Source organism: Pedobacter sp. ASV12 (assembly GCF_016429155.1).
Taxonomy (GTDB): domain Bacteria; phylum Bacteroidota; class Bacteroidia; order Sphingobacteriales; family Sphingobacteriaceae; genus Pedobacter.
The window spans coordinates 1-57,671 of sequence record NZ_JAELUC010000015.1; the positions used below are offsets into that span (position 1 = coordinate 1).

At 44.9% G+C, this 57,671-nt stretch carries 43 protein-coding genes (1 of these 43 running past the window's edge); 11 read left to right on the forward strand and 32 right to left on the reverse strand.

Going from position 1 to position 57,671, the window contains the following annotated elements; genetic code table 11:
- Nucleotides 1–95 precede the first annotated feature (95 nt).
- The gene (locus tag JHD69_RS06030; RefSeq protein ID WP_199138334.1) at nucleotides 96–281 is read left to right on the forward strand and encodes a hypothetical protein; all 186 of its coding nucleotides are present in this window, start codon (nucleotides 96–98) and stop codon (nucleotides 279–281) included.
- A gap of 87 nt (nucleotides 282–368) precedes the next feature.
- Complete coding sequence (locus tag JHD69_RS06035; RefSeq protein ID WP_199138336.1) at nucleotides 369–590, forward strand: hypothetical protein; 222 nt, start codon at nucleotides 369–371, stop codon at nucleotides 588–590.
- Nucleotides 591–643: 53 nt separating this feature from the next.
- Here JHD69_RS06035 and JHD69_RS06040 read toward each other — a convergent pair whose 3' ends face one another.
- The 3 genes from JHD69_RS06040 to JHD69_RS06050 all read right to left on the reverse strand — a co-directional run bounded on the left by JHD69_RS06040 (nucleotide 644) and on the right by JHD69_RS06050 (nucleotide 4,498).
- Entirely contained in the window at nucleotides 644–2,995 is a 2,352-nt protein-coding gene (locus tag JHD69_RS06040) for a sensor histidine kinase (protein ID WP_199138338.1), read from the reverse strand.
- Between the two features lie 209 nt (nucleotides 2,996–3,204).
- Nucleotides 3,205–3,933, reverse strand: coding sequence for a tetratricopeptide repeat protein (locus JHD69_RS06045; RefSeq protein ID WP_199138340.1), 729 nt, complete (start codon nucleotides 3,931–3,933; stop codon nucleotides 3,205–3,207).
- Between the two features lie 4 nt (nucleotides 3,934–3,937).
- Nucleotides 3,938–4,498 carry an RNA polymerase sigma factor gene (locus JHD69_RS06050; RefSeq protein WP_199138342.1) on the reverse strand — a complete coding sequence of 187 codons (561 nt, stop codon included), beginning with the start codon at nucleotides 4,496–4,498 and terminating at the stop codon, nucleotides 3,938–3,940.
- A 178-nt stretch (nucleotides 4,499–4,676) separates the two neighbouring features.
- On the opposite strand from JHD69_RS06050, the gene JHD69_RS06055 reads away from it, so the two are divergent.
- From JHD69_RS06055 to JHD69_RS06065, 3 genes are all read left to right on the forward strand, one after another.
- On the forward strand, nucleotides 4,677–5,645 hold the full coding sequence (locus JHD69_RS06055) for a hypothetical protein (RefSeq protein ID WP_199138344.1): 969 nt from the start codon (nucleotides 4,677–4,679) through the stop codon (nucleotides 5,643–5,645).
- A 105-nt stretch (nucleotides 5,646–5,750) separates the two neighbouring features.
- Nucleotides 5,751–7,733: a PKD domain-containing protein gene (locus tag JHD69_RS06060; protein ID WP_199138346.1), complete on the forward strand. Its 1,983-nt coding sequence runs from the start codon at nucleotides 5,751–5,753 to the stop codon at nucleotides 7,731–7,733.
- A gap of 150 nt (nucleotides 7,734–7,883) precedes the next feature.
- A complete protein-coding gene (locus JHD69_RS06065; protein WP_199138348.1) occupies nucleotides 7,884–10,535 on the forward strand; it encodes a CHAT domain-containing protein in 2,652 nt (883 codons plus the stop codon).
- Between the two features lie 183 nt (nucleotides 10,536–10,718).
- On the opposite strand, the gene JHD69_RS06070 is transcribed toward JHD69_RS06065, so the two are convergent.
- The 9 genes from JHD69_RS06070 to JHD69_RS06110 form a co-directional block, all read right to left on the reverse strand.
- Nucleotides 10,719–11,081 (reverse strand): DUF6717 family protein, encoded by a 363-nt coding sequence (locus JHD69_RS06070; protein WP_199138349.1) that lies wholly within the window; start codon nucleotides 11,079–11,081, stop codon nucleotides 10,719–10,721.
- A complete protein-coding gene (gene glgB, locus JHD69_RS06075; protein WP_199138351.1) occupies nucleotides 11,062–13,065 on the reverse strand; it encodes a 1,4-alpha-glucan branching protein GlgB in 2,004 nt (667 codons plus the stop codon). The genes JHD69_RS06070 and glgB overlap by 20 nt, the downstream gene beginning before the upstream one ends.
- A gap of 92 nt (nucleotides 13,066–13,157) precedes the next feature.
- Nucleotides 13,158–15,629 (reverse strand): glycoside hydrolase family 31 protein, encoded by a 2,472-nt coding sequence (locus JHD69_RS06080; RefSeq protein WP_199138353.1) that lies wholly within the window; start codon nucleotides 15,627–15,629, stop codon nucleotides 13,158–13,160.
- 212 nt (nucleotides 15,630–15,841) lie between these two features.
- Entirely contained in the window at nucleotides 15,842–17,209 is a 1,368-nt protein-coding gene (locus JHD69_RS06085) for an MFS transporter (RefSeq protein ID WP_199138355.1), read from the reverse strand.
- Between the two features lie 39 nt (nucleotides 17,210–17,248).
- On the reverse strand, nucleotides 17,249–18,994 hold the full coding sequence (locus JHD69_RS06090) for an alpha-amylase family glycosyl hydrolase (protein WP_199138357.1): 1,746 nt from the start codon (nucleotides 18,992–18,994) through the stop codon (nucleotides 17,249–17,251).
- Nucleotides 18,995–19,085: 91 nt separating this feature from the next.
- A complete protein-coding gene (locus JHD69_RS06095) occupies nucleotides 19,086–21,395 on the reverse strand; it encodes a glycoside hydrolase family 65 protein (RefSeq protein ID WP_199138359.1) in 2,310 nt (769 codons plus the stop codon).
- A 3-nt stretch (nucleotides 21,396–21,398) separates the two neighbouring features.
- The gene (gene pgmB, locus JHD69_RS06100) at nucleotides 21,399–22,049 is read right to left on the reverse strand and encodes a beta-phosphoglucomutase (protein ID WP_199138361.1); all 651 of its coding nucleotides are present in this window, start codon (nucleotides 22,047–22,049) and stop codon (nucleotides 21,399–21,401) included.
- A gap of 5 nt (nucleotides 22,050–22,054) precedes the next feature.
- Nucleotides 22,055–23,899, reverse strand: a complete 1,845-nt coding sequence (locus JHD69_RS06105) for a glycoside hydrolase family 13 protein (protein WP_199138363.1) — start codon at nucleotides 23,897–23,899, stop codon at nucleotides 22,055–22,057.
- 135 nt (nucleotides 23,900–24,034) lie between these two features.
- Nucleotides 24,035–26,944 (reverse strand): TonB-dependent receptor, encoded by a 2,910-nt coding sequence (locus tag JHD69_RS06110; protein ID WP_199138365.1) that lies wholly within the window; start codon nucleotides 26,942–26,944, stop codon nucleotides 24,035–24,037.
- Nucleotides 26,945–27,137: 193 nt separating this feature from the next.
- Here JHD69_RS06110 and JHD69_RS06115 point away from each other — a divergent pair, with 193 nt between their 5' ends.
- From JHD69_RS06115 to JHD69_RS06125, 3 genes are all read left to right on the forward strand, one after another.
- Nucleotides 27,138–29,570, forward strand: coding sequence for a penicillin acylase family protein (locus JHD69_RS06115; protein ID WP_199138367.1), 2,433 nt, complete (start codon nucleotides 27,138–27,140; stop codon nucleotides 29,568–29,570).
- 3 nt (nucleotides 29,571–29,573) lie between these two features.
- Nucleotides 29,574–29,924: a hypothetical protein gene (locus tag JHD69_RS06120; protein WP_199138369.1), complete on the forward strand. Its 351-nt coding sequence runs from the start codon at nucleotides 29,574–29,576 to the stop codon at nucleotides 29,922–29,924.
- A gap of 72 nt (nucleotides 29,925–29,996) precedes the next feature.
- Complete coding sequence (locus JHD69_RS06125) at nucleotides 29,997–30,983, forward strand: LuxE/PaaK family acyltransferase (RefSeq protein WP_199138371.1); 987 nt, start codon at nucleotides 29,997–29,999, stop codon at nucleotides 30,981–30,983.
- A gap of 109 nt (nucleotides 30,984–31,092) precedes the next feature.
- On the opposite strand, the gene tyrS is transcribed toward JHD69_RS06125, so the two are convergent.
- Nucleotides 31,093–32,379 carry a tyrosine--tRNA ligase gene (gene tyrS, locus JHD69_RS06130; protein ID WP_199138373.1) on the reverse strand — a complete coding sequence of 429 codons (1,287 nt, stop codon included), beginning with the start codon at nucleotides 32,377–32,379 and terminating at the stop codon, nucleotides 31,093–31,095.
- Nucleotides 32,380–32,460: 81 nt separating this feature from the next.
- On the opposite strand from tyrS, the gene JHD69_RS06135 reads away from it, so the two are divergent.
- From JHD69_RS06135 to dapA, 3 genes are all read left to right on the forward strand, one after another.
- Nucleotides 32,461–33,198, forward strand: a complete 738-nt coding sequence (locus tag JHD69_RS06135) for an ACP phosphodiesterase (protein WP_233165740.1) — start codon at nucleotides 32,461–32,463, stop codon at nucleotides 33,196–33,198.
- 80 nt (nucleotides 33,199–33,278) lie between these two features.
- Nucleotides 33,279–35,291, forward strand: a complete 2,013-nt coding sequence (gene ligA, locus JHD69_RS06140) for an NAD-dependent DNA ligase LigA (RefSeq protein ID WP_199138375.1) — start codon at nucleotides 33,279–33,281, stop codon at nucleotides 35,289–35,291.
- Nucleotides 35,292–35,396: 105 nt separating this feature from the next.
- A complete protein-coding gene (gene dapA, locus JHD69_RS06145; protein ID WP_199138377.1) occupies nucleotides 35,397–36,284 on the forward strand; it encodes a 4-hydroxy-tetrahydrodipicolinate synthase in 888 nt (295 codons plus the stop codon).
- Nucleotides 36,285–36,513: 229 nt separating this feature from the next.
- On the opposite strand, the gene JHD69_RS06150 is transcribed toward dapA, so the two are convergent.
- The 19 genes from JHD69_RS06150 to gap all read right to left on the reverse strand — a co-directional run.
- Nucleotides 36,514–36,690 (reverse strand): histone H1, encoded by a 177-nt coding sequence (locus JHD69_RS06150; RefSeq protein ID WP_199138379.1) that lies wholly within the window; start codon nucleotides 36,688–36,690, stop codon nucleotides 36,514–36,516.
- Nucleotides 36,691–36,944: 254 nt separating this feature from the next.
- Complete coding sequence (locus JHD69_RS06155) at nucleotides 36,945–38,189, reverse strand: aminotransferase class I/II-fold pyridoxal phosphate-dependent enzyme (protein WP_199138384.1); 1,245 nt, start codon at nucleotides 38,187–38,189, stop codon at nucleotides 36,945–36,947.
- Between the two features lie 154 nt (nucleotides 38,190–38,343).
- Entirely contained in the window at nucleotides 38,344–39,993 is a 1,650-nt protein-coding gene (gene ftsZ / locus JHD69_RS06160; RefSeq protein ID WP_199138385.1) for a cell division protein FtsZ, read from the reverse strand.
- Between the two features lie 129 nt (nucleotides 39,994–40,122).
- Entirely contained in the window at nucleotides 40,123–41,478 is a 1,356-nt protein-coding gene (gene ftsA, locus JHD69_RS06165) for a cell division protein FtsA (RefSeq protein WP_199138387.1), read from the reverse strand.
- A gap of 25 nt (nucleotides 41,479–41,503) precedes the next feature.
- Complete coding sequence (locus JHD69_RS06170; protein WP_199138389.1) at nucleotides 41,504–42,577, reverse strand: cell division protein FtsQ/DivIB; 1,074 nt, start codon at nucleotides 42,575–42,577, stop codon at nucleotides 41,504–41,506.
- A complete protein-coding gene (gene murC, locus JHD69_RS06175; RefSeq protein ID WP_199138391.1) occupies nucleotides 42,570–43,922 on the reverse strand; it encodes a UDP-N-acetylmuramate--L-alanine ligase in 1,353 nt (450 codons plus the stop codon). The genes JHD69_RS06170 and murC overlap by 8 nt, the downstream gene beginning before the upstream one ends.
- Nucleotides 43,923–44,011: 89 nt before the next feature.
- A complete protein-coding gene (gene murG, locus JHD69_RS06180; RefSeq protein WP_199138393.1) occupies nucleotides 44,012–45,121 on the reverse strand; it encodes an undecaprenyldiphospho-muramoylpentapeptide beta-N-acetylglucosaminyltransferase in 1,110 nt (369 codons plus the stop codon).
- Nucleotides 45,122–45,197: 76 nt separating this feature from the next.
- Nucleotides 45,198–45,569, reverse strand: coding sequence for a four helix bundle protein (locus tag JHD69_RS06185; protein ID WP_199138395.1), 372 nt, complete (start codon nucleotides 45,567–45,569; stop codon nucleotides 45,198–45,200).
- 103 nt (nucleotides 45,570–45,672) lie between these two features.
- The gene (locus JHD69_RS06190; RefSeq protein ID WP_199138396.1) at nucleotides 45,673–46,848 is read right to left on the reverse strand and encodes an FtsW/RodA/SpoVE family cell cycle protein; all 1,176 of its coding nucleotides are present in this window, start codon (nucleotides 46,846–46,848) and stop codon (nucleotides 45,673–45,675) included.
- A 1-nt stretch (nucleotide 46,849) separates the two neighbouring features.
- Nucleotides 46,850–48,193, reverse strand: a complete 1,344-nt coding sequence (gene murD, locus JHD69_RS06195) for a UDP-N-acetylmuramoyl-L-alanine--D-glutamate ligase (RefSeq protein ID WP_199138398.1) — start codon at nucleotides 48,191–48,193, stop codon at nucleotides 46,850–46,852.
- A complete protein-coding gene (gene mraY / locus JHD69_RS06200) occupies nucleotides 48,193–49,440 on the reverse strand; it encodes a phospho-N-acetylmuramoyl-pentapeptide-transferase (RefSeq protein ID WP_199138400.1) in 1,248 nt (415 codons plus the stop codon). Before mraY ends, murD begins: the two co-directional genes overlap by 1 nt.
- Nucleotides 49,440–50,897 carry a UDP-N-acetylmuramoyl-L-alanyl-D-glutamate--2,6-diaminopimelate ligase gene (locus JHD69_RS06205; RefSeq protein ID WP_199138401.1) on the reverse strand — a complete coding sequence of 486 codons (1,458 nt, stop codon included), beginning with the start codon at nucleotides 50,895–50,897 and terminating at the stop codon, nucleotides 49,440–49,442. Before JHD69_RS06205 ends, mraY begins: the two co-directional genes overlap by 1 nt.
- Before the next feature lie 180 nt (nucleotides 50,898–51,077).
- Nucleotides 51,078–53,183 carry a penicillin-binding protein gene (locus JHD69_RS06210; RefSeq protein WP_199138402.1) on the reverse strand — a complete coding sequence of 702 codons (2,106 nt, stop codon included), beginning with the start codon at nucleotides 53,181–53,183 and terminating at the stop codon, nucleotides 51,078–51,080.
- Nucleotides 53,173–53,595, reverse strand: coding sequence for an FtsL-like putative cell division protein (locus JHD69_RS06215; RefSeq protein ID WP_199138403.1), 423 nt, complete (start codon nucleotides 53,593–53,595; stop codon nucleotides 53,173–53,175). Before JHD69_RS06215 ends, JHD69_RS06210 begins: the two co-directional genes overlap by 11 nt.
- Entirely contained in the window at nucleotides 53,592–54,497 is a 906-nt protein-coding gene (gene rsmH / locus JHD69_RS06220; RefSeq protein WP_199138404.1) for a 16S rRNA (cytosine(1402)-N(4))-methyltransferase RsmH, read from the reverse strand. The genes JHD69_RS06215 and rsmH overlap by 4 nt, the downstream gene beginning before the upstream one ends.
- A complete protein-coding gene (gene mraZ, locus JHD69_RS06225) occupies nucleotides 54,487–54,954 on the reverse strand; it encodes a division/cell wall cluster transcriptional repressor MraZ (protein WP_199138405.1) in 468 nt (155 codons plus the stop codon). Before mraZ ends, rsmH begins: the two co-directional genes overlap by 11 nt.
- A 230-nt stretch (nucleotides 54,955–55,184) precedes the next feature.
- A complete protein-coding gene (locus tag JHD69_RS06230; RefSeq protein ID WP_199138406.1) occupies nucleotides 55,185–56,375 on the reverse strand; it encodes a phosphoglycerate kinase in 1,191 nt (396 codons plus the stop codon).
- Nucleotides 56,376–56,390: 15 nt separating this feature from the next.
- Nucleotides 56,391–56,822 carry a GNAT family N-acetyltransferase gene (locus tag JHD69_RS06235; RefSeq protein ID WP_199138408.1) on the reverse strand — a complete coding sequence of 144 codons (432 nt, stop codon included), beginning with the start codon at nucleotides 56,820–56,822 and terminating at the stop codon, nucleotides 56,391–56,393.
- A gap of 63 nt (nucleotides 56,823–56,885) precedes the next feature.
- Nucleotides 56,886–57,671 carry the 3' portion of a type I glyceraldehyde-3-phosphate dehydrogenase gene (gene gap, locus JHD69_RS06240; RefSeq protein ID WP_199138416.1) on the reverse strand. Its footprint extends 225 nt past the window's final position, so the window shows 786 of its 1,011 coding nt (coding positions 226–1,011); its start codon lies off the right edge, out of view; its stop codon occupies nucleotides 56,886–56,888.

Sequence of the window (57,671 nt, forward strand, 5' to 3'; positions counted from 1 at the left end):
CCCCCCCCCCCCCCCCCCCCCCCCCCCCCCCCCCCCCCCCCCCCCCCCCCCCTTTTAGATGTGTATAAGAGACAGGCACTCAAAAGATAAGAATTGTGATTACCGTTGTGGGTGCGATTTGCTGTACGTTGCTTTTTAACACATTGGGCGTTTCTTATGCCACCACATCAGACCTGGTTTTGATCGGGGCCTATGCCTTGCCTGTTATGGTTTCGGCATGGATCTATCCATTAAGGCCTTCGCAAGACGCTTTGGTCCGGCACAGCAACGAGATGGCCTGAAAGTCATAGCAAAATCAGCTATGGCCGACATTAAAATTTTACCAAAACAACTCTCCTATTCAACTGTTTTATTAAAAAATCAAGATCATGATCAATCCAGCAGACAACATTCCAGTAGACGATTCGCAAAACAGCGAAGCGGAAGACCAACAAAGCCAAAGAGACATCCATGCCAATGGCTTAGACCTTAACGACGAACCTTTGGAAGAAGAACAAGCCAATCCCGATTTATTGAGGCAGGCTTTTGACGCCAGCGAAGCTTCTTATACCTTGGATGTAGATAAAGGAATTGCACCTAAGAAAGAGTAGTTAGTTAGAAAATTAGAAAGTTGAAATGTTCTAAAGTTACCTTCAACTGAAAGCTACTTGAAATAAATCTTAAAGGTAGTCCCTACATTCTCGACACTTTCTACCGCAATATTGCCACCCATAGCTTCGATTTGGTTTTTCGAAATGAAGAGGCCAAAGCCGCGGGCATCGGCATTGCCATTAAAAGTTTGGTAGATCCCGAATATTTTATCGCCGTGCTTTTTAAGGTCGATACCGATGCCATTATCCGAAACGCGCAGCACCAGCTGATCGTTTTCTTCAAAACAGCTTAAAGAAATGACAGGCTTCCGATCTGGGTGACTGTATCGCAAGGCATTGGAAACGAGATTGAGCAAAATGCTTTCGAGATAGGCCTTGTTGTAATTGATCTTGATATTGCTGTTCACCTTGTTGAGCACGGTGGCATCTTTGGCCAAAATCTGCGCATTTTGCGTAGCTAGCGTCTTGAGCACATAATCGTATAGGTTTAGCGGCTCTACCACAATATCGATACTGGTTTGAATGTTGATAATGTTATTGAGGTTAAACAGCGTTTCGTTCAGGTTTCCGGCTACTCTTTTAAGCAATTGGATCATTTCATCGCGTTCTTCATCGTTTTTAGCATTTTCAATCAAGCTAGAAATGCCCTGGATGTTACTGGCATGCGAGCGCAGGTTGTGCGATACGATGTACGAGAAATTAAGCAAGCGTTTATTTTGTTCGGTCACCAAGTTGAAAGACTTGCTTAAAGCCGACTCCGATTGTTTTTTATTGGTAATATCAATCATGATACCCCTGAGCTTGAGTGGTTGTCCGGGCTCGTCGATTACACTAACCACATCTCTGATCCACACCACGCTTCCATCGTTAGCCAGCATGCGGTATTCATAATCGTGCTTTCTTCTTTCGGCGGTTGCCTTTTCACTGAACACTTTGACCCATTCCTTATCGTCGGGATGCAGGTGATCGAACCAGAAACTCGGACTGTCGGTCCACTGGCTCACGGTGTAACCCAAAATATCTTTCACCTTCTGACTGATAAAAGTGCAGGAATGAGAGCCAGGCTCGCCTTCCCAAACAATACCGTCGATGGTATTGATAAGCGACTCGATGCGTTGTTGCGATTCGATCAGGCTCTGCTGCTCGGCCTTGCGTTTGGTCACATCTTCTACAATGATGATGTGATTGGTGGGGTCTTCTCCAACAGCCCAAAGCGGCGTAATGATTACATTGCCCCAGATGATTTGCCCTGCTCTCGACAAATATCTTTTTTCTCGGCTAAACTGCCTTATTTTGCCGGCCAGCAACTGCTTAAACAGCCTGGCGTCTTCTTCCAGGTCTTCGATATGGATAAGCGATTTGATCTTCTTATCCATCAGTTCCTTTTCGCTGTAACCTAAAAAATTGCAGAGGTAGCGGTTTACTTCCAAAATAAGTCCGGTACGCGAATCGACTCTTGCAATACCAATGGCGGCATTATCGAATATGTTTTTGAACTTGCTTTCGGTATTAATCAGCTGCGAGGCCTGGTCGTTTACAATGTCTTGCAACTGGGTTTGTTTGCGGAGCAGCCGCGACAATAAATAACTCGATAATACAGCCAGGCTCAACCCAAACAAAATGGCGGAGGCCAGTTCAAACCAGGTACCATAAGTATTTACGTTAATCACATAAAGCTTCCAATCGCCTTCCGGAAAAATTACCGAATGAGCGTTTTCCAACGAAAAATGCCCATCAACCGGCAGGAAAAACTCTTCCTTTTTGGTAATCGGATTAATCTTTGAAAATTGGAACCGGTAGTTTTCGTATTTTTTATTGTCGATACCGGCATTCTTGAACAATTTCTCCAGCCTGATCACCACGGCAGAAAAGCCCCAAAACTTGTTGTTGATGTACAAGGGCAGTCGGCCTACCACGCCCATGCCGCCCTGGTTGAGCTTAACCGGCCCTTGATAATACATCTTTTTGGTTTCAATGGCTTTTCTCACCTCCAAAACAGTTTGAGGAGGGCTTTTAAAAAGATCGATGTTAATAGCCTGCTCGTTTCCTTTGATCGGATACATATACTTGATTACCCCATTGGGTACCAATTGTACGGCCTGCAGATCTGGATTGGAACGGATCAGCTGATCGGCCACCGTTTCGAAATGATCGGGCACGCCTTTGTTGTCGAGCGTTAGGGCCAAGGTAAGGGCTACCGTATAGCTGTTTTTAAGCGATTGTTCGAGGTTTTGCTTAACTCCATAAAGGATGTTCGAAACCTCGCGTTCCTTGTTTTCCCTGAACAATTCATAACGCTGATGTACGATAAGCGAAATAAGCGTGAGCAACAAGAAAAAAGTGATGAAGCCCGAGGTCTGCGGTTTAGAGATAAACCAACTCGATAACTTATTGGACTTTTTCACCATGGCTATTGAGCAGTTTATTATACCTAGAATACATAATTAGACTTTGAGCACGTTAATTCAGAGCTAAATATAGCAAAAATGATCCGAAAGCGATCGGGTGACGGCCTGAAAAACACAAAGATAAAATTTCTTAATTATTAAAATTAATAACTTAAAAGAAATATTACGAGCGCTTGCATGGGGCAGCAACCACTCAAAATGTGCTTTTAAAGCTTTTGTATCAAATCTGTTGCTTTTTGATAATGCGTAGTACCCTTGGCTATTTTTTGAAGCCAGCTTTTGCATTCGGTTTTTTGCCCTGTTTTTAAATAACTCATGGCGATGGCATAGGCCGCATCGTACTTAAAGGCTGATTCTCCATTGTAAACGGTCGTCAAAAGTTCGCGACCTTGTTCTACCCGTCCGGTAGCCAATAGGGTTTGGGCATAATAATAACTTAACTGTGCATTTTGAGAATCCTTGCTGTACAGCTTTTCGAGTATACTTTTGGCTTCCGCGTATTTGCCATCGTTATAAAAAGAAGCGGCTTTGTCTAATTCAGTCTCGCTGGCAGCACCCCGTTCGGCAACCAGCATTTGTCCCGGCACATGATACTGCTGGTAAAGATTGCCACGCCAAGGTGCCCAGATAAACAGCCCTATAGCCAAAACCGCTGCTATGCCACTGGCCCATTTGATGATTGGCTTTAGCGAAAGTACTTGGGTTTCGTGTCCGAAATACTGACTGTTCAACTTGCCCAAAGTTTGCTGGAGTGCTTCGCGAACGGCATCTGGTGCCAACTGCTGCCGCAAGTTTTGTTGCAATTGCCTGTAATTTTCCAAATGTTGCTGCAGTTCGGCATCGGTTTGTAATTGGGCTTCAAACTCAGCCATTTCGGCTTCGCTTAAATCTCCCTCTACAAAACGGGCTGTCCATGTTATTTTATCTTCGGCCATCTCTTTATTTATTAAGCTGAACTAATTTCATCAGGCTTGCCATACATTCCGATTTCTTTTTGCGCAAATAGCCATAGGTTACACCCAATGCTTCGGCCACTTTTTCCTGTGCCTCGCCTTTTAAGCTCCACCTGATGATTTCCTGGCAACGCTCACCCAGCTTTTCGAAGGCTTTTAAAAACAATTTCGACTGTTCTTGCTGCTTTTCAAGCTGTTCTGCTTGTTCAAATGTATCTTCGCCGATATGTAATAAACTGTCTTCTTCTTTTGTTACCGGTAAGACAGCTCTTTTTTTCAGTTCGTTGAGCCATTTACGTTTACAGACCAGCAAAAGAAAGGGCTCGAACGGACAGGTAAGCTCCAATCCCTTGTATTTGGCCTGGTTATATACATCAACCAGAGCCTCCTGAAAAATATCTTCGGCATCGTTGGCATCGCCATTGTTAAAGCACACAAACGATTTTACTTTCCCAGCACATTTCTTATAGATTTCGTTGATCAGCTGGGCATCGTTGTTGAGCAATGCCAAAAGATAACGCTGATCTGGATGTACTGTTTTGGCCATTTGAACTGCTTTTTAGGAGGTTTGCTAGCCTAAATTACTCTTTCTTGCGCATTGCGGAAAAAAAAATGAAAATAATGGGGTAACATTTTCTGCGACGGCTTTATCTCTCCTCAAACCTGATGAACGGCGTTTGCTGAAAAGCCTGAAGAGAGTAAGCGAAATTATAAAATCAAAGATCATGAAAAAGCTAAACCTAACCTACGCAATAGTTGCCCTTATCATTTTGTTTGCGGCAGCCTGTAAGAAAGACAAAAACAACAGTGGCAATGCGGCCTACTCGGCCAAAGAATTTACTGCATTGTATGGCCCCCAAATGCAGGGCAGAAAAGTAATGGGCAATGTGGAGAACACCTTTACTTTGCCAGGTGGCACCAAGATTACCATTCCGGCAGGGGCCATCAAGTTAGGTGGCGTGGCCGTAACCGGCGAAATGACCATTAGCGCCATGGAAGTACTCAAAAGAAGCGATGTAGTATTTGGTGGCATGAACACCAATCACATCAGCGGTGCGCCTTTGGCTTCAGATGGCTTTATCTATTTGAATGCCATGGTTAATGGCACTAAAGCAGACCAAGCCTTGGCCATTCCCATCAGGGTTTCTATTCCGGCCAAAAGAACCGGTGTTACCCAACTTTGGGAAGGTGTTGAAAAAGTAGGCCAAGACAACCAGATGGCCTGGCAGGCGCCAGCCCCGCAAGCCAATGGCGTTGGCGTAAAAGTAGATGTGACCGCAGCAGCCGAAGCCTTTACTTTCGACATGGGCAACCTGGGCTGGATCAACTGTGATGTGTTTTACAGCTATAGCAACCCTAAAACCACTACGCGTGTAACCTTGGTCAACAATCCGGGCAACCTGGCAACATTTAGAGGCTATGCCGGCGAAACCTTTGTATTCTTCTGTGCCAAAGGCAGCAACGTAGTGGCCCAGCTGTATACCACCGACGGTCTGAACAAGGTAAAAAGCTACGACAATTCTATGCCGGTTGGCGTACAAGGCAAATACCTGTCATTCGCGATCAAAGATGGCAAATACTACTATGCCGAACAGGAAACCACTATTGTGGCCAACCAAAGCATTACGCTTACCTTGGCAGAAACTAGCGAAAGCCAAATACAACAAGCCATCAATGGCTTAAACAATTACTAAGAATCTATTACCCCAATTTTTAACAAGGAAGATGGAGCCGAATGCGCGCTTCATCTTTTTTTGCCATTTCGTTATTTCGGATAAAAATCTATAAATTTAGTACTCATGAAAACGCTTCTTCTTTCCATCTTTGTTTTTTTAGGCTTCCATGTAGTACAGGCGCAGGTGTTGCCCAGCGATACCGTACCGGCCAAAATCAATTATACCACAGAAAACGGCGTAACCAAATTCAGTGCCGAACTCAGGCCTTTAAGACCGATTTCGGGCGCCCCTGCTCCTTTCTATACCTATTTCTGGGAATTTGGCGATGGTGGATTCAGTTTCGAAAAAGACCCTCTTCATATCTATAATTCTTCGAATCCCACCATGGTTCGATTGTTTGCCACCAACAACTACGACGATGGCAAACATCCGCCAACCAGGCCTAGACCGATTAAACCAACCAAACCAAGTGGCGGTGGCAAACCTATGCTGGCTTCGAATACGCCCAACTTTTTTAAAATGGGAGGCAGCATTGAACTTAAAAGCAATGCCATGCCCAAGCCCGGCGACGACATGATGTTGGTTTTTGGCTACAGAAACAAAGCCAGCAACGGGCAGCCCAACCTGAACGGTACCTTGGCAATTTTGTACAACGACCGCGAATTTAGCAACAACAATTTTGTACTGACCGAAGCCCGGACTTATTTTGGGGAGCAAAAGGCCGATCTGAAACCGATGATGCAAACAGCCTACCTACCGCAAAAAAACAAAACGCCTGTTTATTACGCTTCGGCAAACCCAGAACTGACCTTGCCCAAAGCAGATCAGGTACTTTTTAAAGACAAAGCCAAAGATTTTAAAAACCAAGTAGGCTGGCGCTTTGAAGGCCTGAAAACCGATGAGGAACGCTTTCTCTTTCTTGAGTTCAAAACTACCGCAGAAATGTTGAAAGACACCAATGCCGTTGTTCGCCTTTCGGCTGTGTTTATTCCGGATAATCCACTGGTAGAAAAAGAGTTCTTTAACCTGGAACTCCAAATCGTGGCTTCGCATGATCCCAACAAAATGGTACTGCGAAAAAGCAGGATGAATTACCGCCTTACCAGTAAAAGCCGGGAACTTACTTATAAAATCCGTTTCCAAAATACCGGCAAGGGACCGGCTAAAAAGGTTGATGTGGCCGTCAACGTGGCTTCGGTTTTTGATCCGGCTACGTTAAAAGTTACCCAAACCAAACCCGAAGTAATTACCTGCGATTCGGCTTATAGCGGGCAGAGTTGCCTCAAAGTGCTGAAGGGCACAGACAGCGTACATTTTGTATTTAGCAACATCTACCTGCCCGGCCTCGACCAGAAAGGGGTTAACGACGCCGATTCGACCATGGGTTTTGTCGAATACAAGATCAGGTTCAAGGAAAAGCCCGAAAAACTACCCATCAAGAGCGGCGCGGCTATTGTTTTCGACAAAAACGAACCTATCTATACCAACAGGGCCGTGGGGCGCTTCAAAATGGGACTTTCACCCGGCATTATTTTAGGCTATGGCCTTCCTTTTGAAACGAACAACCAAAACTTCCTGAACAGCAAAAACATCGTAATCGGGGCAAGTTTGGCACCTTATGCGCCTCATCGTACCTATTGGCAGGTCGAGATCTTCCTCAACACCTTTAAAGAAAACACCTACCTGGTTAGCTCTACCACCACCGCAAAAGATACAGTCATCAACAATACCCCCTACCGCATAGACAAAAAAGACTATTACAAAACCAAAAAAGTAATAACCATTAACGCAGTGCCTTTACAGGTGCGTTATAACCTGAATAAATATGTAGGCGCAGGTGCAGGGGCCTTGGTTTCGCTTAACCTGTACGATAAGGATATCGACGAACTACGATACAACCTTACCGCCGCCAACGGTGTAGGCAAGCTTAATTTAGACAGGATAGCCAACTCGAGCAAAAAGCATTTCTCCGACTTGAATGCTTCCCTGTTTGCCGATGTGCAATTTGGTTTGGTGCGCGTAGGTCCATCTATCGGGTTCCGCTATCTTTACGACCCCAAAACCAACAATAACCGCATGGCGAGCTATGTAACCTGGAAGTTCTAGATGAGTTTGTTGGCCCAATAGCTGCATCATGACTTTGCTAAGCCAATTAGCGGATTAGGTTTTTGTATAACTTGATCGGTTATCAGCCTAAAACCATGAGCCATCAACTCCGCAATAAAATCATTAAATTAGCTGAAATGCAAACCTTTTATGCGCTCAGTTTTTTTAAGTTTTAGCTTTTTCCTTCTGTTTTTCGGAGCGCAATTCACTGTTTTGGCGCAAAACAAGTCATTGGATATCCGTTTGGATTCGTTGCAAAAGGCCAATGATTTAAGCGGGTGGATTTACGAGCGGCTGGAGTATGCCAAAAACAATCCGCAGGCAAACCTGACCTTCCTCTTGCAAACCCAGGCCAAGCTGTGGCGCAAGGCTAAAAACCAAACCGAACATTTTGCCTATTTAGATCTGCTGAATGTGCAGGGTTACCATCAATTGTTAACCGGCAATATCTTAGGTTCCATCAACAGTTACGAATCGGCTTTTGCCTATTATTTGAAAAACGAAGTGGTCGACTATGAAATTGTCGACTACACTTTAAAGCCTTTAAGCAACAACTACACCCGCCTGGGCGACTACGAACGGGCGCTCTACCTGCAACGCAGAACCCTCAATTTTCAGCTCAAAAATCAATATCCTCCAACAGACATAGCCTCCATGTACGGCAACATGGCCATTTGCTACCAATCAATGGGCAATTTGGCCGAAGCCGAAAAAAACGTTGGCGAAGGCCTGAAACTAGCCGCCAAAGATGCCCAAACACGAGTGGTTTTACGCAACGTTTTGGCTGGTATATTTTTCGAGAGAAAGGAATACCAGAAAGCTGCCCAGCTGATCGAAGCCAACATCAGTGCCCAACGGCAAAACCTCACTGCCGAGAGTGCCTATTGGCTGGCAAGCTCATTTTCCACTGCCGGCAATATCTATATGGCCTTGAATCAGCCCCAAAAGGCCGATGCCTATCTTTCGAAGGCAATTGATTTGCTCAACCGCTATTACCCCAACAAATGGCTCAGGGAAAAGGCCAATCTGTTTACCCAAAGGGGGCGATTGAAATTACAGCAACAACAACCCTTACAAGCCATCCAATTTTTCGACAAAACACTACTCACCTTAAAAATAAAAGACGGCAGCAACAACCTCATTACGCAAAGGATTTATGGCGATAACCGGGTGATGGAGGTTTTTGAACAGCTTGCCATGGCGCATCAACAGCTTAAGCAGGCTGATTTGGCCATCAAATATATGAAGCTGGCTTTGTTGGCCGGCGATAAAATAAGAAATGAATTTGCCGACGACCAGACCAAGGAGCGTTTACAGGCCGATTTGAAAAACACAGCCGAAAAAGGAATCGAAATCAGCTACCAGCTTTACCAGCAAACCCACGAAAAATATTTGCTGCGCGAAATCCTGATTTTTGCAGAACAGAGCAAAAGCCGAACGTTGCTAGACCAAATCAGGCGCAACCAGCAATTGATGGGGCTTAACCAAAAGGATTCGCTTTTTGTCAAAAAACGAAACCTCGAGCTGGCCATTACCTATCAGGAAAAACAGGAGCTGGAAGGCATTGCATCGGCCAGCCAGCATATTGCGGGGCTTAAGTATGATTTAGCCCTGATCAACAAACAATTGCAACAAAAATATCGGCAACTGCAAACGGCCAGCCCAGCATTTGCAACCTCCTTGCCAACCCAAAGAACGCTGGAATATTTTGTAGGCGAACAGGCCATTTATCTTCTCGATATGGGCAACGGCCAAATCAATTCGGTGCAGTCCCTGCCCGATGCACCTCAAGTCAAGCTGGCCATCCAAACCTATGTCAACACTTATTTCCAACATGGGCCAAATGCGATGCTCAACTCGCCCAGAGCATTCTATTTGGCTTCTTATCAGCTTTACAAAACCATACTGCAAGGGGTTCATTTAAACAAAGGCGAAAGCCTAACCATTATTCCAGATGGGATTTTGGGCTATGTTTCTTTTGATGGATTGCTCACCAACAATCAATACAGCCCAAACATTTCGGCCTGGCCATTTTTGATCAAGAACAACACCATTACCTATGCTTTTTCGCTCCAGACCTTAAGCGCCAATGCGAAAAAAAACAAGCAAGAGGGCTTTGCAGGCTTTTTTATTACACATCAACAAACCAACAATGCCCCTCTAAAAGCAGTACAGGCTGAGGCTGATGGCCTAAAAAAACTGATCAGGGGCCGATTTTTGTTTAACGAACAAGCCAATGCGAAAAGCTTTAAAAAAGAATTTGGACGTAATCAGGTATTACATATCGGCACCCATGCCTATCTATCGGGCACAAACCAAGAACCTACGCTCGATTTTGGTCCAGAAAAATTGTTTCTGTTCGAACTGACTGCCCAACAAAAAGCACCTTCATTAGTGGTATTAAGCGCTTGTAGAACCGCCGATGGCTTGTTGGCCAATGGCGAAGGTATAATCAGTTTATCGAGGGGCTTTAACGCCATTGGCACATCGGCTACCATTGCCGGCTTATGGAACGTAAACGATGTGGCCGCTTCGGTTATCACCTGCAACTTTTATAAGAACCTATTAAACGGAGAAAACAATGGGCAGGCTTTGCATCGAGCCAAACTAGACTGGTTGCAAATGCCTCAACACAACGATGCACTGTATTTGCCTTATTATTGGGATAGCCTGATTTATATGGGCACTGATCAACAAATAAATTTGGCAACACCGTTCCGTTGGCCATGGGTTACAGGTATTGGCGTCTTGGTTCTTCTGATGACAATCGCTTTGATTTGGTTCAGAAAAAAAAGAGCATAGATTGCACAAGCACCATCTCCAACACCTAGGCAAGTCAAAATCCAAACAACCAAATTCTAAACACCTTAGCCTCTCTTAGGTGTCTGAGGTGGTAAAAAAATAATAGCTAAGCATCATTTTCACCACCTAAGAAACCTTAGCAAATTTCAAAAAGCTAATTAACTATAATAATCTTAACCTCTCTTAGGTACGTGAGACTTCCAAAAAATAAATCTTTTGGGGCAAATCATTAAAAACAAAGCGGGTTACTTCGCAGAGCCAGAGTTTCAATCCAACTTTTTTGCCTTGATAGGTTTCCAGGTAATAATCGCCACCGCCACCTAAATTAGCTTCACGAGCGTGCAACAGTGTTAAGATGGCTGCGTTTTCGAATTGTTCGTCGGCCAGCCAAAGTTTTAAGGCAGTACCTTTATGGCTTAAAAGCTCCAACCATTGATCGGCACCCTCCACCAGCTGCAAATCATCAGGATCGCCTTTCCATTCGGGCAAAAGCACATACCATTCGCCCTTGTTGTTCTTTTTAAACTCAAGTATTCTTTTTGGCATCGGCTCCTGTTTCTTTTTTAAAAATAGCAGCTCCCAATGGTGGCAAATTAATCGCTATCGACTGTTTGCGGTGGTTGCAATCTATATTTTCCGTAGCTATGGCTTTTGGATTAAGCTGGTCGCTTCCGTAAAACTCGGACGCATCGGTATTGAATATTTCCTTCCATTTGCCCTTTGCAGGCACACCGACCCTAAAATTCTCGCGGTATACCGGCGTAAGGTTCAGCACCACCAGCAAGGTATCTTTAGGCTTGGAGCCTTTTCTGCAATACGTAAATACAGATTGATCCATATCGTCGGCATTGATCCATTCAAAACCTTCGTAAGAAAAATGATATTGATAAAGCGCCGGTTCTGAGCGGTAAAGCCGGTTCAAAGCCTTCACCAGCTTTTGCATGCCGGCATGTGGCGCATATTGCAACAAATCCCAATTGAGCGATTCATTAAAATTCCATTCGTTGGTTTGCGCAAATTCGTTGCCCATAAACAGCAGCTTGGTTCCCGGATGCGTAAACATGTAGGCATACAAGGCCCTCAGGTTGGCAAATTTTTGCCATTCATCGCCGGGCATTTTGTAAATCATAGAAGATTTGCCATGCACTACCTCATCATGCGAAAAGGGCAGCATAAAATTCTCGCTAAAGGCATACGAAATGCTAAAAGTTAGTTGGTGATGATGGTATTTCCGGTTAATGGGATCATTTTTGAAGTACTTTAGGGTGTCGTTCATCCAACCCATCATCCATTTCATGCCAAAACCCAAGCCACCTGCAAACACCGGCCGGGTTACCCCATCAAAAGTGCTGCTTTCTTCTGCAATGGTCTGCACACCTTGATAATTGCCATAAACGGCTTCGTTCAGGTCTTTCAAAAAGCTAATGGCGCCTAAGTTCTCGCTGCCGCCATATGCATTGGTTCCGGCTTCTTCGGGTGTTCTCGAAAAATCGAAATAGAGCATCGAAGCCACAGCATCAACACGCAGACCATCGGCATGGTATTTTTCTAACCAAAACAAGGCATTACTAATGAGAAAAGAACGTACTTCGTTACGGTCGTAATTGAAAATGTACGATTTCCAATCGGGATGGAAGCCCTTGCGCATATCGGCATGTTCAAACAGGTGCGTTCCGTCGAAATTAAACAAACCGTTGGCGTCGCCAGGAAAATGCGAAGGCACCCAGTCTAAAATAACCGCAATATGATGCTGGTGCAACTGGTCGATCAGGTACATGAGATCTTGTGGCGCGCCATGCCTGGAACTTGCGGCAAAATAGCCGGTAACCTGATAACCCCAGGATGGATAGTAGGGGTATTCCATGATAGGCATCAGCTCTACATGGGTAAAGCCCATTTCCAAAATATAAGGCACTAACGTATTGGCAATTTCGCCATAGCTTAATACCCTTTCAGGGTTGCTTGGATCGCGTTGCCAAGAACCCAAATGCAATTCGTAAACCGAAATCGGCTGGTTAAGCGCATTGAGTTTGGGCCTTTTCCTTAACCAAGCTTTGTCTTTCCAGCTGTAGTCGACATCCCAAACAATAGAAGCCTTTTGTGGCGGGTGTTCCCAGCGCAGCGCATAGGGATCGCCTTTTTCAATATCGCTGCCATCAAAACCTTTGAGGTAATATTTATAAATTTCGCCTTTAGCTACATGCGGAATAAAACCTTCCCAAATACCCGATTCGTCCCAGCGTTTATTTAACGGATGGCTTTCCCTACTCCAACCATTAAAATTGCCCATTACGGCAACCTGTTGTGCATTAGGCGCCCATACGGCAAAATAGGTACCAGCCACCTGGTTTACGGTACAAAGGTGTGCCCCCATTTTCTCGTACAAACGGAAATGCTTGCCCAGCAAAAACAGCGAAACATCAAATTCGGTAAACAAGCTGTAGGCCCAAACACTTTTAAAAGCATCCAGTACTTTTTCTTTAGGGGATGACTTTCCTTTACCCTTGGTATTTTTTTTAGTGCCGGCCATATCTGGTTTTTGGGGTGGTTAATTGTTCTTTGTTAGAATTTAAGTATCTCCATTTTACAATATAACAGTATCAGCCATTAAATAATTACTCCTTAAGCACCAATAATCTTGATATGGATAAAGTTTTTGTTCGATTTAAATCTCAATCGCTTGCGCTCATCCAAATAAAAATCGGTGATTTCCTTATCGTCGGCAAAAACCTTGGCTACTTCAAAAGGCAGTCCGATTACATTGTAATCATACAATTCATAATTCGGGGTGTACAAACCTTCTACAACCTGCTCGATAAAAAGATTATGGCCATCGCCTTTTACCACAAATTTCTTTTCCAGGTAGATATCCTGTTCATAGGCAAAAGTATCGCCATGGTCTTCGAACATAAACGAATTGACCTCATAATCGGCATAGTAGATGTTGAGCCAAACCTCGTCTATCGGTTTTTCGCCCACATATTGCATCACTGGATATTCGGGCAATACCGAGCCTGCCCGAACAAACAGCGGCATGTCTTCTAAAGGGGCTTCAATATCGTACTCGTTGCCTCCGTTGAGCAATTCGTGCGTCCAGAAATTGTACCATTGGCCTTTAGGCAGGTATACAACCCGCGAAGTGGCGCCTTGTTCCAATACCGGACAAACCAACAGCTTATCGCCAAAGGTAAATTCATCCTGACGGAAGTGGTTGCCGATATTTTCCTGCTCGAGCATGGCCAATGGCCTCAAAATTGGGAAACCATAGCGATGATGCTCCCAAAACACCGAATAGATGTATGGCATTAGGCGGTAGCGCAACTCGATAAATTTACGGTTGATGCTGGTAAAGGGTTCGCCAAAGCTCCAAGGTTCGCGCTCGGAGGTATCGCCGGCCGAGTGTGCCCGCATAAACGGCGAGAAAGTGCCCAGCTGGATCCAGCGGGTAAACAACTCGCCATCGGGCTCGCCACTAAAACCGCCGATATCTGTTCCGATAAACGGAGCACCAGAAATAGACATACGCTGACACTGGATATTGCCCAGTTTGAGGTGTTCCCAGGTGGCCACGTTATCACCGGTCCATATACAGGCGTAGCGTTGTACGCCAGAATAGCCTGCCCGGGTGATGGTAAAGGGACGTTTGTTGCGCATCAGTTTTTTCAAACCGTCGTAGGTTGAACGTACCATTTGCATACCGTAAATGTTGTGCGCTTTGCGGTGCGATCCGCGATAGCCATCGAAATTATGTCGAACATCGTTAGGGAAAGTACCGGCCCCAAACACGGCCGGCTCGTTCATGTCGTTCCAAAACCCGGCTACGCCCAAATCAACCAGCTCTTTGTACAGCCCGCCCCACCATTGCCTTACCGTTGGATTGGTAAAATCAGGGAATTGGCAACGACCCGGCCAAACGTGGCCTTCCATAAAGTAATCGTCACTTCGGCGACAGAAATAATTGTTTTCCTTGCCTTCCTTAAACACCCAGTAATTATCGTCTACTTTAATTCCCGGATCGATCATCACCACGGTTTTCATCCCGATGCTTGCCAGGTCCTTGATCATTTTTTTAGGATCTGGAAAATACTTTTTGTTCCAGGTAAAGCAACGATAGCCATCCATGTAGTCGATATCCAGATAAATGGCATCGCAAGGAATTTGGCGTTCCCTGAAGCCTTCGGCAATTGCCCTTACCTTAGATTCTGGGTAATAGCTCCAACGGCATTGGTGATAGCCCAAAGCCCATTTTGGTGGCAATTTATGCGTACCGGTTAAGCTTTGGTAGCGTTTTACCACATCCATCATGTGTGGCCCGTGGATATAATAGTATTGCAGTTCTCCGCCGTCGGCCCAAAAACTGGTTTTCAGGTGGTCTTCCTTGCCAAAATCGAAATAAGAGCGGAAAGTATTATCGAAAAAGATGCCATAAGAGGCCCCTTGATGTACGCCGATATAAAACGGAATGGTACGGTAAAGCGGATCTTGATCCCAGCCAAAAGAGTAGGCATCGGTATTCCAGTTCTGGAATTTACGTCCCCGTAGGTTCATATTGCCCGATTTATCGCCCAAGCCAAAGAAATTCTCCTCGGGCAGGCAATTTTTGGTAGCGAATACGTAATAGCCGCCAAACTCAACGTTTTCTTCCCAGTGCATCGGCGAACTGTCTTCGCTCATCACCATACTCGTGTGATTGTCGAGGAATGAGATATGAAAGGTTTCCTTGTTCAGTTTGCAGGTAACGGTATTGGTGGCAATCAGGTAGTCCTCGTCGGTTTCTTCGAGCCTGAAAGTGCTCACGCGTTGATCTACCTGAGGTACGGCATAAGAAAAATCGTCGAGAAAAACACTGTGAGGTGCCATTCTTACCCGGATAATCTCGTCGCTCACTACCCTCACTTCTACCCGCGCATTTCCATCTGAAAAATAAAACCTGTTGTCTTCTTTTTTGACCTCAACGATGGCAGTGAGGTATTGTTTGACGATAGGCTTTAAACTGGTAACAGGGTTATTCAGGTGCTGAATAATATCATCTTCAATATGTTCTGTAGCAATTACTGGCGTTTCTTTTTCTTCTTTGTTCAGTTCTTCTTCCATAAGTTTATCTTCGTTTCCCAATTAAAACCAATCCTATTCTTTATTTTGAATAATATTGGCCGTTGGCGCTCCTTGCCAACAAATTTAACGCTCATCCTTGTCGGCCTGTTGACAAAGAACGCCAACAAAAGCAACAAGGAACTAGGATAAACATATTAAAAATCCCTTAGTTATCCTCCATTTTTTTGAGGTTTTTACAAGTCGTGTGATTTTTACACCGAGCGTCCCTCTTCTACTTCCAATCTATTGGCCAGAACTTCGTCGGTACGCTTGGGCTCCCTTACAAAAACATAGCAGATAACCGCCGCCAAAATCATCAGTGCACCCCCTAATTGAACGGCCAAAAGCCTATCGTTGTGCAGTACGTTTTTCATGAGCCAGCCAAAGCCCAATGAGGCTATAATCTCAGGCAATACGATAAAGAAGTTGAAGATGCCCATGTAAATCCCCACTTTATCTTTGGGCAAAGAACCGCTGAGCATGGCATAAGGCATAGACAGGATACTGGCCCAAGCAATGCCCACACCGGTCATGCAGAGGTACAGCATGTTTTTGTCGTGCACCCAAGCTACACTAATGAGGCCCAGCGCACCGCAAAGCAGACAAAGCGCATGGGTGGTTTTACGCCCCAGCAGATCGGCAATTTTAGGCAACAACAAGGCAAACAAGAAGGTAACCACGCTATAATAAGCCAAGGTGAGGCTGCCAAAGTCGGCGCCGTGCGCATAAACCGGATCGCTGGCATCTTTACCGCCAAATACGTTTACCGCCACGGCAGTTGTGTAATAAAACCACATGAGGAACAGGCCTGGCCAGGTAAAAAACTGCACCAACGACACTACACGCATCCGCTTGGGCATATTGGCCAAGGCATGAAATATTTCGCGCAGCCCCGAACCCAAACCTTTACTTTCTGAAGTAGTTTCTGCTTTGCTTGAAGGCGGATATTCTTTTGTGGTTAAAACCGTATACAGCACCGCTGCAAAGAAGAAAAACGCCCCCAGGTAAAAAGAGAACTTTACGTTTTCTGGAATATTGCCTGGCGAGGCGGTATTGGTAAGGTGGAAAATATTGTTCATTACCCAAGGCAACGACGAAGCCACGCTTCCACCCAAACCAATCATGAGGCTTTGCATGATAAAGCCACGGTTTACCTGACTATCGGGCAGTTTGTCGGTTACAAAGGCACGGAAAGGTTCCATGGCAATATTGCCAAATACATCTAATACCCATAACAAACCCGCAGCCATCCATAAGGTACTACTGTGTGGCATAAAAATCAAGGCGATACTGCTGATCAATGCACCGATAAAGAAATATGGCCTCCTGCGCCCCCAATGCGGATGCCACGTCTTATCGCTCAAGTAACCGATAATGGGTTGCACAATCAGCCCGGTTAAAGGCGCAGCCAAGAACAATAAAGGCACTTGGTCGGCATTAGCCCCCAGGTTTTCGTAAATACGGCCCATATTGGCGCGTTGCAGGTCCCAGCCAAACTGGATGCCAAAAAAGCCTACGCTCATGTTGATGATCTGCACGAGAGACAGTTTTGGATTTTCGGTTAATGTTTTGTGGTTCATTGGGTTGGTTTATTTGGTTAGGTTTTTAGGTAGTCGCAATTAGAACTCCAGTATGGCCGCACTCGTGGCTGGCATTTTCAACTGCAGTCCGTTATCCATGTTTGCGGCTTTAAATTCGGTGCCCGACAACAGGTCTTTAAAGGTTGTTGATTTGCCATTTAGGTGAAAGGCATCCAGTACGTCTTTTGGAAACCTGACCAGCAATTGGCTTTCGCTTCTGTTAAAATTGGCTATGATCAACACTTGTTTGTTTTCGGTGTAGCGCAGGTAGGCGTAAACTTTATCGTTAAATCCGGCTGAATCTTTATTGGCCTGCAACAATTCATAAAAACTGCCCTTGCTAATGGCTTCGTTTTGTTGCACCAGGTTAAGCAACTTGCTGTAGAATTCGCGTAAGCGCTTTTCTTCGGCATTGAGCTTGCCCCCGTCGAACAGGCCATTGTTCATCCACTTTTGGTGCTGAGGCAATCCCCAATAATCGAATATGGTAGAGCGTCCGTCGTCGCCACCAAAGCCTTCGGCACCATGGGCAGGCTCACCTACTTCCTGGCCGTTGTAAATCATTACGGGGCCAGTTGACAAGGTAGCGGTAACCACCATGGCCGGCACGGCATACCACGGGTTTGCAGCAAATGCCTTGGAAGCAATCCGGGTTTCGTCGTGGTTTTCTAAAAAGCGCAACATGTGTTGGCTAAAGCCCTTGCTTTCTTGCTGCCAAACCAAGGTGATGTCTTTTACCGTGGCTTTCTCGTCGTTCATCATCAGGCGTTTCAATCCGTCGTACAAGCCAACTTTATCGTACAGGTAATCGAATTTGCCATTGAGCAGAAAGTTTTTATACTCGTTCCGGTCGTAGGCTTCGCCGATAAAAACAAGATTTGGATATTTCTTTTTCAAATCGCTGATGGCCCAGCTCCAGAATTCTACAGGTACCATTTCGGCTACGTCGCACCTAAAGCCATCAACACCCTTCGAAGCCCAAAAAGCCAGAATATCGCGCATTTTTTTCCAAACGGGCGGATGGGGCACAAAATGCTTGGCATTGTTTTGCTGTACATCTACACCATAATTGAGTTTGATGGTTTCGAACCAATCGTCGAGTTTGGGACTAGCGCTAAACACGTTGTTGCCGGTAGCTTTTGCCGGAAACTCGTCGAATTTCCCATCCTTTAGCGGGTTTTCATAACCTCCGCCACCCGGCTGATAACCCGTTGGCACCACGAAATGCTGATTGGGGATGTAGTAAAAATCGTTGTTGGGATCAAAGCTTTTGCTTTTGTCGTCTTGGGCACCCAAGTCGATTACGTTGGCTGGCTTGGCATCCGAATGATAGGTTCTGGCTACATGGTTGGGAATAAAATCCATCAGTACTTTTAAGCCCTGATCGTGGGTTCGTTTAATCAGGCTTTCATATTCGGCCATTCTATTGGGCACATCAACCGCCAAATCAGGGTCTACATCGTAATAATCCTTAATGGCATAGGGCGAACCCGCCTTGCCTTTCACAATGTCGGGATCATCATTCTTAATCCCCGCCTTCGAATAATCAGACATGGTGGCATGCTCGATTACTCCGGTATACCAAACGTAATTTACCCCCAGTTTTTTAAGCGCTTTTAAGGCCTGTTCGCTGATGTCGTTAAACTTGCCCACGCCATTTTCTGTCATCGAGCCATAAAATTTGTTGGTGGTATTCTGATTGCCAAAATAGCGTACCAAGGCTTGGTAAATGACTATTTTTCGGTTCTCGAGCTTTTCTGAAGTCGTTTGGTTCGGGTCTAACATCTGCAAATTATTTTGACGTATACAAGCGCACAGTCCAGTAACAAGGACCAAGAACACGGCTATTTTGATAACGTTTTTCAAGGGAGTTGGTTTAAGTATGCAATACTAAATTACTGTTGGCCTGCAGCTGATGCGCTTGGCCAAAAACATAGATTTCAACGCTGGTGTTGCTTTCGTTGCGTAGCCTTACCTGCTTATCGCTTACCTTTACCGTAATCGTAGCCTGCCTAAAGCCTATCTTAAAAGCATAAGACGTCCATTTTTGAGGCAATATCGGATGCAAATGCAAAGCTCCCTCTTTAACGCGCATGCCACCAAAGCCTTCGACCACGCTCAGCCAGGTACCAGCCATAGAGGTAATGTGCAAGCCATCTTCGGTATCGTTATTGTAATCGTCCAGATCCAAGCGCGAAGTACGCAGGTAAAATTCGTAAGCCCTGTCTAAATCGCCCAGTTTGGCGGCAATAATGGCATGTACGCAAGGCGATAAAGAACTCTCGTGCACGGTGCGCGGTTCGTAAAAATCATAATTTCTTCTGATGGTTTCGAGGTCGTAGTCTTCTTCAAAAAAGTAAATTCCCTGCAAAACATCGGCTTGTTTGATAAAGCAGGACCTTAAAATCCTGTCCCAGCTCCATTTTTGGTTCAAAGGCCTATCGGTGGCAGGCAAGTCTTTGACCAGTACCTGCTCCTTGTCTAAATAACCATCCTGTTGCAAGAAAATGCCTAGCTGCTCATCAACCGGGTAAAACATCAGCTCAATGATTTCGCGCCAGTGGCTGGTTTCTTCCTGTTCCTTGAAATTGGTTTTGGCAAACAGCTCATTTAGCAGAACACGGTCCATACCTTTTACCAATTCAATGGCCTCTATGGTATATTTTAAGCACCAGGTGGCCATCGTGCTCGTGTACCAGTTATTGTTGACGTTGTTTTCGTACTCGTTTGGTCCGGTTACGCCCAACATGACATAGCGTTCTTTTTCGATGCTCCAGTTTACGCGCTGTGCCCAGAAGCGGGCAATGCCGATGAGCACCTCTAAACCATATTTAGCCAGGTAGCTCTGGTCGCCGGTGTAACGGCTGTAATTGAAAATGGCAAAGGCAATCGCGCCATTGCGGTGGATTTCTTCAAAGGTAATTTCCCACTCGTTATGGCATTCTTCGCCGTTCATGGTTACCATCGGGTATAAAGCCGCGCCGTTTTTAAAACCGAGCTTTTCGGCATTTTCTATGGCTTTATCCAATTGTCTGTAACGATAGATGAGCAGGTTTTCGGCTACCTGCTGTGGCGCCGTTGCCAAATAAAAGGGCAGGCAGTAGGCTTCGGTGTCCCAATAGGTGGAGCCACCGTATTTTTCGCCGGTAAAGCCTTTCGGGCCGATATTTAGCCGGGCATCTTCGCCGGTATAGGTTTGGTGCAGCTGAAAAATATTAAACCTGATGGCCTGTTGTGCGGCTACGTCGCCTTCAATTACCACGTCTCCGTTCTGCCATTTGCCAGCCCAGGCCTGTGCCTGTTCTTGGCGCATGAGGTCAAAACCCTTGGCCACTATCTTTTGAAGAGCCTGAACAGCAGCTTCTTCTATTTTATTTTTAGCATAGTTCTCTGACGAGAGGTTAACGGCATATTTGTAAACGGAAGTGGTTTCTCCTTTTTTCACATCAACCGTAAATTGCTGGGCCACATACTTTTCCTTACTCACAAATTTGGGTTTCAGGTTTAGTGGGGCTCCGTTTTGATGGATTTCGGTATAAATACCAGAACTTACCCAGAAAGCGGTTTTCTTGGTTTCCATGGTCAGCAATGCGAAACTGTGTTGCTCGGTTTTGCTGATTTCGGTCCAAAATTTTTCGTCGTAGTTCGAATCCTGGTTTTTCACATCGCCGTCCAAACTCGATTCGATGCTGATTTGGCCATCAAAATTATGTGGCGTTAGGCTGTAGCAAATGGCTCCTGCTTCATCATCAACAAGGCTGCAAAAGCGAATGGTCTCGACTCCGAGAACGTTCCCGCTCCTGAGTTCGACTATAAATTTTCGGGTTAATGTACCCAATTGCATATCGAGTACCCTGCTGAATTCCAGTACTTTACAGGTATTCAGGTCGAGCTCTTCGCCATTTACGGCAACACGAATGCCTATCCAGTTGGTGGCATTCAAAACTTTGGCAAAATATTCAGGATAACCGTTTTTCCACCAGCCCACACGGGTTTTATCAGGATAGTAAACCCCAGCCACGTAATTGCCCTGCAGGGTTTCACCGGTATAAGTTTCTTCAAAATTGGCACGTTGGCCCATCCTTCCGTTGCCTATGCTAAAAATACTTTCAGAAATCTTATTCAAATGCGGATCAAATCCCTCTTCAATGATCTGCCACTCCTGATGTTTGATATAATTCTTCATCGCTTATAAATTCTCTAATTTTGCTAAAGTCATCTCAAATAAACCTTCTACAACCAAATCTGCACCTTTTAACACTTCGGGCTTGCCAATGCCTATGGCTTTCATACCGCCGTTTTTGGCCGCTTGTATACCTGCAATGGCATCTTCGAAAACCACGCATTGGCTGGGTGGCACATTCAGCTCCTGAGCTCCAACCAAAAACACTTCCGGATCGGGCTTAGACTTGCTTACCTTGTTGCCATCAACCAGCGCATCAAAAAGGTGTGTAATCCCTACCTGGCGCAAAATGGTTTCAGAATTTTTGCTAGCCGAGCCCAAAGCCGTTAAATAATGATTGGCCTTTACCAGTTCCAAAAATTCCTTAGCTCCCGGTAAAATCTCCCGGGGAGTCATTTTGGTAATCATCTCTACATACCATTCGTTTTTGAGCGTGGCCAGCTCCTGCATTTCTGCATCGCTTTTGCTTACGCCACCCCAATTTAGTATTATTTTTAACGACTCTATCCTGCTAATGCCTTTTAGTTCTTCATTTTGTGCTTCGGTAAAGTCGAAGCCTAACTGATTGGCCAATCGGCGCCAAGCTTTATAATGATACACAGCGGTATCAACGATAACCCCATCGAGGTCGAAAATGCAGGCTTTTGGTTTAGACATATTTTTTATTGCAGTTCAAATATATAAGTTGTTTTGGCAGGAAGCTGTATGTTCCCTATCGGAATTTTTTGACCCGAAATAATATTACGCAAACTTTGATGCGTACCGATGCGCTCGGCAAAGCGGGCTGTTTCCAAGTTTTCGGCCTGCTCATTGCTGTTCATAACTACCATCACTGTTTTTTGGTTATCGTATCTGAAATACACATAGATGCCTTTTTCGGGTACAAACTGCATCAGTTTACCTGTTTGCAACACGGAGTTGTTTTTACGGTAATTGGCCAGTTTCTTTACAAAATCGAAAGCTTCGTTTTCTTTGGCGCTTCGGCCTGAAGCCGTAAATTTATTTACTTGATCAGCTGGCCAGCCTCCGGGAAAATCTTCGCGCACCAAGCCATCCGGGTTGGAAAAATTCTTCATCAGGATTTCGGTGCCATAATACATTTGAGGAATGCCCCGGAGCGAAAACAACAGAATAATTCCAGATTTGAACTTGTCGAAATCTTCGCCAACCACCGAATAAAACCTGCTGATATCGTGATTATCCAGAAAAAGCACATTACGGGTAGGATCTTTATACTGATAATCGCTGGCCAAGGTAGTGTAAAGCCTGTTTACGCCATCTGTCCAGCCGAATTTGCCATTTAAGGCTTCGTTGATGGCAAAATAGGTCTGGAAATCGGTTACACCCTGCAAACCCGTATCGAAATGCTGGTTTACCGTACTGCCTTCGGTAAAAAACACCTGGTTCGGAATACCATTCACCCACGTTTCGCCAAAGAAGGTAAATTTTGGAAACTCCCTGATAATCGCTTTGGCCCATTCGGCCATAAAAACCTTGTCGTTATAGGCATAGGTATCGAGCCTGAAGCCATCCAAGCCCGCATATTCGATCCACCAGATGTGGCTTTGGGTAATGTAGTTCTTCACCAAGGGATTTTGCTGATCAACATCGGGCATGTGGTGGTCAAACCAGCCGTCGGTCATTAATTTGCGGTCGGCTTTCGAGGCGTAGGGATCGAAAAGGGTCTGGTCTTTATAAGTTGTACCCGTATATTTTGGCCATTGGTGAAACCAGTTTTTGGCTGGCGGGTCTAAAAACAGGAAATGCTGGTCGCCGATATGGTTGTGTACCAAATCCTTGATCATTTTCATGCCTCTTTTGTGGCACTCGGTTACCAGTTGCCGATAAAGTTCGTTGGTGCCCAACCGGCGGTCTACCCTGTAATTTTCGGTAGCGGCATAGCCGTGATAAGAAGTTTTGAACTCGTCGTTTTCCAATACCGGGTTAAGCCAAAGCGCGGTTACCCCCAGCTCTTGCAGGTAAGGCAAATGGTTGATAATGCCCTGCAAATCGCCTCCGTGCCTGTAATACATCGAATCGCGGTTGAAGCCCTGGTCTTTCATTCCTTTGACCTGATCGTTGCTGGCATCGCCATTGGCAAAACGGTCGGGCATAATCAGGTAGATGAAATCTTTATTGCTTACGCCCGTGGTGTGGTTGGTTCTGGCTTTGAGCTCGTAGCTATAGCGAAGCGAGGTCTTTCCTTTTTCGGAAAAAACCAGTTCGAATTTACCGGGCTTTGCCTGCGGGGAAATAGACAAATTCACAAACAGGTAATTGGGATTGTCTACTTTTTGTACACTGACTAATTTAACCCCAGGATAGGCGCTGATGCTCGCGCTTTTCTGACCCATCTGCTGGCCCCTGACCAATAATTGCAAGGCCGGATTTTTAAAGCCTGTATACCAATTGGCAGGTTCTATCCGCTCGATAGCCGGAAGCTGCGCAAAAAGCGAAGTCAGCGGCAAAAGGAACAAAAGACAAAGGAGCAAGATCTTTTTAGTCATCAAAAAAGAAACGAATGGTTAGCAAGGCTAAAGTGTTAATTTTTACATTAAAACCAAAGCAAATTGCAAAATAATATTGGGCAATAAAAAAGCCCCCCGGTTTTCGGGAGGCTTTTCAAATCAAATATAAATCTACTATGGATTAAACGTAAACGATAAATAATACAATGCTCCAACTGATGGGTTACCAAAAGATGTAGTATAGTATTTATTCAAGATGTTTGAACCGCCCAATTTAACAATCGATTTTACAGATGGCACTTTGAGGTTAACCTGTGCATCGAAAGTGGAATAAGATGGTACGTTTCCTGTGGCAAAGGTTGAGTTCCACAAGAAAGCATCCTGCCAACGGTACTGTACGTTGAAACCGAAGTTTTTAACGATTTCCCTGCTGCCGATACCTGCATTAAATCTCCACTCTGGCGTGTTGAAGTTGTTATCGAAATTAGCTGGCAAATCGGTTAGTTTGTTGTACGAGGTATTTCCGTTGAAGTTGAACTTGCCTACTTGATAATCCAATCCGATAGCGGCGCCATAGGCTTTTACCTGATCAGCTACGTTTACCGGAACGCTGAACTTCACTGCCGTAGTAGTTGGGTTTTGGTACAAGTTAACACCACTGATGAAATCTTTGTAGATGTTGTAATAGGCATAAGCATCGATCAGCAAGCTTTTGGTGGCCAATCCTTTGTAGCCGATCTCAAAAGATTTTACGCTTTCTGGACGAAGGCCTTTGGCATCGAAAGTATAAGCTTGCAGCAAAGCCGGATTTGGCGTACCACCGGCTACAGAAGCCAAGAATGCCCTGTAGCTGGCTTCGGTTACCGCTTTGTTGGTATTCAGGTTGTATTTATTGATCGACTCTGGCAAACCACCAATTAAACGGGTTGAACCGCCGCCTACGGCCAAATCAATGTATTGGTCTTGCGTAGTTGGATTACGGTAACCTGTTTGGAACGAGGCCCTGATGTTGTTGTTTGGTGCTACGGTCCATACGCCGGTTACGCGAGGCGTTAACCTGCCTTCGAAGTTTTTGCTCTTGTCGTAACGGCCGGCAACGGTCATTTTAAATTTGTCGCCAAATTTCTTGCCCAACTGTGCAAATGCGCCATACTCATCGATGGTGATATTGCGGTTGGCATCATCAAAGATAGTACCGTCAGAATGCAGGAAATAATCGCGGTAAGAAGCACCAACCTGAAACTCTACTACGTTGTTAAACAAGCTAGAGAAGTTGTACATACCTTCGTAGTGATACAAATTGGTTTTATCATTAAACTTGGCACCATTAGCCGGACCAATCGTTTTAGAAGTGATGGCATCTTTAGCGGTTTCGTAACCTGGTGTACCTGGCATTAAACGGCCAATATCAGCCTGAGATCTTGCAAATGCATGGGCAGCCACATCCGATTGTCCGCCAGCTCTTGCACCAATGTAGTTGCCAATATATTGTGGAAACCAAGTCGTTGAAGGCTTCCAGGCCTCGTTAATAAATGTACCCAAAATGGTAGCGTTGTAGGCATCGCCAGAACGCTCTTGGGTAGTATAAGCCCTCAAGAAGAAATCTTGTCCTTTCAATTCCAATTTATACTGGCCGATTTTGAAGTTTCTTAAAGAATAACGGTCTGTACCAGTATAAACCGAAGTACCCGTTCCCCAGTTGGCCTGGGCTATGGCTTCAACGGTGTTGTTAAATTTGTAGTGCAACGAAGTGGAAGTTTTGAGCGATTTAGTATCGTAATCAACCAAATCAGTTTCGGCATAGCCTGTTCTTGATACAAATTGGTTAGGCAACAAGCCTGGCACCCTTAATCCGATATAAAAAGGCAGGTAGTTTTGTACAGCTGGCCTTAAGGCTGCCGGCAAACCAGCCAAGAAAGCCGCCTGTTGGGCAGCCGATGGCGCACCAGTTGCAGGTACACCCATGGCACCAAATGCACCGTCCATGGTATTTTTGATATTTGGAATAAGCCCACCACTAGCCGTTGCAATACCGGCAATGGTTTGGTTTTGTACGCTTTGCGAAACATTGATCATGTTTTGGCTGATCTCATCGCCATATACGTTTACACCATCATAGTTAGGGTCGCTATTCCTGTCGCCATTTTTTAGCTGACGGGCAACACGGTCAAAGTTACGGGTATCGGTAGCGGCCCAGTCTTTAGCCTGCAGGAACGAGAACGAAGTTTTGAAACCAAATTTATTGTTCCATGATTTAGCCATGCGAACATCCAATTGCTTAAACTCCTGAACACCTTGCGAGGTTTGATTGTCGTTTACATGGTTGATACCGGTTTTATATTGGAAACTGGCACCTTGGTACTGATAAGGATTTTTTGAAGTCATCAACAAAGTACCGTTGGTACCACCGGCACCATACAAAGCCGAAGCTGCGCCAGGCAAAAGCTCTACGTTATCTACATCCAGTTCAGATAGGCCAACGATATTGCCCACTGAGAAGTTAAGACCGGGAGCCTGGTTGTCCATACCGTCAATATATTGGTTAAAACGCACGTTGCCATTGGCATTGAAACCACGGGTATTTACCGATTTAAAGGTTAAACTTTGGGTACTCATCTCCACGCCTTTCAGGTTGTTCAACGCGTCGTAAAAAGAAGGGGCTGGAAGCTCTTTTAAAGCTGCCGAGCTGATGCGCTCTACAGAAACCGGAGATTCTAAAATTCGTTCCGGCGTTCTCGAGGCAGAAATCACCACTTCTTGACCCAAAATCGCACCACTTTCTAGTTCGAAGGTCAAATTAGCCGCATTTCCGCTCACTTCTTTTTCAATCGAGGCAAAACCGATATAAGAAACCACAATGCTAAAAGGTGGTTTTTCTGTAGTAGTGAAGGCAAACTGGCCTTTTGCATCGGTTGAAGAGCCAACTGTTTTTCCCTTAATGGTTACGCTTACCCCAGGAATAGGCTCCTTTGTGGCCTTGTCTGTAACCGTACCACTTACTACTATGCTCTGTGCATACGCTCCAACACCAGTTGCCAGCAGTACGAAAAGCATAAAAATGATTTTAGTAAAGATTTTATTCATACTTAAGTAGTTTATATTTGTTTATCACATAAACTTAATACAAATTTTCTTACTAACAAATTCTATTCTGCAGAAAATTTACTTCGCAAAATCTAATTTGATTGTAGCGGGATTTATTTTTATATGTAAATTGCAGGCTAAGTTTCTACCGATGAAACCGAGCAAAAACCAAATAACCCCTTAGTTCACAGCAATGAAGAAAGTTAAAGCCCTGATCTGTGTCATCATACCCATTCTATTGGCCTACGTTTTTAACACCAAATTTGGCGATACGCCACCGGTTCTCAAGTTCCTGAACCCTTTTACGGGCTTTTGGCAAAATGCCGAGAGCAACATCGTTACGGCTAACAAAAAAATCGTGCTTAAAGGTGCGCAAGACAAGATTGACATCCTTTTCGACGACCGGATGATTCCGCACGTATTTGCACAGAACGACCATGATCTTTACTATGCGCAGGGCTATGTAACTGCCATGCACCGCTTGTGGCAGATGGATTTTCAGACCCGATTTGCTGCCGGAAGGATTTCGGAAGTAGTGGGCAAAAAAGCCATAGAGGTTGACCGCTACCAGCGCCGCATGGGTATGGTTTATGGTGCCGAAAATTCGCTGAGAGGCATGATGGCCGACCCCAAAGCCAAAGAAATGATCATGGCTTATACCGATGGAATCAATGCCTATATCCGTTCTTTAAACAGGGCTAACCTGCCACTCGAATATAAATTATTGGATTTTAAGCCTGAAAACTGGACTCCTATCAAATGTGCACTACTGCTCAAGCAAATGTCGGCTGTGCTGGCCATGGGCTCAGACGAGTTTTACATGACCAACATCCTCAAAAAATTTGGGCCAGAAGTAACCAAAGACCTTTTCCCGGATTACCCGTTTAAGGAAGATCCGATTATTCCGGTAGGCACCAAATGGGATTTTACGCCTTTGCCAATTCCGCAAACGCCCAACAGCTTTACCGAAATGATGAGCACCAATATCAAAACCAAGCAAAAGGAAGAAGGCATTGGCAGCAACAACTGGGCGGTTTCTGGAGCTAAAACAGCATCAGGCTATCCTATTTTGGCCAACGACCCGCATCTCGACCTCACTTTGCCTTCTATCTGGTACCAAATCCAGTTGCATGCGCCTGGCGTAAATGCCTATGGGGTTTCTTTGCCTGGGGCACCGGGAATCATCATCGGTTTTAACCAAAAAATTGCCTGGGGCGTAACCAATGTGGCCGCCGATGTACTCGATTTTTACCAAATCAAATTCAAAGACAACAGTCACAAAAGCTATTGGTACAACAACCAGTGGAGAGATACCAAACCTCAGTACGAAAAAATCAAAATCAGGGGTTCTGCTACCGAAATCGATACGGTTTTTTATACCCATCATGGTCCGGTTGTTTACTTTAACAAACCCAGCTATGGCAAAGCTGCCAATGTTCCTGTAGGCAGTGCCTTGCGCTGGATCGCCCATGAGGAATCGAACGAGCTTATGACCTTTTACTACCTGAACCGCGGCCAGAACTACGCCGATTATAGAAAGGCATTGACGTTTTATACCGCACCGGCCCAGAATTTTGTATTTGCCAGCGCCGATAATGATATCGCCATTACGCCAAACGGCAAATTCCCGCTAAAATGGAAAGACCAGGGCAAATTTATTTTAGACGGCTCCGATCCGGCCTACGATTGGCATGGCTGGATACCTGCCGACCAAAACCCAACGGTTAAAAATCCACCGCGAGGCTTTGTTAGCTCGGCCAACCAATCTTCAACCGATCCATCCTATCCTTACTATATCAACTGGGAATTTTCGCCATACGAACGGGGCAAACGCATTAACGATAGACTCGCCGTTATGACCAAAGCCACCGTTGACAGTATGCGCAACCTGCAAAGCGATTCGTACAGCATTACCGCACAAAACCTATTGCCATCGGTTATGCCCTTGGTCAATGCGGCGCAGCTCAATGCCACCCAAAAGGAAGCTTTCAACTACATGGGCAAATGGAACAAGTTTTTTGATGCCAAATCGGTTGCGGCCAGCGTATTCGATTTGTGGCTAAAGCGATTGGATAATGATATCTGGGATGACGAATTTACCGTAGCCAATATGCCAATGCGCCACCCATCGAGAGACCGCACCATCGAACTGATCCAGAAAGATCCGAACGCCAAATGGTTCGATAACGTGAAAACCAGCCAGAAAGAAACTTTGGCCGACCTGGTTAACGAATCGTTCAAATTTGCCTGCGACAGCTTGGAAAAAAAATACGGCCCGATTGGCAAAAACTGGGCATGGGCCAACGTTAAGGGCTCCAATGTACCTCACCTGGCCAAAATACCTGGCTTTGGCTCTAAAAAGCTGATGATTGGCGGCGCCAAAAGTACGGTTAATGCCTTGAGTGAAACCAATGGCCCTTCGTGGCGCATGGTCATCGAGCTGGGCAAAATGCCTAAAGGCCACGGAGTTTATCCTGGCGGGCAATCGGGCAATCCCGGCAGCCCGTTTTACGACAACATGATCGATACCTGGGCACAAGGCAAGCTCTACGATCTTTTATTTATGCAAAGTCCCGACGACCGTACGGGCAAAATAATCTCACATTACAAAATCTCTAAAAAATAAGACATGGTTTTTATCGTCGTTATTATAGCTTCTTTTTTACTGCAAATGGTGATGCCTTGGTGGGCTGTTATCGTGATTTCTTTTGCTACCTGCGGTTTGATTGGCAAAACAGCCCGGGTATCTTTCTGGCAGCCTTTTTTGGCCATTTTAATTTTGTGGATCGGCATGGCCCTGCTTAAAAGTATCCCCAACCACCACGTATTGGCCACACGCGTTGCCGAAATGATTGGAGCCAAGCTTTGGCCGGTGGTGCTGGCCGTTACAGGCCTGCTTGGCGGACTGGTAGCCGGAATTAGCGGCTATTGTGGCCATCATTTTAGAAAAACGCTTATCAGCATGAAACCCAAGGCCTAGATAGGTCTGTAAAATGTGGCTTCCTGCCTTTAAGCCCTCGGCCATTTAGCTCTTTTTTTGTACTTTTGCGCAGTGAATACTCCAGATCCTGCGCAAATATTTGCTATCGATAACCCAACTGCATTTGAGCAGGCGGCACTGGCCGTTTTCAGGCATCAGGCCGAACATTGCCCCGTTTATCGAGATTACATTCGTTACCTCAACATCGCTCCGGCAGCAATAAACAGTTACCTGCAGATTCCTTTTTTGCCGATCAGCTTTTTTAAAAGTCACGATGTAGTCAGCACAGCCGATCAGCCCGAAATCGTATTCAGCAGCTCGGGTACTACCGGGCAAACCACCAGCAGGCATTTGGTAAGCGACGTTAAAATTTACGAACAGAGCTTTAACCTGGCTTTTGAACAGTTTTATGGAAATCCCAAAGACCTTTGCATCCTGGCCCTGCTTCCGTCTTATCTAGAACGCGAAGGCTCATCATTGATTTACATGGTTGATGACTTGCTCAAACAAAGTCAACATCCCCAGAGTGGTTATTTCCTGCACAACCTGGAAACCCTGAACCAAATCTTGCTGGCACTTAAAGCCAGCAGGCAAAAAACCATTTTAATTGGCGTTACTTATGCCCTGCTCGATTTTGTAGAAAGCTTTCAGTTGGATTTCCCAGAACTGATCGTGATGGAAACCGGAGGGATGAAAGGCAAAAGAAAGGAAATGGTAAGGGAAGAATTGCACCAGATTTTAACGGCTGGCTTTGGCGTGAGTCATATCCATAGCGAGTACGGCATGACTGAGCTGTTATCGCAAGGTTATTCTTACGGCGATGGTATTTTCAATTGCCCGCCTTGGATGAAGATCTTGCTGAGAGATACTTCAGATCCCCTGAGTTTGCTCGAGGGCAAGCAAAGCGGTGGCATCAACGTAATTGATTTAGCCAATATTAACTCTTGCGCTTTTATCGCTACACAAGATTTGGGCAAAGTTTATCCCGATGGAAGTTTTGAAGTGCTCGGACGTTTCGATAATGCCGATATCAGAGGCTGTAATTTGCTGGTACAGTAAGTTTTCTAACGGAAAAAATTAAAAGCCACAGATTAACAGATAAAATCTGTTAATCTGTGGCTACTTTATATCTATCGAATTTTCACAGGCAGGAAACACGAGCAAAAAACTATCCCGCAATGATCAGGAAGTAGTTTCTTTTACCTTTTTGCACAATGATAAACTGGTCGTTGATCAAATCGGCAGTAGTATATTGTGTAGATGGTTCAGCTATTTTAACCTTGTTGATGCTTAATCCACCACCTTGAACCGTTTTTTTCACCTCGCCTTTTGAGGGAAAAATAGCTGTTTTCTCGGCCAACAAGCTAGCCGCATCTATGCCTTCGGCCAATTCGGCTTTCGAGATGTTAAACTGGGGCACGCCTTCAAACATTTCCAATACGCTTTTCGCATCCAGGGTTTTCAGGAAATCGAGATCGCCGTTGCCAAACAAAAACTCGGAAGTTTTAATGGCGGCCTCCAAAGCTTCAACAGAGTGGGTTCTTACGGTAATATCTTCAGCCAAGGCTTTTTGCAGGATGCGCAAATGTGGTGCGGCATCATGCTCCTGCTCCAGTTTTTCGATTTCTTCTTTGCTTTTCAGCGTGAAAATCCTGATCCAGGCTTTTACATCGCTATCCGAGGCATTAAGCCAGAATTGATAAAATTTATACGGTGAGGTTTTTCCTGCATCCAGCCACACTGCACCGCTTTCGGTTTTGCCAAATTTAGTGCCATCGGCTTTTTTGATCAGTTGCGTAGTGATGGCATAAGCCGTACCGCCGTCTTTTCTCCTGATCAGTTCGGTACCGGTAACAATATTGCCCCATTGATCCGAACCACCCATTTGCAAGGTACAGTTGTGGTTTTTCCACAAATAGTAAAAATCGTAGCCTTGCACCAACTGATAGCTGAATTCGGTAAAAGACATGCCTGTTTCGCCTTCTAAGCGTTTTTTAACACTGTCTTTGGCCATCATGTAGTTCACGGTAATGTGCTTGCCTACATCGCGTATAAAATCCAAAAAGGTGAAGTTTTGGAACCAGTCGGCGTTGTTTACCATTTGCGCGGCATTGGCGCCTTCGCCAAAGTCTAAAAAGCGACCCAGCTGTTTCTTTAACTCGTTTAAGTTATGGTTTAAAACCTCCGAGGTCAACAAATTCCGTTCGGCCGATTTGCCAGAAGGATCACCCACCATGCCAGTAGCACCGCCAACCAAAGCAAAAGGCTTATGTCCTGCGCGTTGGAAATGGATCAAGGTCATGATTTGAGTCAGGTGGCCTACGTGCAATGAATCAGCGGTCGGATCAAAACCGATATAACCGGCGCACATGCCTTCATTCAGTTTCTCCTCGGTATTGGGCATGATGTCATGCAGCATTCCTCTCCAGCGTAATTCATCAACAAAATTTGTCATCGTCTACTTATTTTAGCCTGCAAAGATAATTTTTTACGCCTAATTTTTCAGGTTTCCAACGCCATTTTTCTCTGCTCAAAAATGACATTCGTCCGTTTTTGGACCATTTTGCTTTCTGCCCAGAAAAACTATCTTTACGAGATGAACTTTTTGTCGCATTACTATTTTGACCGAAACAGTACCAACCCAAACTTGGTGCTCGGCACCGTATTGCCCGATCTGGTGAAGAATGCACATAAGGACTGGAACTTCTACCCGCAGAAAAACGAAGCCTTGTTTATAGCCGACAAACAACAGCATCAACTGTTGCAGGGCTGGAAAAGGCATTTGGCCGTCGACGCCGTTTTCCATTCTTCCGTTTTTTTTTACACGGAAACCGCCAAACTCAAACAACTGCTTTTGCCTATACTTGGCGATAGTCCGGTACGCCCCTCTTTTTTGGTCCATATCGGTCTGGAACTGCTGCTCGACCATTTGTTGGTGACCAACCGTACCATAAACACCAATGCTTTTTACGGACATTTGGAAAAAGTAGACGATGAAGTTTTGCTTCATTTTCTTCAACAATGCCGCTGCACAGACACCGATAGGTTCTTCGGCTTTTTCAACAGCTTTAAATCGAGCAGATACTTGTTGAGTTACCAGAAGCTGGAAAACATCAGCTATGCCTTGCAAAGAATCTGCATGCGACTGTGGACTCACCCGTTTAGCGAAACAACGGTTGCGTTGCTTACCGAGCAACTGGAAGTTTATAAGACAATACTCGAAAAAAACTATCTTTCGATATTTGACGATATTGAAAAGAGACTGAAAGTGTAAAGCGACTTGCACTTAGCGTTTTGTAGGATGCCTACAAATCTCATTTCTCACATCTCAATACTAATAATTATCTTTGTTTCATGTCAATTTTTGCGGTAAAAGAACAAATGGATGCACTGGTGGCAGAGCTGAACCAGCATACCTACAATTATTATGTATTGGCCATGCCCACCATTGCCGATTACGAGTTTGACAAGAAATTGGAAGAACTGGCCAAACTGGAAAAAGAATATCCAGAATATGCCGACCCCAACTCCCCTACCCAAAAAGTAGGTGGCGACGTTACCAAGAACTTTATTACCGTACCCCACCGCTGGCCCATGCTTTCGTTGGGCAACACCTACAATGAGCAAGACCTGCGCGATTTCGACGAACGTGTTAGAAAAGCCATAGGCGATGATTTTCAATATGTTTGCGAACTCAAATTCGACGGCCTTTCGATGAGCCTTACTTATGAGAACGGTATTTTGGCCAGGGCAGTGACCCGTGGCGATGGCACGCAGGGCGATGATGTAACCACCAACATCAAAACCATCCACACCATTCCGCATCGCTTACGAGGTGAAGATATTCCCGAGGTTTTCGAAATCAGGGGCGAAGTTTTCATGCACCGTGCGGCTTTTGAACGCCTCAACAAAGAACGCGAAGAACTAGGCGAAGTACCTTATGCCAATCCGCGCAACTTTGCGGCCGGCACTGTTAAAATGCAGGATTCGAAAGAAGTACGCAAACGTCCGCTCGATTGTTTTCTTTATGCCTTTTACAGCGACAAACCGCTGTTCAAAACCCACTGGCAAAGTTTGGAAACCGTTAAAAAATGGGGCTTCCATGTTTCGGAGCACAGCCGCTTGGTAGCGAACATAGACGAAGTACTGGCTTTTATCGCCCAGTGGGAAAATGAACGCTTCAAGCTCAGCTATGATATTGACGGCATCGTGATCAAGGTAAACAGCTATGCCCAGCAACAGGAATTGGGTTTTACCGCCAAATCGCCACGCTGGGCCATTTCTTACAAATACAAAGCCGCCGAAGTACAAACCATACTTGAAAAGGTAACCTACCAGGTGGGGCGTACGGGAGCCGTTACGCCGGTAGCCAACCTCAAACCGGTGGTATTGGCCGGTACCACGGTAAAAAGAGCTACCCTGCACAATGCCGACGAAATCAAAAGGCTCGACTTACACGAACATGATACCGTTTATGTAGAAAAAGGGGGCGAAATTATTCCGAAAATCATCAAGGTAAACCTCGATAAAAGAGTATCGGATGTAGCCATCGAGTACACCACCACTTGTCCGGAATGTGGCACCGAGCTCATCAGAAAAGAAGGCGAAGTAGCTTTTTACTGTCCGAACGACGAGGGCTGTCCGCCACAAATCGTAGGCAAAATCCAGCATTTTATTGGCCGCAAAGCGATGAACATTGATGGTTTGGGCGACGAAACCATCGAAACCTTTTACCAAAAAGGCCTGGTATCGCACATCAGCGATTTGTATACCTTATACGAGAAAGCCGACGAGCTCAAAGCCATTGAGCGTTTTGGAGAGAAATCGATCGACAATATGCTGAAAGGGATCGAAGCCTCTAAGCAAATGCCTTTCGAAAAGCTTTTGTTTGGCCTGGGCATCCGTTATGTGGGTGAAACCGTTGCCAGAAAACTGGCACGTGGCGTAAAAAACATCGACAATCTGGCTAAGGCTTCGGTAGAAGAACTAACGGCCATCGACGAAATTGGACAGCGCATTGCCGAAAGCATACAAGAATACTTCAGCAACGAAGAACACCTGCAGCAAATCGAACTGCTAAAAGCAGCCGGACTGCAATTTGAGATTCAAGAAAATGCAATAATCCTGCAAAGTGATAAATTAAACGGAAAAACATTTGTAATTTCGGGTGTTTTTGAAAAACATGGTCGAGAGGAACTTAAAACCATCATCGAAGAAAACGGAGGCAAGATTTTGAGTGGTATTTCTGCTAAACTAGACTACCTCGTTGCCGGCGATAACATGGGCCCGTCCAAACTCGAAAAGGCAAAAAAGCTAAATGTGCCTTTGATCAGCGATGAGGAACTGTTGGCGATGCTTGCTGAATAAAGAAGAGAATGCTAGAAGGAATGATTGATTTTTAGGCAAATGGATATGGAAACAAATCCATTCGCTCATTCAAAAATCAGCTATTCAATAATTATATAAACAAAAATGAACAAATTTCACGGAACTGGTGTGGCTTTGGTTACACCTTTTAACACAGACGGAACGGTTGATTATCAGGGTTTGAAAAAACTGATCAATCACTTGGTTGATGGAGGTATTGATTACCTTGTATCATTAGGTACAACAGGCGAAACAGCCACATTGAGCAAGGACGAGAAGAAGAAGGTGTGGGATTTTACCGCTGAAATTAACAACGGCCGCTTGCCCTTGGTAGCCGGCATTGGTGGCAATGATACGCTAAACATTGCCGAAGCCATTAAATCGTTTGAAAACAACCAATACAGTGCCGTGCTTTCGGTAAGTCCTTATTACAACAAACCTACGCAGGAAGGTATTTACCAGCACTATAAATATTTGAGTGAGCAAAGCGAGCTGCCCATCATTTTGTATAATGTACCAGGCCGCACAGGAAGCAATATGAGTCCAGAAACAACCTGCAGACTTGCCCACGATTTCAAGAACGTTATAGCCACTAAAGAAGCCTCGGGCAGCTTTGACCAGTTTAACCAGATTATGCGCGATAAACCGGCGGACTTTATGCTGATTTCTGGCGACGACCCGATTGCCTTGCCCATGATTTCGATTGGTGCTGTAGGCGTAATCTCGGTAGTGGGCAATGCCTTGCCTCAACAATTGTCGGGCATGGTTAGATTGGCCCTCCAAGGCGATTACAAAGCCGCTTTGCCAATGCACCTCAGTTTATTGGAAATTACCCGATTGATGTTTGCAGAAGGCAACCCTGCTGGCGTTAAAGCAGTTTTAAAACAATTGAATATCTGTGGCGATGAGGTACGCCTGCCCTTGGTAAAAGCTACTGAAGCACTGAATAAAAGCCTTGCCCAACAAGTAGAAAACCTACTGAGCCTGGCTTAATTGCCGACAGCTGGAACAATACAAAAAGCGCCTCCATAATGGGGCGCTTTTCTTTTAAAATAGCTTGTTTTAGCTACACAAGAACAGATTTTTCGTTCATAGCCTTATTGTTTTCTAAGGATGGCAAATCCCGGACCGTCAAAGTCGAGATGGCATATACGGCCCAAACATGAATGCATAAAAAAAGCGCCTTGGTAATGGGCGCTTCTTTTTTTTCAATGGCTTAAGACTAAGCTTTGTTTTTAGTTTCTTGGATCTCTAAACGGATGCTTTGAGCTAAGTTTTTAAGATCTTGCATACCTTTACGTACACGAGTACCAGCTGCACTGTTAGATTTGTTGTAGAATTTGTCAGCATCAGCTTCTAAAGCTGCAACAAGTGCCTTTACTTCATTAAATTTTTTCATTTTTAAATTACTCCTTTTAGTTTTTTTTAAGGTTTTGATTAATACTCTCTTACTAAAGTAAGATGTTTATTCTAATAAAAAAACTTTTGCAACAATAAAAAAAGGCTTTCAGAGCGGTTTTTTTCCACATTTTAAGTGGTTATAAACAAACCTGCACGCTCAAAAATTAGCTATAAAGCTGATTTACAGCTAATTAAATAAATTTCAAAAAAAAATGCCCTCTAATGTACATTGAGGGCATTTTTCTGTGTTTTTTATTCAGTTGCCGAGAACTTGTTCTCTTTATAGTAGCCCTTTTTCAGTTTTTCTGCCACTTCGCTAAAGGCATCGAGGGTTCTTTGTACGTCTTCCATGGTATGTACGGCGGTCGGAATTAACCTCAGCTCGATCATTCCCTTTGGTATAACCGGATAAACTACAATGGAACAGAAAATTCCATAGTTCTCGCGCAAATCCATGGTCAGGGCCGTTGCCTCTAGCAATTCTCCTTTTAAGAACACCGGGGTAACTACTGTATTGGTTACACCGATATCAAAACCACGCTCGCGCAGACCTTGCTGCAAGGTAGTAGCCACTTTCCACAGCTTCTCTCTCAACTCTGGATTGTTCTTTAACAGCTCCAAACGCTTCAGCAAACCGATTACCATGGGCATTGGCAAGGCTTTGGCAAAAGTTTGCGAACGCATGTTATACCTGAAATAGTTGGTCAGTTCTTCGGTAGAAGCAACAAATGCGCCAATACCTGCCATAGATTTGGCGAAAGTGGCAAAATATACGTCAACGCCTTCGATACAGTTTTGGGCCTCGTGCGTACCTGCGCCAGTTGGGCCCATGGTACCAAAGCCATGTGCATCATCAATCAGCAAACGGAAATTGAACTCTTTTTTTAAATCGATCAGCTCCTTAAGCTTGCCTTGCGCGCCCGACATGCCGAAAACGCCTTCGGTAATGACCAAGATACCGCCACCGGTTTGTTCAACCAGTTTACTGGCTCTTTCTAACTGTTTGCGTGCATCTTCAATATTATTGTGTTTGTACACAAAGCGTTTGCCCATGTGCAGCCTCAAGCCGTCAACGATACAGGCATGCGATTCGCCGTCGTATACGACCACATCATTCCTATCCAATAAGGCATCGATAATCGATACCATGCCTTGGTAACCAAAGTTCAACAAAAACGCATCAGGCTTGCCTACGAACGCGGCCAATTCCTGTTCTAATTGCTCATGGTATTTAGAATTTCCCGACATCATACGGGCGCCCATTGGGTAGGCCATACCAAAATCGATTGCACCTTGCTCGTCGGCCTTTCTTACTTCTGGGTGGTTAGCCAAGCCCAAATAGTTGTTCAAGCTCCAAACCAAATGTTCTTTTCCCCTGAAATTCATATGAGGTGCAATTTCTCCTTCTAGTTTTGGGAAAGAAAAATATCCGTGAGACCATTTCTGGTGTTGCCCGATTGGGCCCATCCGCTTCGCTACTTTTTCAAAAATGTCCAATGTAATATATTTTAATGTGATAGAGTTTTTTTATTAATCCGGCAAATTTACGCTTAAAATCCCTATTTAACAACGGGTTAAGCTCAATTAAAAAGCAAAAAAAAGCCTTAGCAATAATTATTTGCTAAGGCCGATCTATTATGATTTTGGTCTATTAGTCAACGTTGTCGTGTAGAAAAGAGTTGTTAGGCCTAATTTCGGTTGTTCCGTCTTCGTCGCTGCTCAAGGTAAACCTTGACACTTGCGATTCTGACGAGTGTTGGATTTGCTGCAACTGCATTTGCTTGCGTTTGTAAGCTGGTTCGTTTTCCAGCTCCTGCAAACCATTGGTGGTACGCAATTTCATGCTCAGGTCTTTTAACCTTAAGATGCGTTCTTTCGATTTTCTTAATTGCTCTTCAATCGAATCATCGTTTTTATGGTCGTCGGCCCCTACTACTGGCTCTGGTTCAACCGGCTCAGGCACAGCAATTTCTTCTTGTTCCAATTGGGCAACCGGTGTTTCGAATACGAAATCGGTTTCGGCCAATTTCACTTCGAACTCAAAGCCTGGCTCTTGTGGCTGGGCTTCGGCCATTGGTGCTTTTTCTTCTTCTACCAACTGGTGAACGATGGTTACGTCTTCAGCTTCCTTAGCTGCAGTAGGCCTGTTCATGTTAAACAAATCGCCAAACAAATCAGACTGCTTAGGTTCTTCCTGAACTTTTAGCACCGGCTCGTCGCTTACCGGAGCAGGTTTAGCCTCGATAAAAGAGTTAACAGGTTCTACAGGCTTTACCAAAGGTGCCTCTTCAGGCGTTAACAGCGAAATCTTTTTGATGTTTTGTCTGTCTTTGGCTCTTTGCTCGGTGGTTTGGAAACCCGTGGCAATAATGGTTACCGACAGCTTGTCTTCCAGGTTTTCGTCGATACAGTTACCCCAGATCAGATCGGCCGACAAGCCTGCTTTGTCCTGGATGTAGTCTGTAATTACCGTTACCTCGTCCATGGTTACCTCGCGCAGGCCAGAACTGATGTTCAACAGGATATATCTTGCGCCTTCAATTTCGTTGTCTTTAAGCAATGGCGAAGCCAAAGCACCTTCTACAGCAGCCAAGGCACGGTTTTCGCCTTCAGCCGAATGGCTACCCATAATCGATACGCCACTGTCTTTCATTACCGTACGTACATCTTTAAAATCGACGTTGATATAGCCAGGCACGGTAATGATCTCGGCAATGCCTTTGGCGGCAGTTGTTAAGATATCATCAGCCTGTGCAAAAGCCGAACCCAAGGTTAGGTTGCCGAAGATTTCACGCAGGCGGTCGTTGGAGATCACCAAGTAAGAATCCACGTATTTCTTGAGTTCTTCCAACCCGTCGTCAGCCTGCATCTTACGGCGCTTGCCCTCGAAGGCGAAAGGTGTAGTAATGATGGCTACGGTCAGGATATCAAGTTCTTTGGCCGCCTGGGCAATAATCGGACTGGCACCTGTTCCGGTACCGCCACCCATACCCGCCGTAATGAAAAGCATTTTAGTGGTGCTGCCCAGCATGGCTTTGATATCGTCTATGTTTTCGATAGCCGAATTCTTACCCACTTCAGGAATAGAGCCAGCCCCCATGCCTTCGGTTAAGCTAGAGCCTAACTGTACTTTATTGGGAATGGGACTAAATTCTAAAGCCTGTGCATCAGTATTACAGATAATAAAGTCTACACCCGTAATTCCTTGACGGTACATATGGTTTACCGCATTACCTCCACCGCCACCAACACCAATAACTTTGATAATTGACGACTTATCTTTTAACATTTCGAACTTCATATCGTTATGAATCAGTTGTTTAAAAAATTATAATTCTCTGTTCATCGCTTCTGTAATATTAACACTTTTTTAACAGTCGTTTTCCACAACTGTTAACAATGTGGAAAAATCCCAAATTGTGGAAAAATATTACGGCTTGATGTAGTCTTCGTCGCTCACATTCATGTCGTCTTTGATAAATTCTGTTGTTTTTCTCAACAATTTATCAAACAAGCCGCCACTGCGTTTGGCTTTTTCCTTGGCAACCGGTTGCTCAACAAAAACGCCCGGCTGTTTCATTTCTTCCAATAATTCTTCGGCTTTTTGAATGCCTTTGATCAATAACCCCACACTGGTGGCGTACATTGGGCTCTTCAAATCGTCGTAAATGGTTTTGGGCATTTCTTCGTATTTAGACAAGTGCTCGTTAGGGTAACCTACACGGCAGTCTAAGCCGGTTACATATTCTACCAGCTGGTTCAAATGCTTCAACAAAGCACCACCACCGGTAATCACTACGCCACCAATCAGTTTTTTCTCGTAGCCAGAAGATTTGATTTCGTAGTAAACGTGCTCAACGATTTCTTCCATACGGGCCTGGATAACATACGCTAAGTTTTTTACCGAAATTTCTTTAGGCTCCCTGCCACGCAGGCCAGGCACGCAGATGATTTCGTTTTCTTTGTTTTCTTCGGCCAACGCAGAGCCGAAACGGGTTTTTAACAATTCAGCCTGGTTGCGCATCACCGAACAGCCTTCCCTGATGTCTTCGGTTACGCTGTTGCCACCAAATGGAATCACAGCCGTGTGGCGGATAATGCCTTCGTGAAAGATGGCGATATCGGTTGTGCCGCCGCCAATATCAACCAGGCAAACGCCGGCTTCTTTTTCTTCGTCGCTCAACACCGACTCCGAGGAAGCCAAAGGCTCTAAAATAAGCTCTTGGGTTTGCAAACCTGCATTGGTTACGCAGCGCATAATATTTTTAACCGCAGTTACCTGTCCCGAAATGATATGGAAATTGGCTTCTAGGCGTACACCGGCCATACCAATCGGGTCTTTGATACCTGGTTCGTTATCGATGGTAAACTCTTGTGGCAATACATGGATAATCTCTTCTCCGGGAGGCATAACCAGCTTGAACATATCGTCAATGAGCTTATCGATATCTTTTTTGCTGATTTCGCTGTTGAGTTCCCTGCGGGTTAAAATACCACGGTGCTGCAAACTCTTGATGTGCTGCCCCGCAATACCCACGTTAACCACCCTGATTTCGACATTCGATTGGCTGCTGGCCAGTTCTGTGGCTGCGGCAATGCCCTGTACCGTTTTTTGGATGTTGGAAACCACGCCACGGGTAACGCCCGCCGATTCGGCTTTGCCAATGCCCAAAACCTCAATTTTATCGTGCTGTGTTCTGCGTCCCACAATAGCACAAATTTTCGTTGTACCAATATCTAATCCTACTACGATTGGAGATTGAATGGTAGATTTGTCTTTGCCCATAACTATATAATTTTGTTGAGTTTACTTATTTATTCTTCTTGGTATCCGTCTTTTCTTTTGTTGCTGCCGGCTTTGGTTTTTCTTTAGCCGCTGTTGTTGCAGCTGTTTTAACCGGTGTCTTTTCGGCTGGCTTAGTCGCTGCAGGCTTGTTTGTGGCCGCTGCAGCTGGTTTTGGTACTACCGGCTTTGCCGTTGGCGCAGACGAAGCGGCGGCAGCCTTTTTAATTTCGTCTTGTATACTGCGCTTTATAGCCGAGTCAATCGCTTTGCCAGCCAAGGCTGTACTATCGACCTGCACTGGTTTTGCTTTTTTTACCGCCAACGAATCGTACTTTTCGCATACGATTTGATTGGTATACTTGAGGTTGATCGTTTTATAGGCATTCCAGCCTACAGTAGGCATGGCCTGCTTGTAAAATGCCAAGAGGTTGTTCATCTTGGTTTCGAGCGAATCGGCATTGCCCAAAATAATCCTTTGGTTACCCACACGAGGCACCAATTCTATATCGTGTTTATCATTTACAAAGAGCTGCTCGATCTGCGCATCCCACAGGGTATCTTTTTTCATGAACAGGGCGGCCTTGTACAAATCGGCACCCATTGGGGTTAGCAGGGTATCGACCTTGCCGCTAAAGCCTTCCAAAATATTGCCCGATGCCACCAAAACATTGGCCGTAAAGTTTGGCGACATTGGCATTTTCAAACCGTTACTGTCAATGTAATAATCCTGTCCGCCCGCATTAAGCACTCTTAGCACAGGCTGGCGTTGTTTGATGGCTACCTGCAAAACCCCATCCATATCCACAAAAACCTTGGCAAAGGCAATGTAAGGGTTGGCTTTTAGGGTTTCTTCTATTTCGTGGATGTTGATTTGTTCGAGATTGCGACCAACCAACTGTCCTTGTCCCTGTTTTAATAAGGCATCGATTTCTTCTCTTTCGATAAAGTTATCGGCACCCGGGATCAATATTTCTACCTTCATGCATTTTACCTCGCGTTTTTTGACCGAGATAAAACTCATGAGCACCACCACCCCTGCCAGGCAAACCAGCCAGGCAAAGCACTTCAATATCATTTTCCAATTCACGCTCCTAAGCATGGCCCAAGACATTTTTTAGTGGTTCTACCAAGGTATCTATATCGCCTGCACCAACCGTCAAAAGTAGTTCAGGTTTTTTATTCTTTATCGCTTGCACCGCCAAATCTTTTCCACATATTTCTTTCTGTGGTGCCGTAATTTTATCCAGTAATAATTGCGAATTCACTCCCGCAATAGGCAATTCGCGTGCCGGATAGATTTCCAGCAGCATCACTTCATCGGCTGTGCTCAAAACTTTTGCAAAATCAGCTGCAAAATCGCGCGTGCGACTAAACAGGTGGGGCTGGAACATCACCGTCAGTTTCTTGTTGGGATGCAGCTGTCTTACCGCATCAAAACAGGCCCTCAACTCTTCCGGGTGGTGCGCGTAGTCATCTATATACACATGCGAGGCCGTATTGACAATGGTTTCGAACCTGCGTTTTACGCCTTTAAATGTTCCAACCGCTTTTTTTACTGATTTGGGATGGATGCCCAAACTCAGTGCCACGCCAATAGCCACGGTTGCATTTTCGACATTATGTTTGCCCGGCATGGCCAAGCTGATGTCTTTTATAGTGGTATAGCCGTCTTCGAAATCGAAAACGAAACTGCCATTTTCTACACGGATGTTGGTGGCCTTGATTGCCGCTGCTGCTGTTGCGCCATAGGTAATGCCTGCTAAAGGCAGCCCGTCTTTTACAAACAGCTTTCCATCTTCTTTTAGTTGGTTCGCAAACAGGCGGAAAGATTCCTGCAGGTGGCTTTCGTCGCCGTAAATATCCAAATGGTCGGCATCCATGGAGGTAATTACCGCTACATCGGGATGCAGGGTAAGGAAAGAACGATCGTATTCGTCGGCCTCAACCACCACCACATTGTTTTTGCCAAACAACACATTGCTGTTGTAATTGGTGGTAATGCCTCCCAAGAAAGCGGTACAGCCAAAACCGGTATCGGTAAGGATATGCGCCACCATTGACGAGGTGGTGGTTTTGCCATGGGTACCCGCCACGGCAATGCAAAACATGCCTTGGCTAATGATGCCCAATACTTCCGAGCGTTTCTTTAAATCAAATCCTTTGGCTTTAAAATATTGCAGGATATTCGAATCTTTAGGGATGGCTGGCGTGTAGACTATTAAAGTATCGTCATGCTTGTCGTGAAAACAAACCGGCACCGCCGATTCTTCATCCAAATAAGAAATCAGGATACCTTCGTGTTCTAAAGCAATGGTAAGACTGGTACGGGTTTTATCGTAGCCACAAACTACCACGCCACGTTTGGCAAAATAACGGGCAAGCGCACTCATACCGATCCCGCCGATACCTATAAAATACACTCTGTTGATGTTTGCCAATTCCATTTTATTTGTTGGTTGGTTAGTTAGTTTGTTGGGTGTTTGGTCATTTCACCTTCAACTTTCTACTTTTAACTTTCTACTTTTAACTTTTTCTACTCCTTACCCGCCAGTTTTAACACCTCTTCTGCTATAATCGTGTCTGCTTCTGGCAAGGCCATTTTTCCAATATTTTCGCTCAGCGTTTCGCAACGTGCGCCGTCTTTTAATAGTTTCAAGGCTTCGGCCACCAATATATCCTCAGCCGAGCGATCGTTCACCATAATGGCTGCATCGTTTTTGACCAAAGCCAATGCATTTTTAGTTTGGTGATCTTCGGCTACGTTTGGTGATGGCACCAAAATAACCGGCTTCTCAATGAGGCAAAGCTCTGCGATGGTTCCCGCTCCAGCTCTCGAGATAATCACATCAGCGGCTGCATAAGCCAAATCCATTTTATTCAAAAACTCCAGAATGCATACATTGGGATGATAGGCAGTCGTTAAGCGTTCTATAATTCCGTTGTAGTAAAACTTGCCGGTTTGCCAAATTACCTGCACATCTTGCGCAATAATTTCTGGCAAGTGTTTTTCGATACTTTTGTTCAGTGTTCCGGCGCCCAAGCTGCCTCCGGTTACCAAAATGGTTTTCTTTAAGGGGTCGAGCTTCAACAATTCTGCCCCGGCATGGTGCTTGCCTGTTATATCAACAATATTTTTTCTTACCGGGTTTCCTGTTTTCAGGATTTTATCGGCTGGAAAGAATTGCTCCATCCCATCAAAAGCCACGCAGATTTTGGCCGCACCCTTGCCTAATAGTTTATTGGTGATGCCTGCATAAGAGTTCTGCTCTTGAATGAGGTAAGGTATGTTTTTGAGCTTGGCCGCATACAACAACGGACCAGACGCATAGCCCCCCACACCCACTACGGCATCGGGTTTGAAAGCTGCAATCAGTTTCATGGCCTTGCGCACGCTCGAAAGCACTTTAAACGGCAAGGCAAAGTTTTTTAAAATCGATCCACGCTTAATCCCACTGATATTTAAACCCACAATTTTATATCCGGCTGCAGGCACTTTCTCCATCTCCATTCTTCCCTCTGCACCAACAAAAAGGATTTCGCAATTGGGCGAAATGTTTTTAAGCGCATTGGCAATGGCAATGGCGGGGAATATATGCCCGCCTGTGCCACCTCCAGATATGATAATTTTTGGGAAATTATTCATGCTATGTTTAATTATTGAATGCGTGAGTTTTGAATGATTAAATGTTCATGCAAGCTCAACCCACTACTCTCTATTTTTATTTATTACTCACTGTTTTTCTCGCTTTTGCCAATATGGCTAATATTTCATTTGCCTCTTTTAGCAGCCTATTTGCATTTGCATTATTAGCAATATCAGCAGCTATTAAAATTTCTAACCAAAAAGCAGTTTCATCTGCCTCTTCTATAGTCACACTTAATTTAGAATGAAATTCTGCTTTAGATCTACTTCTGCATGCCGCTCTATAGTTTGCTCCAACCGATGAAGAAGACCTCATAAATTGGCGTCCTATAATTCTTGATTCCTCTGTTTTGGGCATTACCTGATAAAATTTTATAGCGTCTAAAACAAATGTTTTTGTCCGAGCCTTCATCACATTAACAAAATCCAATTTTTCGTTATTTTCCATATCCCCACATTTATAATTTATTAATTGACAATTCAATCTTGCTATTATTCCATTTTACCATTCACATGCTCTAATTCATTCCTTCAATCATTCAATCATTCTATCAGGCCATCGCCGGTATTTCGCCGATGATCACTTTTTTCTTTTTTTGTGTACTGTGTTCTTCTACGTCTTTGCTTACACTCAAAATAATACCAAAGGCAATACTTGTAAAGATCATCGAGGTACCGCCCATACTTACCAAAGGCAAAGGAACCCCCGTTACTGGGCCCAAACCAACAGCCACGGCCATATTGGCAAAGGCCTGAATGGTGAGACTAAAACTTAACCCGGCCGCCAACAAGGCCCCAAAGGCCTTCGGACTTCGCGTTACGATACGCACGCATCGGTAAAGCAAAACCAGGTAAAGCACTACAATAGCCAATCCGCCCACAGTTCCATATTCCTCAATAATAATGGCGAAAATAAAATCGGAATATGGATGTGGCAGAAAATTACGTTGCGTACTGTTGCCTGGCCCTTTACCAAACAGGCCACCAGTGGCCAAAGCTATTTTAGATTGATCGGCCTGGTAGGTTTTGTCTGAATGCTGCTGTTCTGGATGCATAAACGCATTGATACGCGACTTATAGGTTTCCCTTCTCGGGCCCAAGAATACCACAAACAACAACAACACTACACCACCCGCACAAACGGTTAAAATCTGCTTGATGCTGATCCTTCCAATAATCAGCAATAAAATACTCACTCCAAACAACATCAATGCTGTTGAAAGGTTGGCTAAGGCAATTAAAATAAAGACCACGCAAACCGATCCCATAATCGGAATAAAGGCATTCTTAACGTCCTTGATGTTTTCTTGTTTTTTGGTCAGCATCCTAGCCAAAAAAGTAATCAGCGCCAGTTTGGCCAAATCCGAAGTCTGGAAGGTCAAACCAATTAAAGGTACCTGTACCCAACGGGCGGCACCATTGATCTGTCCGCCAAAAACCAGCGTATAAAGCAACAAAGGCAAAGTAATGATCATGAGCACCTTAGAAATGCCCGCATAGTATTTATAGTCGAGCAGGTGCGCAATGTAGATCATGGCAATACCCAAAAGCACAAAAATAACGTGCTTAAAAAGCAGGTATTTTTCTACGCTTATCCCTTTTCGGTAAGCAATTGCACCGGTAGCGCTATAAACCACCATAATAGAAACCATAGACAACATGATGATGATCAGCCAGATCCACCTGTCGCCCCTTGTTTTTGCCAGAAGTGCCTTAACGTCAAACATATTATAATTCTTTTACGGCCGCCTTGAACTGGTTGCCCCTGTCTTCATAGTTTTTAAACAAATCGAAGCTTGCACAGGCTGGCGACAACAACACGGTATCGCCTTTTTTAGCCAAATGGTAAGCCACCTGAACGGCCTCGTCGGCCGAGAAAGTATTCACGATCACATCCACATCATCCTCAAAAGCCTCATGGATACGCTTGTTGTCCTTACCCATACACACAATAGCTTTTACCTTGCTGCGCACCAAATCTTTGAGCATGGTATAATCATTGCCCTTGTCAACACCTCCCATAATGAGCACCACTTCAGTGCCTACGCTCTCCAAAGCATACCAGGTAGAATTGACATTGGTTGCCTTCGAATCATTGATGTAGGTCACATCAGATATTTTGGCCACGAACTCCAAACGGTGTTCGATGTTTTTGAAATTGCCCATGCTTTCGCGAATGGTTTCATTACGCAGCTCTAGAACCTTGGCTACAATGCCCGATGCCATAGAGTTGTAAATGTTGTGCTTTCCTTGTAGGGCTAAATCTGAAATTGACATGGTTAATTCTTCGTTTAAGTGTGTGTTGATATGTATGGTGTTGTTTTCAAGGTAGGCCCCGTTTGCTATTTTCTTTCTGATAGAGAAGCGGTAGGTCCTCGCATTGATTTTGGTTCGTTTTAATATTTTTTGGGTTTCTTCATCGTCTTCGCAGTAAATGAATACATCCTTTTCGGTCTGATTTTGTACAATCCGCATTTTTGAAGCGGCATAATTGTCCATTTTATAATCATAGCGGTCCAAATGGTCGGGGGTGATGTTGAGCAGCACTGCTACATCGGCCTTGAACCCGAACATATCATCGAGCATAAAACTCGAAATCTCCAATACATACCAATCAAAGTCTTCGGTAGCCACCTGTGCTGCAAAACTTTGTCCGATGTTGCCTCCCAAGCCTACGTTCAATCCTGCGTTTTTGAGGATGTGGTAAGTTAGCATGGTGGTAGTCGATTTACCATTAGAGCCTGTAATGCAAACCGTTTTGGCCTGGGTATACCTTTTGGCAAACTCGATTTCCGAAATCACCGGAATACCTTTTTGCTTCAATGCCTTTACCATAGGCGCTGTGGCAGGAATACCCGGACTTTTAACTACTTCGGTTGCATTTAAAATCAGTTCACTGGTATGCTGGTTTTCTTCGAAAGCAACGTTCAGTTTGTTCAAGGCAGTTTTGTAGCGATCGGCAATGGCTCCAAAATCCGATACAAAAACATCAAAACCCTGTTTCTGTGCCAGCTTTGCCGCACCCACTCCACTTTCGCCTGCGCCTAAAACAACCAGTCTCTTTCTTTCCATTAGCGTAGTTTTAAGGTTACAAAAGTGATTACCGCCAGTATAATGCCCACGATCCAGAAACGGGTCACGATTTTAGCCTCGTGATAGCCTTTTTTCTGATAGTGATGGTGCAATGGCGACATCAGGAAAATCCTTCTGCCTTCGCCAAAGCGTTTTTTGGTGTATTTGAAATAGCTTACCTGTAGCGTTACCGACAGCACCTCGACCAAAAACACCCCGCATAGAATAGGAATGAGCAGTTCCTTGCGGATCATGATGGCAAACACCGCAATGATGCCACCAATAGTCAAACTGCCTGTATCGCCCATAAAAATCTGCGCAGGATAGGAATTGTACCACAAAAAGCCCACGCAAGCTCCCACAAAGGCGCCAGCAAAAATGATAAGCTCGCCCGAATTCGGGATATACATGATGTTGAGGTACTCGGCAATAACCGTATTACCCGACACATAGGCCAGAATACCCAAGGTAATCCCAATGATAGCCGATGTTCCGGTAGCCAATCCGTCTATGCCGTCGGTTAGGTTGGCCCCATTCGATACGGCCGTTACAATGGTGATGACGAAAAACAGGAACACAATCAAGGCGTATTTTTCATAATCCTTACCCAAAAACTTCAATACCTTGGCATAATCAAATTCGTTGTTTTTATAGAAAGGCACATTGGTTTTGGTCGATTTTACATCTTGAGTATAGTAAAAGCTCTCGCCTTTTTGCCTCAACACCATTGGTGCTGTACTGGTTGTTTTACTCGCCTCGTCAACGGTTTGCCTAACCACGATATTGGGGTTAAAGTACATGGTCAGTCCAACAATAATGGCCAAACCCACCTGGCCCACCACCTTGAACTTGCCGGCCAAGCCCTCTTTGTTCTTTTTGAAAACTTTGATATAATCGTCGAGGAAACCGATAGCGCCCATCCAAACCGTGGTAACCAGCATCAAAATCACGTATACGTTGGTGATGTTGGCAAACAGGAAAGTTGGAATGAAAATACCCAACAAAATCATGATACCGCCCATGGTTGGCGTACCTTGTTTTTGCATTTGGCCTTCCAAGCCTAAATTCCTTACGGTTTCGCCCACTTGTTTGCGGTGTAGAAAATCAATGATCCTGCGGCCATAAACGGTAGTGATGATCAGCGAAAGGATAATAGACAAAGACGACCTGAAAGTCAGGTATTGGAACAACCTCAATCCCGGAAAGTCATAATGCTTATGCAGATATTCGAATAATAAATATAACATTAGTTAATGAGGTTAAATTGTTCGTTCAATACTTCTTTATCGTCAAAATGATGTCTCACTCCTTTCACTTCCTGGTACTTTTCATGCCCCTTGCCCGCTACCAATATAATATCGCCAGGCTTGGCCAAATGGCAGGCCGTTTTAATGGCTTCTTTCCTATCGGTAATGCTCAATGTTTTGCGTTGGTTGGTTGGCGAAACGCCTTTCTCCATTTCGGCAATAATGGCTTGAGGATCTTCAGTACGTGGATTGTCTGACGTGAGAATTACCTTGTCGCTCCAATCGCAAGCCGTTTGGGCCATTACCGGGCGTTTGGTTCGGTCTCTATCGCCGCCACAGCCAATTACGGTAATTACCTGCTCGGTTCCTTTTCTGATATTGGCAATGGTACTCAATACATTCTGCACCGCATCTGGTGTATGTGCATAGTCTACAATACCGATAATGCCTTGTTTAGATACGATATAATCGAAACGGCCTTCGGCTCCGTGCAAGCTGCTCAGCACGGTCAGCACTTTGAGCCGATCTTGTTCCAACAAAATTGCCGTAGCATAGGCGGCCAACAGGTTATAGGCATTGAATGAGCCTACCATTTTGAAGTAAACATCCATGTCGTCTACATTCAAGTGGAGGCCACTAAATTTGTTTTCAATGATTTTGGCTTTAAAATCGGCCATTTGCTTTAAGGCATAGGTCTTTTTATGGGCCTTGGTGTTTTGCAGCATCACCATTCCGTTTTTATCGTCGGCATTGGTCAAGGCAAAAGCATTTTTTGGCAAGCCATCGAAAAATTCCTTTTTCGCTTTGAGGTAGTTATCAAACGTATGGTGAAAGTCGAGATGGTCGTGCGTAATGTTAGAAAAAATGCCACCGGTAAACGTCAATCCCACAATACGGTGCTGTACCACGGCGTGCGAGCTCACTTCCATGAAGCAGTATTCGCAACCGGCATCAACCATATTGGCCAACAGTTGGTTAAGTGCAATTGGATTAGGCGTGGTATGCGTAGCCGGAACAACGGTATCGTTGATGTGGTTCTGAACGGTAGAAACCAAGCCAACGCCATAGCCCAAGCCACGAAACAACTGGTAAAGCAAAGTAGCAATGGTTGTTTTGCCATTGGTACCGGTAACACCTACCAATTTCAGCTGTGCCGACGGATTGCCATAAAAATTGCTGGCTACCGTACCTAAGGCGGCCGAAGAACTTTCTACTTCTACGTAGGTTACTTCGTTATCTACTTCGGCTGGCATGGTTTCGCAAACCACCACAACAGCACCCGCCGCAACAGTTTGCGCAATGTATTGATGTCCGTCAACCACCGTTCCCTTCACCGCAAAAAACAAGGTACCGGCTTTTACCTCCCTCGAATCAAAGGCCAAGGCCTTTACTTCCTGATTGGGCTTACCTACCAAGCTTTTTATTGCTACACCATATAATAAATCTTGCAACTGCATCTTTCTATTTTAATTTTCAATGATTGAATTTTGAATGAGTGAATGGGTATTTTATCTTATTCTGTCATTCTCTAATTCATTCATTCTGTCATTTTCAATTTTGAAGGAGTGATTCTGAACAAATGAATGGCTAGCATTTTTAATTCAGTCATTCAATCATTCTATCATCCATTCATTTTATTATTGTAATTGTATTTCTACCATTAATCCCTTGCCAATCTTGCTGCCCGGCTCTATCGATTGCGCCGTTACCTTGCCACTGCCCCTCACCCTTGTTTTTAATCCGGCGTTGCCCAAAAGGTACATCGCATCTTTAAGCCCCATGCCTTTTACATTAGGCATTACGCCTTTTACCGGCTCGGCTTCCTGATAGGCAATGCCATTGCTGGTATCTACCGTATTGAAATAGTCTGACTTGGCGGCATAAAGCGTTTTAATGCCAAAAGCGTTGTACACTTTCTTGGTTGCCTTGCTTTGGCCAGCTTTTGCTTCAGGAGGCGTGGTATTGCCCACCATGCGATCTTTTACGCTGCCGAACATTTGCACATCGCCTGCATAGATTCGATCGGCCACCTCTCTAAATACCGGACCCGAAACCAAGGCTCCATAATAAGCGCCTTTCGGATCGTTAATAACGACAATCATCGAATATTTCGGACGCTCGGCCGGAAAATAGCCCACAAACGATGCCTGGTATTGCTTTTTGGCTTTATAGCCCAAATTGCCATCGGCCACTTGTGCCGTTCCGGTTTTGCCGGCAATCTTATATAAAGGATTATAAACTACCTGCTTGCCACTGCCTTCGGTTACCACGCCTTCGAGCATAGACTTGATTTTGCTCAAGGTTACATCCGAACAGATTTTTTCGTTGATTACCCTGGCCTTAAACTGCTCAATCGGATTGCCCAACCTCCTGATTTCCTTTACAAAAATGGGGGCAATGTATTTTCCGTTGTTAGCTACCGCATTGTAGAACGAAAGCATTTTTAAAGGCGTAAGCTGCATTTCGTAGCCATAAGCCATTTGTGGCAAGGTGAGGTTTTTGTTCCAGCTTTTATTTTTTGGGTTTTTCACCACAGGCCGTGCTTCGCCAGGAATTTGAAGCTTCATCAGCTCATTCAAATGCCAGTTGTACAAATGATCGGTAAATTTGGCCTGATCTTCTTTATAAGCTCTGTTTACCAACTCGGCCACCGCCGCATTGGACGATTGCTCAAAAGCTTTCTTAACGGTTACCGTACCGATGCTGCCATGCGAATCGACTACTATTTTTTTGTTGCCCGGCACCTGGTAGCTACCTGTGCCCACCATTGTATTGGTATCTACATATTTATCTTCGAGCAAGGCCATATACGACGCCAGCTTGAAAGTAGAGCCCGGATCTTGGTTACCGGCAATGGCATAATTAAACTGTTCCTTATATTCGCCCTCGCCCACCTTGGTGTAATTGGCTACCGCCCTGATTTCTCCAGTGGCCACTTCCATTACAATGACCGCCCCGTGGTGCGCGTCGCTCTTGATCAATTGCTTTTTAAGCGCGTTTTGCGCCAAATCCTGTATATTGATATCGATGGTCGAAATAATATCGGCCCCTTCTTTTGGCGCCACTTCCGCATCGTTGTTTACCGGTTCATACACGCCGCCACTAATGCGTTGCATCAACTGCTTGCCACTTTCGCCATTGATATAATGGCCATAGGCGCCTTCTAAGCCCACGCCATTTTTTACGTTTTCATTTTTATAGCCGATGGTTCTGGCGGCCAAATCCTTAAATGGCAAAATCCTTTTATTGCGTTGCGTAACGGTTAGGCAACTCAAGCCATTTTTGGTTTTGATCAAAGGAAAAGTCTTGATTTCCTTCAAATCCTGATAAGAAACCTTTCTTTTAAGCAACAAGCTATGCACGCTATCCTGCCTTGCCTTGCGCAGCAAGCGAGAATAGTCCTTGGCACTTTTATCGCCAAAAAACTGAGACAGCTTCATGGCCAGCGAGTCTACCTTCGAGTTGAAAAATTCATTGTCTTGGATGCTGCCAGCCACCATATCCATGCGCAGTTCGTATTCAGGCACCGAAGTAGCCAGCAAACTGCCATCGTTAGAATAGATATTGCCACGGGCCGCCTCAATGGTAAATTCCCTGATCGATAAACTATCAGCCTTAGCGCGCCATTTATGCCCCTGCACATATTGGATATCGCCCAGCCTCAACAATACAGCAAGGGCGAAAAGTACGATGAGCCCGAAGGCCAGGTACACACGCAACAATATGTTTGCTCTAATGTTCATTATCGTTGATTATAATTTTTTTAGGTGGTTCGATCAGCTCTTTAATGCCAAGCGTATCTACTTTTTTGGCCACTTCGGTCAATTTGCTCTTAAACATCAAATCGGCCTTTAGCGACTTATATTCCCAACTCAGCTCTTTTACTTCTTTACTTAATTTATCTATGTTTCTTATGTTCTTAACCGCCATGTGGCTGTTCGCGATGTAAATCATGACCAGCACACAGAGAAAAATCAAAAAAGGCAACATATCCGTAGCCGCCTCCTTACTCACCACCCCCTCGGTAAACAGCTTTCTAAAAAAAACCAGCGTACTGCTTTCCTTAGGAGGCTCTTCGCGAAGCTTCGGTTCTTCCTCCAGCTCCAAATGCTCTTCTTCAGGTTCTTCTACCTTTTTTTTGAATTGGTTGTTCATAGCTTTTCTCCAATCCTCAATTTTGCGCTTCTGGCCCTGCCGTTTATCGCCACCTCTTTTTCATCGGCCATCACAGCCTTGCGCGTAATGACCTTAAAAGGCTTTTGCTCATTACCAAAAAAATCCTTCTCCACCTCGCCCTGAAATTTGCCCTTGGCCAAAAAATTCTTCACCGGCCTGTCTTCCAACGAATGATAAGACATCACCACCAAACGGCCTCCCTTTTTGAGCACCGAGGCGCTTTGCTCCAAAAAGTTTTCCAGCATATCGATTTCGGCATTCACCTCGATGCGCAGGGCCTGAAAAACCTGAGCCATATATTTATGCTCTTTTCCTTTTGGAATATGTTGCGCAATCACAGATTTAAAATCGGCCAAGGTTACAATCGGCTTATCCATGCGGGCCGTTGCGATAGTGCGGGCCAGTGATTTTGCGTTTTTCACTTCACCATAGATTCCAAAAATCTTATGGAGCTTGTCTTCCGCATAAGTATTGAGCACTTCGGCCGCTGTTAAAGCGCGTTGCTTATCCATGCGCATATCCAAATCGGCATCAAAACGCGTAGAAAACCCACGGCTTGGCTCATTGAACTGGTGCGAAGAAACACCCAGGTCGGCCAAAATTCCATCCACCTCTTTGTAGCCCAGCAAACGCAGGTTATTTTTCAGGAAACCGAAGTTCTGATCCACAAACACAAAGCGCTTGTCGTCTATTTTATTCCTTTGGGCATCGGGGTCCTGATCAAAAGCGATCAGCACACCATCTTTATTCAAGTGTTTTAAGATCTCGCGCGAGTGGCCGCCGCCACCAAATGTTACGTCGACATAAACGCCGGCCGGATTGATAGCCAAACCTTCGATGCACTCTTGCAACATTACCGGTACATGATAATTAGTTTCCATCATCCCTCCTATCTCTTCCGCCCATTACTTCTTCGGCCAGATTGGCGAAGTTTTCAGGCTCGTTGTCCAACAACTGATCATAGGCATCTTTTGACCACACTTCGATTTTATCGAACTGACAGGCCAGCACTACATCGCCAGCAATGCCCGCAAATTCCAATAAGGATTTCGGCAAAAGCACCCTGCCCGAAGCATCCAAGCTCAACTCGCTGGCGCCACGGGTAAAGAAGCGGATGAACTCTCTTGTTTTTTTCTCGTAGGGATTCAACTTGCTCAATTCAGCCACGATTCCTTCCCACACTTTTTTAGGATAAATAACCAAATGCTTCTCAAAACCGCGGTTAATAACGAGGCCCTCCTGCTCCACATTAGGCAATTGTTTTTTCAGACTAGAAGGCACCATCAAGCGGCCCTTCTGGTCTAACTTACAATCGAATTCTCCTAACAGTTGAATCATTTTACCACCTACACATTTTATGTAGTGTAAAAATAAATACTTCTACCACAATTTACCACTTCCTACCACAAAAAGTTTTCAACATCTTATAAATTCCCATTTTGTCCCATTTTTATTGTTTTTTAGCCGATTTTAGGGCATAAAAAAGGTGGGAGCCCAGACCAAAACTGAACTCCCACCTTAAAAAATTGGCACTTTTGAAGCCTAAAGGCTTCTTAAGCTCGATAAAATTATTCCTGAATTGCCTTCACGCCCGGCAATTCTTTTCCTTCCATGTACTCTAAAAGCGCACCGCCTCCAGTCGAAACATAGCTTACCTGATCTTCGAGATTGAACTTGGCAATAGCCGCTGCCGAATCGCCGCCGCCAATTAAAGAAAAGGCTCCGTTTTTAGTGGCCTCTACCACTGCCAAGGCAATGGCTTTGGTGCCTTGTTCAAAGTTTTCCATTTCGAAAACACCCATCGGACCGTTCCACAATAAAGTCTTCGAATCTTTGATGGTTTTGCTAAACAATTCAATTGTTTTCGGACCGATATCCAAACCCATCCAGCCTGCCGGAATCTGCCCGGTATCTACTTGGCTTTGAGCAGCTTCATTATCAAATTTATCGGCAATTACCGTATCCACCGGCAAAATCAGGCTTACACCTTTTGCCTTTGCTTTATCCAGCAATTCCAGGCACAATGGCATCCTGTCTTCCTCTAGCAGCGAAGTTCCGATCTCTCCGCCTTGCGCCTTAGCAAAAGTATAGGCCATACCGCCACCAATTATCAGGTTATCAACCTTTTCCAACAGGCTCTCGATCAGCAAGATCTTATCAGAAACCTTTGCCCCGCCCATAATTGCCGTGAATGGCTTGGCGGCGCCATGATTTACTTTTTCGGCGTTTTCAAGCTCTTGCGCCATCAGATAGCCGAAGTACTTATGATTTGGAAAAAACTGCGCTACGATGGTAGTCGAAGCATGGGCACGATGCGCGGTGCCAAAGGCATCGTTTACATACACATCGCCCAATTTGGCTAATTTCTCGGCAAAGGCCACATCGCCTTTTTCTTCTTCGGGATGGAAACGAAGATTTTCCAGGAGCAACACCTCGCCAGGAAACAAGTTCTTGGCTTTGTTTTCGGCTTCTTCGCCTATGCAGTCGCTCGCAAACTTAACGGTAAGGTCGAGCATCCTCGACAAATCGCCCAAAATGTGTTTCAAAGAATATTTTTGGTCGGGTCCGCCTTTCGGCCTGCCCAAATGCGACATCAAGACCACCGCCCCCCCATCATTTAATATTTTGTTGATGGTCGGCAATGCCGCGCGCATCCTTTTGTCGTCGGTAATGTTAAAGTCTTTATCTAACGGCACATTGAAATCTACCCTGATCAGGGCTTTTTTATCCTTGAAATTACATTGGTCGATTGTCTTCATCTCTTTAGTATTGCTTTAGTATAAATTTAAAATCATTTCGTAATGCGGTCCTACGCCCGCTATTTCAAACTCTTCTCCCATAAGCCGAAAACCCAGCTTTTGGTAAAACCCAACGGCCGACGTACGAGCGTTGCACCAAATATACTGTGCATTTGTGTTTTTAATGTAAGCAATTGCAAATTTAACAAGCTCGGCACCGTAGCCCTTACCCCCAAAGCCCTCATCGGTAGCCATGCCGCGCAACTGATAGCCTTCTTCCTTGCTGTCTTTGTAGCTTTTCGGAAAAAAAGAAGCAATGGTGGCGATTTCATCACCCACACCATAGGCCAGGTGAAAGGCACCTTGTACATGATCTGTGGGAAAAACACACTCGGCTGGCGCCAAACCGTTTCTCAATATCTTGCTCCTGAGCCCCAAAGTAAGCTCGGCGGGAATAAACTTAACCATATCCTTAATTTTGAAGGAGAAAATTTTAAATGATAGCTTTCATTCAATCATTCCTTCATTTAATCATTCAATCATTTTAACGCTTTGCGTTTCTCTAATCTTAACAACCAAATCGACCAATCTGTTCGAGTAGCCCGATTCGTTGTCGTACCAGCCAACCACTTTTACCAAATCTCCCACGATGGAAGTCAGCTTCGAATCGAAAACGCACGAATAGCTATTGTCGATAATATCGACCGAAACAATCGGGTCTTCTGTATACTGTACAATGTTTTTCAATTTGCCACCTGCAGCCCGCCTAAATGCTTCGTTAATTTCGGCTATGCTGGTTTTGCGTTTAAGGATGCAGGTAAAATCGGTAAGCGAACCATTTAAAACCGGCACGCGAATACCTGCACCGCCAAGTTTCCCATCCAGGTGTGGGAAGATGTGGGTAATGGCTTTGGCTGCTCCTGTACTGGTGGGTATGATAGACGAAGAAGCCGCCCTTGCCCTGCGCAAATCGTTGTGGGGCGCATCGTGCAGGTTCTGGTCGCCCGTCATAGAGTGTACCGTGGTAATGTAGCCGTCTTCAATGCCCCAGTTATCATCGAGCACCTTTACCATGGGCGCCACGTTATTGGTGGTACAGGAAGCATTTGACAAAATGGGCGAACCGAGGTCGATTTGCTCATCGTTAACCCCGATTACTACCATCGGAATGCTTGGATCGCTGGCCGGAGCCGAAATAAGTACCTGCTTCGCACCTGCCTGCAAATGCAGGGAAGCATTGGCCTGGTTGGTAAACTTGCCCGTCGACTCGATAACCAAATCAATCCCTAATGATGCCCAAGGCAATTGACCGGGGTT

Bases quoted from the DNA above. Each gene is read 5' to 3' on its own strand.
- JHD69_RS06035 (WP_199138336.1), top strand. From the start codon at position 369: ATGATCAATCCAGCAGACAACATTCCAGTAGACGATTCGCAAAACAGC.
- JHD69_RS06045 (WP_199138340.1), bottom strand. From the start codon at position 3,933: ATGGCCGAAGATAAAATAACATGGACAGCCCGTTTTGTAGAGGGAGAT.
- JHD69_RS06050 (WP_199138342.1), bottom strand. From the start codon at position 4,498: ATGGCCAAAACAGTACATCCAGATCAGCGTTATCTTTTGGCATTGCTC.
- JHD69_RS06055 (WP_199138344.1), top strand. From the start codon at position 4,677: ATGAAAAAGCTAAACCTAACCTACGCAATAGTTGCCCTTATCATTTTG.
- JHD69_RS06060 (WP_199138346.1), top strand. From the start codon at position 5,751: ATGAAAACGCTTCTTCTTTCCATCTTTGTTTTTTTAGGCTTCCATGTA.
- JHD69_RS06065 (WP_199138348.1), top strand. From the start codon at position 7,884: ATGCGCTCAGTTTTTTTAAGTTTTAGCTTTTTCCTTCTGTTTTTCGGA.
- JHD69_RS06070 (WP_199138349.1), bottom strand. From the start codon at position 11,081: ATGCCAAAAAGAATACTTGAGTTTAAAAAGAACAACAAGGGCGAATGG.
- glgB (WP_199138351.1), bottom strand. From the start codon at position 13,065: ATGGCCGGCACTAAAAAAAATACCAAGGGTAAAGGAAAGTCATCCCCT.
- JHD69_RS06080 (WP_199138353.1), bottom strand. From the start codon at position 15,629: ATGGAAGAAGAACTGAACAAAGAAGAAAAAGAAACGCCAGTAATTGCT.
- JHD69_RS06085 (WP_199138355.1), bottom strand. From the start codon at position 17,209: ATGAACCACAAAACATTAACCGAAAATCCAAAACTGTCTCTCGTGCAG.
- JHD69_RS06090 (WP_199138357.1), bottom strand. From the start codon at position 18,994: ATGTTAGACCCGAACCAAACGACTTCAGAAAAGCTCGAGAACCGAAAA.
- JHD69_RS06095 (WP_199138359.1), bottom strand. From the start codon at position 21,395: ATGAAGAATTATATCAAACATCAGGAGTGGCAGATCATTGAAGAGGGA.
- pgmB (WP_199138361.1), bottom strand. From the start codon at position 22,049: ATGTCTAAACCAAAAGCCTGCATTTTCGACCTCGATGGGGTTATCGTT.
- JHD69_RS06105 (WP_199138363.1), bottom strand. From the start codon at position 23,899: ATGACTAAAAAGATCTTGCTCCTTTGTCTTTTGTTCCTTTTGCCGCTG.
- JHD69_RS06110 (WP_199138365.1), bottom strand. From the start codon at position 26,944: ATGAATAAAATCTTTACTAAAATCATTTTTATGCTTTTCGTACTGCTG.
- JHD69_RS06115 (WP_199138367.1), top strand. From the start codon at position 27,138: ATGAAGAAAGTTAAAGCCCTGATCTGTGTCATCATACCCATTCTATTG.
- JHD69_RS06120 (WP_199138369.1), top strand. From the start codon at position 29,574: ATGGTTTTTATCGTCGTTATTATAGCTTCTTTTTTACTGCAAATGGTG.
- tyrS (WP_199138373.1), bottom strand. From the start codon at position 32,379: ATGACAAATTTTGTTGATGAATTACGCTGGAGAGGAATGCTGCATGAC.
- JHD69_RS06135 (WP_233165740.1), top strand. From the start codon at position 32,461: ATGACATTCGTCCGTTTTTGGACCATTTTGCTTTCTGCCCAGAAAAAC.
- ligA (WP_199138375.1), top strand. From the start codon at position 33,279: ATGTCAATTTTTGCGGTAAAAGAACAAATGGATGCACTGGTGGCAGAG.
- dapA (WP_199138377.1), top strand. From the start codon at position 35,397: ATGAACAAATTTCACGGAACTGGTGTGGCTTTGGTTACACCTTTTAAC.
- JHD69_RS06150 (WP_199138379.1), bottom strand. From the start codon at position 36,690: ATGAAAAAATTTAATGAAGTAAAGGCACTTGTTGCAGCTTTAGAAGCT.
- ftsZ (WP_199138385.1), bottom strand. From the start codon at position 39,993: ATGAAGTTCGAAATGTTAAAAGATAAGTCGTCAATTATCAAAGTTATT.
- ftsA (WP_199138387.1), bottom strand. From the start codon at position 41,478: ATGGGCAAAGACAAATCTACCATTCAATCTCCAATCGTAGTAGGATTA.
- JHD69_RS06170 (WP_199138389.1), bottom strand. From the start codon at position 42,577: ATGCTTAGGAGCGTGAATTGGAAAATGATATTGAAGTGCTTTGCCTGG.
- murC (WP_199138391.1), bottom strand. From the start codon at position 43,922: ATGGAATTGGCAAACATCAACAGAGTGTATTTTATAGGTATCGGCGGG.
- murG (WP_199138393.1), bottom strand. From the start codon at position 45,121: ATGAATAATTTCCCAAAAATTATCATATCTGGAGGTGGCACAGGCGGG.
- JHD69_RS06185 (WP_199138395.1), bottom strand. From the start codon at position 45,569: ATGGAAAATAACGAAAAATTGGATTTTGTTAATGTGATGAAGGCTCGG.
- JHD69_RS06190 (WP_199138396.1), bottom strand. From the start codon at position 46,848: ATGTTTGACGTTAAGGCACTTCTGGCAAAAACAAGGGGCGACAGGTGG.
- murD (WP_199138398.1), bottom strand. From the start codon at position 48,193: ATGGAAAGAAAGAGACTGGTTGTTTTAGGCGCAGGCGAAAGTGGAGTG.
- mraY (WP_199138400.1), bottom strand. From the start codon at position 49,440: ATGTTATATTTATTATTCGAATATCTGCATAAGCATTATGACTTTCCG.
- JHD69_RS06205 (WP_199138401.1), bottom strand. From the start codon at position 50,897: ATGCAGTTGCAAGATTTATTATATGGTGTAGCAATAAAAAGCTTGGTA.
- JHD69_RS06210 (WP_199138402.1), bottom strand. From the start codon at position 53,183: ATGAACATTAGAGCAAACATATTGTTGCGTGTGTACCTGGCCTTCGGG.
- JHD69_RS06215 (WP_199138403.1), bottom strand. From the start codon at position 53,595: ATGAACAACCAATTCAAAAAAAAGGTAGAAGAACCTGAAGAAGAGCAT.
- rsmH (WP_199138404.1), bottom strand. From the start codon at position 54,497: ATGGAAACTAATTATCATGTACCGGTAATGTTGCAAGAGTGCATCGAA.
- mraZ (WP_199138405.1), bottom strand. From the start codon at position 54,954: ATGATTCAACTGTTAGGAGAATTCGATTGTAAGTTAGACCAGAAGGGC.
- JHD69_RS06230 (WP_199138406.1), bottom strand. From the start codon at position 56,375: ATGAAGACAATCGACCAATGTAATTTCAAGGATAAAAAAGCCCTGATC.
- JHD69_RS06235 (WP_199138408.1), bottom strand. From the start codon at position 56,822: ATGGTTAAGTTTATTCCCGCCGAGCTTACTTTGGGGCTCAGGAGCAAG.